The organism is Mycobacterium sp. (assembly GCF_008709575.1).
GTDB lineage: Bacteria > Actinomycetota > Actinomycetes > Mycobacteriales > Mycobacteriaceae > Mycobacterium.
Map to the genome: position 1 here is coordinate 1 of NZ_VYIK01000016.1, position 57,671 is coordinate 57,671.

The following is a 57,671-nucleotide window of genomic DNA, read 5'->3' on the forward strand; positions in this document are numbered from 1 at the left end:
GGGCATCGGTGATCGCCTGGCTGCCGCCCACCGGGAGCGGCCAGCCGACCGTGGGCGCCAGCGTCGCCAGCAGCAGCCCCGCGCCCGCGGACACCAGCGACGGCATCGGCGAGATGGGATGGGCGGCGACGCCGGTGAACAATGCCTGAGCGTCGAGACCGGCCAACGACCCCCATGCGGCGGTGCCCTGCGCCAGCATCCGCAATCCCAGCTGCATCGTCGGCAGCATGGCGGTAGGCACCGAACGCTTGTCGCCGAGCAGCAGCGCCACCACAGCGTCGGCGTCGGCCACTAGTGGGCCCAGCAAGCGTCGCCACGACGAGCCATGCTCCAACTCCGCGCAGGTGCGCTCGAGATCGTGGTACGCGATCGCCGCCGGGCGGCCCGGCAGCGGGTTGGCGTAGGCGATCTCGGGCACCACCAACCTCACACCGCGGGCACCCAGGTCGAACTGCGCGAAAAACGGTGACGCCAGCGCCAGCGGATGCACCGCCGAGCAGATGTCGTGCGCTACTCCGGGAAATTGCGGGTCGGCAGCGGTGCGGGCGCCACCGCCGAACGTCGGCTGAGCCTCGACGACCTGCACGGAAAGTCCCGCCCGGGCGCAGATGACGGCGGCGGTCAGCCCGTTGGGCCCGCTGCCGACCACGGTGACGTCCACCCTTTAAGCCAACACCATCGGCCCCGGCGGCGATCCGCTGCGCCCGGCTTCGCCGCGCTGGCGATCGCCGCGGGGTCGATGGCGGCGATCCGCTGCGCCCGGCTTCGCCGCGCTGGCGATCGCCGCTTAGGCTGGCCGCGTGAACCGTCCCGTTGTGTTGATTGCCGACAAACTTGCCGAGTCGACCGTCGCCGCGTTGGGTGACGACGTCGAAGTGCGCTGGGTCGACGGCCCGGACCGCGCGAAACTGCTGGCCGCGGTGCCCGAGGCCGACGCGCTGCTGGTGCGGTCGGCCACCACCGTCGATGCCGAAGTGCTGGCTGCCGCACCCAAACTCAAGATCGTCGCCAGGGCCGGCGTCGGGCTGGACAACGTCGACATTGACGCCGCCACCGAACGCGGTGTGATGGTGGTCAATGCCCCGACGTCGAATATCCACAGCGCCGCCGAGCATGCCTGCGCGCTGTTGCTGGCGGCCGCCCGCCAGATCCCCGCGGCGGACGCCTCGCTGCGCGCGCACGAGTGGAAGCGCTCGTCGTTTTCGGGTACCGAGATCGTCAACAAGACGGCCGGAATCGTCGGCCTGGGGCGCATCGGGCAATTGGTTGCCCAGCGGCTCGCCGCCTTCGGCGCCCATATCGTCGCCTACGACCCGTATGTGTCGCCGGCACGGGCCGCGCAGCTCGGCGTCGAACTGCTGACTCTCGACGACTTGTTGGCCCGTGCCGATTTCATCTCGGTGCACCTGCCCAAGACCCCCGAGACGGCCGGGCTCATCGACAAGGACATGCTGGCCAAGACCAAGCCGGGGGTGATCATCGTCAATGCCGCCCGCGGCGGTCTCGTCGACGAGGCCGCGTTGGCCGACGCCGTCGCCGGCGGGCACGTTCGGGCGGCCGGCATCGACGTGTTCGCCAGCGAGCCGTGCACCGACAGCCCGCTGTTCGACCTGCCACAGGTCGTTGTCACCCCGCACCTGGGCGCGTCCACCGACGAGGCGCAGGACCGGGCCGGCACCGACGTGGCGGCGAGCGTGCGGCTGGCACTGGCCGGCGAGTTCGTGCCCGACGCGGTCAACGTCGGCGCCGGGGTGGTCAGCGACGAGGTGTCGCCCTGGCTGGACCTGGTGCGCAAGCTGGGGCTGCTGGCGGGTGTGTTGTCCGATGAGCTGCCGGCGTCGCTGTCGGTGCAGGTGCGCGGCGAGTTGGCCTCCGAAGATGTCGAGGTGCTGCGGCTCTCGGCCCTGCGCGGCCTGTTCTCGGCGGTGATCGAGGATCCGGTGACGTTCGTCAACGCGCCGGCGCTGGCCGAGGAACGCGGCGTTGCCGCCGAGATCAGCACGGCCACCGAAAGCCCCAACCACCGCAGTGTCGTCGACGTGCGGGCGGTCGCCCCCAACGGGTCGGTCGTCAACGTGGCCGGCACCTTGTCCGGGCCGCAACAGGTGGAGAAGATCGTGCAGATCAATGGCCGCAACTTCGACCTGCGCGCCGAAGGGATCAACCTGGTGATCCACTACGTCGACCAACCCGGAGCGCTGGGCAAGATCGGCACCCTGCTCGGCGCGGCCGGGATCAACATCGAGGCCGCGCAGCTGTCCGCCGACGCCGAGGGCCCGGGCGCGACGATCCTGTTGCGGCTGAACCACGACGTGCCCGGCGATGTGCGGGAGGCGATCAGCGCGGCCGTGGAAGCCTACAAGCTCGAAGTGGTTGACCTGTCGTGACCCGCACCGCAGGAGCTCGGCGCCGATGAAACTGGCGGTCATCGCCGGTGACGGAATCGGCCCAGAGGTCGTCACCGAAGCTGTCAAGGTCCTCGACGCGGTGCTGCCCGGGGTTCAGAAGACCAGCTACGACCTGGGTGCGCGGCGCTATCACGCCACCGGGGAAGCGCTGCCCGACTCGGTACTCGAGGAGTTGCGGGCGCACGACGCGATTCTGCTGGGCGCGATCGGCGATCCCTCGGTGCCCAGCGGCATCCTCGAGCGCGGTCTACTGCTGCGGCTGCGGTTCGCGCTGGATCACTACATCAACCTGAGGCCGGCGCGGCGGTATCCCGGTGTGCGCAGTCCACTGGCCGGTGATCCCGACATCGACTTCGTCGTGGTCCGGGAGGGCACCGAGGGCCCGTATGCGGGTACCGGCGGCACGATCAGGGCCGAAACCCCGCACGAGGTGGCCACCGAGGTCAGTGTCAACACGGCGTTCGGTGTGAGCCGGGTGGTGCGCTACGCGTTCGAGCGAGCCCGGGAGCGCCGCAAACAGCTCACCCTGGTGCACAAAAACAACGTCCTGACCTTCGCCGGCGCCCTGTGGTGGCGGACCGTGCAGGAGATCGGCGCGACATACCCCGAGGTCGAGGTCACCTACCAGCACGTCGACGCCACGACCATCCACCTGGTCACCGATCCGGGCCGATTCGACGTCATCGTCACCGACAACTTGTTCGGCGACATCATCACCGATCTGGCCGCCGCGGTGTGCGGCGGCATCGGGCTGGCCGCCAGCGGCAATATCGACGCGAGTCGCACCAACCCGTCGATGTTCGAGCCGGTGCACGGCAGCGCACCGGATATCGCCGGTCAGGGCATCGCCGACCCCACGGCGGCAATCATGTCGGTGGCGTTGCTGCTGTCCCATGTCGGCGAAGCCGCCGCGGCGGCGCGGGTTGACCGTGCGGTCGAGGCTCATCTGGCTACCCGGGGCGACGAGCCGCTTTCGACACACCAAGTCGGCGACCGGATCGCCGCGCGGGTCTAGGCGCGGGCCGGGGGGGCTTCTTTCTGGTGGATTTCTCCGCGCTGACCGGCACTAACGGGACCGCCACCAGCGCGGTCAGCCCGCACACCGCGAACCCCACCGGATAGGCGGTCGCAGTGACCAGCGCACCGAACAGCGGGGCGGCGGCGGCCGCCGCCAGCCGCTGGCCGGTGTTCTGGGTGCCCAGTGCGCGTCCGCTCCAGAACGGCCCGGCGTATTCGGGGATCGCGGTGGCCGCGAGGCCGTTGTCGGTCACCGCGAGCACCGCGGCGACGACCATGGCCGCCTCGGCGAATGGCGAGCCGAAGTGGTCGTTGATCGCCAGCACGAACATGGCCAGGGCAGCCAGGCCGGCGAGCGTTCGCAGTGGCCGCAGTCGCGACGCGACGCGGTCCGACCAGCGGCCGACCAGGACGCGCGCCAGCGCGCCGAGTAGCTGGGTGAGGGTCACCAGCGCGCCGGCAGCGCCGACCGTCCACTTCTGGTCGCGCATCAACCAGGCCAGCATAAACGTGGCAGTCACGGCTTGAGGCACCATCAGCAACGCCGACACGGCATGGATTCGCCACAGCAGCGTCGACTCGCGGTACGGGTTGGTCAGTTCCTCGTCGGTGGCTGCCGCCCGGGTCTTGCGCGGCGGATCGACGATCCCGATGGCGCAGGCGGCCGCGGACACCGTACACACCAGCGCGGGGAACATCAGGGCCGCCGAGAGGCCCCGCTCGGCCAGCTCGGGCATCACCGCGGCGCCCAGTGCGATGCCCAGCGGCTGGGCGGCCTGCCGCACTCCCATTGCCAAGCCGCGCTGGTGGGGCGGGAACCAACCGGTCACCAGCCGGCCGCTGGCGCTGTTGCAGCCGGCGGCGGCCATGCCGCCGAAAAAGAGAAACGCCCCGACGACGACCAGCGAGTGCACCGACGCCGCGCTGTAGGCGCCCACGGCGGTCAGGGCAGAACTGGCGGTGAGAACGATCCGTTCGCCGATCCGGTCCACCAGATAGCCCCAGCCGATCAACGTGACGACCATACCGAAGCTGGGCATCGATGACAGCAAGCCGGCCTGGGCGAGGGTGCTGCCGCGCTCGACCTGCAGCGCGGGGATCAGGAACGCCACACCGTTGATGAACGTGAACGCGCACAACGTGGCCCCGAGCGAGATGACTACCATCGACCAGCGCGCCCCGGTACCCATCGAGTGCGTCGTCATTCGCCCTATCGTCGCATAGGCCGGCGGCGCGCAGAGAAGACGAAACACCTGCGACGACGGAAAACTCGACGACGGCCAGCGCGGACGACTTCAGAGCGGGTCGAAGTTGCGGCTCGCGACGAAGGTGGGCCGCGGCGCGGGTGCACCGAACGGTTCGACCAGCGTGTTCTCGACGCTGTTGTAGACGATGAACACATTCGAGCGTGGGGTGATGTTGCTGTTCGACCCGTGCATGGCGTTGCAATCGAAAAACACCGCCGAGCCGGCCGCACCGGTGAACTGCCGGATACCCCCTTGGGACGCCAGCCAGCTGACGCTGTCGTTGTCGGGCGTGCCGATCTCTTGACGGCGCAGCGACGAGCGGTAGTGGTCCACCGGTGTCTCCCCCGGGCAGCACACGAACCACCGGTGTGAGCCGGGGATGATCATCATCGGCCCGTTGCAGGCGAGGTTCTCGGTCAACGTGATGGACACGCTGACCGCCCGCGGCGCGGGCATGCCGTCCTCGGCGTGCCATGTCTCGAAGTCGGAGTGCCAGTAGAAGTCCTGGCCGTTGAAACCGGGCTTGAAGTTGACCCGGCTCTGGTGCACATACACATCCGAACCGAGCAGCTGGCGGACCGGGCCGAGCAGAACGGGACTGGCGACCAGCGCGGCGAACGCCCGGTTCAGCCGGTGGACCTCGAAGATCGACCGAACGTCGCGGCTGTCGGGCTCGAGCACCGAACGTTCGTCGTCGGCAAGTACCGGGTCAGCCCGCAGCGCGTCGAGCTCGGTGCGCAGGTCGGCAACGACGTCGCCCGCAAGTAGGCAGTCGACGGCCAAAAAACCGTCGGCGGCGAAACTGTTGAGCGCCTGCTGGGTGAGCGGACCCTGGTGATGGGGGCTGTCGGGCGCTGCCCACACCACCGGGTCGCGGCGGGGGTGAATTCCGGCGTGCAGACAGTTCCTGGTCGGATAGCTGTCAATCACTCGGGCGCCTTCTCGACGATGAGCGGGTAGGCGCCGTCGTCGTCGTGTACCTCCTGCCCGGTTAACGGCGGGTTGAATACGCAGACCATCCGCAACTCGGTACGGGCCCGCACCCGATGGTGCTCGTGGCCGTCGAGCAGGTACAGCGACCCGTCCCGCAGCGGATGCGTTTCGCCGGTCTCGTCATTGATCAGCTCGCCTTCACCGCCGACGCAGTACACCGCCTCGACGTGGTGGGCGTACCACATGGCGGTCTCGGTTCCGGCTTAGAGCACGGTGTCGTGCATCGAGAATGGCTGGCCGTCGCGGGCGAGCAGCAACCGCCGGCTGCGCCAGGTCGAGGCTTGCACGTCACGGTCGGTTCCCTCGATCTGCGCCAGCGTGCGGACGATCATCGAGCGCCCCGTCCGGCCGCGCCGACCAGTTCGCGGGAAACGACCGCCTCGACCGACTCGGCCACGATCTGCAGGCCTTGATCGAGTTCGGCGTCGTCGATCAGCAGCGGCGGCATCAGTTTGACGACCTCGCTTCGGGCGCCCGACGTCTCCAGCAGCAGCCCCCTGCCGAAGCCCTCCCGGCACACCGCGGTCGCCAGCTCGGGACGATCGAACGCCACCCCTTGGACCAGACCGCGCCCGCGCACCCGGACTCCCTCGACTTCCCCGACCATGTCGTCCAGCATCCGTTCGACGTGTTCACCCTTGCGCAGCACGTTTTTGGTCAGCTGGTCGCCGCTCCAGAAGTCGAGCGCGGCGGCGGCGGTCACGAACGCCGGGTTGTGGCCGCGGAAAGTCCCGTTGTGCTCACCGGGCTCCCACTGGTCGAGTTCGGGACGGAACAAGGTCAGCGCCATGGGCAGCCCGTAACCGCTGATCGATTTGGCCAGGCAGACGATGTCAGGGACGATACCGGCCGCCTCGAAGCTGAAGAACGGGCCGGTGCGCCCGCAGCCCATCTGCACATCGTCGACGATCAGCAACAGGTCGTGGCGACGGCAGAGCTCGGCCAGCCCGCGCAACCACTCCAGGCGCGCCACGTTGATGCCGCCCTCGCCCTGGACGGTCTCGACGATGACGGCGGCCCGCTGGTTGAGGCCGCTGCCGGTATCCTCCAGCAGCCGCTCAAACCACATGAAGTCCGGCACGCGGTCGTCGAGGTAGTGGTCGTAGGGCATCGGCGTGGCATGCACCAACGGAATGCCGGCGCCACCGCGCTTCATCGAGTTGCCGGTGACACTGAGCGCCCCCAGGGTCATCCCGTGAAAGGCGTTGGTGAAGCTGATCACACTTTCCCGGCGGGTTATCCTGCGGGCCAGCTTCAACGCCGACTCCACCGCATTGGTGCCCGTCGGCCCGGGGAACTGCACCTTGTAGTCCAGGCCGCGGGGCCGCAGGATCACCTCGTCGAACCGCTCCAGGAACGCGGCTTTGGCGACGGTGCTCATGTCGAGGCTGTGCACCACCCGGTCGGCGGTCAGATAGTCAAGCAAAGCCGACTTGAGCCGGGGGTGATTGTGGCCGTAGTTGAGGGCGCCCGCGCCGGAGAAAAAGTCCAGATACCGTCGTCCGTCGCTGTCCCACAGGTGGCAGCCCGACGCCCGGTCGAACACCACCGGCCAGGATCGGCAATAGCTGCGTACCTCTGACTCGAGTGCTTCGAAAATACTCAATTCGGATATACCTTCCGTCCGCATGTGCAACACAACAGAACGAAACGACGGGCCGAGTCAGTACGGCAGCAGACACCGGCAGCGGAGGTTTTCGTGCGCCTTCGGGTTGGCACAGACGAAAACGACTGCGCGTAGGACGTGCCAGTCGTCGTACTTGTCGGCCTATCACCCCGCTCGATATGTCCCTCGCCCGGTCCGCCGGGGATCTCGTCGCGCACCCAGCACCCTAGCGATAACCCGTGACAGCCTGTGCTCTAATCAGCGTTGCTGAGGTACCCGAAGGGGGCCGATCCGAAACAGGATTTCTGACGCGTGTTGATCGGGGAAAAGGTCGGTGCCGAACAATTCGCTGCGCTCCAACCGGGCACGCCAGCGGCGGGCGAAGGCCTCGAAGAGCCGCTGGCTGGCCAGATTCCCCGGGGTCACCGACGCCTCCAGGTGGGTGACGCCGTCGGGGTGCAGCCGCCGCACCATGTGGTCGATCATCCGGCCGGCGGTGCCGGCGCCGCGATGGGCGGCGGCGACCAGAACCTGCCACAGCATCAGCGTGTCGGGCTGGTCGGGGCGCCGATAGCCGGTGACGAACCCGACCGGGCTACCGTCGAGAGTCGCGATCACCGACGTCTGGGCGAAGTCGCGGCACCACAGCAGATACGCGTAGGCGGAGTTCACATCCAGGGCGGGGCTGTTAGCGGCCAGCCGCCACAGCGCCGGCCCGTCGGCCACGGTAGGGGCACGCAGGTCGAGATCCGCAGTGTCGGTCACCGCGACGACAGTAGTCCGCAGCATGACACCAGACCAGCGTCGCGCAGCGCCGGACCCGCATGAACTGTCACCGACCCACGCTCCTAGGCTTGAGCGAATGCGCCTCGGCCGAATCGCCAGCCCGGACGGTGTCGCCTTCGTCAGCATTGAAGGTGAGCTGCAGGACCCGGCCGGGATGATTGCCCGCGAGGTCGCCGAGCATCCTTTCGGCACACCAACGTTCACCGGCCGCTCCTGGCCGCTGGCCGATGTGCGCCTGCTGGCTCCGATGCTGGCCGGCAAGGTGGTCTGCGTCGGCAAGAACTACCGTGCGCACATCGCCGAGATGGGTAGCCCTAACCCACCCGATCCGATAATTTTCCTCAAGCCCAATACTGCGATCATCGGACCGAACGTTCCAATCAGATTGCCCCACAACGCATCACTGGTCCATTTCGAGGGCGAGCTGGCGGCGGTGGTCAACCGGCCCTGCAAGGACATCACGGCTGAAAAGGCCGCCGATGCCATCCTGGGATACACCATCGCCAACGACGTCACCGCCCGGGATCAGCAGCAGGCGGACGGCCAGTGGACACGGGCGAAGGGCCACGACACGTTCTGTCCCGTGGGACCCTGGATCGTCACCGACATCGACCCGACCGATCTCGAACTGCGCACCGAGGTCAACGGCCAGATCAAGCAGTGCAGCCGCACCTCGAAGATGATCCACGGCATCGGCGAGATCGTGGCGTGGATCTCGGCGGTGATGACCCTGCTACCCGGCGATCTCATCTTGACCGGCACGCCTGAGGGAGTCGGCCCCCTCGAGGACGGCGACACCGTCAGCATCACTGTCGAAGGCATTGGCACTCTGGTGAACCCTGTTGTCCGAAAAGGAAAGTCGTGACGTCGGGTGTTCGTGTCCGGTTCTGCCCATCACCCACGGGCATTCCCCACGTCGGGCTGATCCGCACCGCGCTGTTCAACTGGGCCTACGCCCGACACACCGGGGGCACCTTCGTCTTCCGCATAGAGGATACCGACCCTCAACGCGACAGCGAGCAAAGCTATCGGGCGCTGCTGGACGCGTTGCGCTGGTTGGGCCTCGATTGGGACGAGGGCCCGGAGGTGGGCGGGCCCTACGGTCCTTACCGGCAGTCGCAGCGCGGCGACCTCTACCGCGAGGTCGTGGCGCGGCTGCTGGCGGCCGGCGAGGCGTATCACGCGTTCTCCACTCCCGAAGAGGTCGAGGCGCGTCACCGGGCGGCCGGCCGCAACCCCAAGCTGGGCTACGACAACTACGACCGCGATCTGACCGAGGAGCAGCGCGCCCGGTATCTGGCCGAGGGCCGCAAACCCGTGGTGCGGTTGCGGATGCCCGATGACGATCTGAGCTGGGACGACCTGGTGCGCGGACCGACCACCTTCGCGGCGGGTTCGGTGCCCGATTTCGCGTTGACCCGCGCAACCGGGCAGCCGTTGTACACGTTGGTCAATCCCGTCGATGACGCGTCGATGAAGATCACCCACGTGCTGCGCGGTGAGGACCTGCTGTCGTCGACACCGCGGCAGATAGCGCTCTATCAGGCATTGATCCGCATCGGAGTAGCCGAACAGATACCCCAGTTCGCACACCTGCCCACGGTTTTAGGTGAAGGCACCAGGAAGCTGTCCAAACGAGATCCACAATCGAACTTGTTTGCCCACCGCGACCGGGGCTTCATTCCCGAGGGTTTGTTGAATTATCTTGCTTTGCTGGGCTGGTCGATCTCCGGTGACCGCGACGTGTTCAGCCTCGACGAGATGGTGGCCGCGTTCGACGTCGTTGACGTCAACGCCAACCCCGCCAGGTTCGACCAGAAGAAGGCGGACGCCATCAATGCCGAGCACATCCGGCTGCTGGACCCCGACGACTTCACGAACAGGCTTCGCGAGTACTTCGAGGCGCATGGTCACCGCACCGGCCTGGACGAGGCCGGCTTCGGCGCTGCCGCGCGTCTCGTGCAGACCCGCATCGTCGTCCTCGGGGATGCCTGGGAGCTGCTGAAGTTCTTCGACGACGACGCGTATGTGATCGACCCCACCGCGGCGGCCAAGGAGCTGGGTCCGAATGCCCGCCCGGTGCTCGACGCGGCCATCGCAGCGCTGGAGGGCATGCCGGACTGGACCGCGGCGCGGATCGAAACCGAGCTCAAAGGTGCGCTGCTGGAGGGTCTTGGGCTCACACCGCGCAAGGCCTTCGGCCCGATTCGGGTCGCCGCCACCGGCGCATCGGTCAGCCCCCCGCTGTTCGAATCCTTGGCGCTGCTCGGCCGCGACCGCAGCCTTGCCCGATTGCGGGCAGCCGCCGCATCAGCGGAGCGCTGAGCACGGTCGCTGGATTTTTTGGTAGTCTGCACCTCGGCCCAGTTGAGGCAGCCGTCGACACACCCGGGTAAGGTTTACGGTAAAGCCCTGTGAGCAGCAGTTTTGGGCAGCCGATGGGGTATGGTGTAATTGGCAACACAGCTGATTCTGGTTCAGCCGTTCTAGGTTCGAGTCCTGGTACCCCAGCAAAGGCTTCTCGCCACAAGCCGTTAGGCGCGTCTAGCACGGTGCGTTATGCTGAGCGCTCGGATCAAGTCTGGCCCCGTCGTCTAGCGGCCTAGGACGCCGCCCTCTCACGGCGGTAGCGTGGGTTCGAATCCCATCGGGGCTACTGGTCGGTTCTGCGCGGTGGATCCACCCACCGGCATCGGCGGCAGCCCGAGCTTGCGATGATCCCAGGAGCGGGCGCGCCGGGCGACGATGCGCACGGCGATTCGTTTGTGCATCATCTGCTCCACCGCCGGCTTCATGTCGTCGGTGTAGGGACCGGTGTAGCGCTCCCAGACGCTGACCCCGACCCGGAAGAGGTCAGCGGGGTTCTCGACGATCTCGGCGACGCCTTCGAACGACACCCCGCGCAGTGTGTCATAGGTTTGGCCGTCTTCGAGCAGGAAACTCACCCGCGGATCGCGCCGGATGTTGCGGGCCTTCTGTGACTTGGCTTTGGTTTCCAGCCAGATTTCGCCGTCGAGTACTCCGTACCACATCGCGGTCAGATGTGGCTGACCATCGGGGCCGATGGTGGCCAACGTGCCGGTTCGACTGGTGGCGACGAATTCGGCGATTTCCGCGTCGGACATGACGATCTGTGCTCGTTGGTGCGCTCCCATGCGCCTCAGTGTCTCAGGTTGGTCCCGGCGGGTGGCACGGACACGAGCCGGGCCCGCGCATACTCGACGGCCCGCGCCGTTACAGCAGAGCGGTGAGCTCCTCGGCGGCGTCGAGCAGATCGGCGGCCCAACGCTCCCCGGGGTGCCGTCCCATGCGGTCGATCGGACCCGAAACCGAGATCGCGGCGATCACCTCACCGCGGGCGTTACGCACCGGCGCGGATACGCTCGCCACTCCAGGCTCGCGCTCGGCCACGCTTTGCGCCCAGCCGCGCCGGCGGACCTCGGCCAGTGTTCGGCCGGTGAACGTCGCCTCGGTCAGCAGGGCCCGCTGGGTCGCAGCGTCGCTGTAGGCCAACAGCACCTTGGCGCCCGATCCCGCCGTCATCGGCAGCCGGGCGCCAACCAGAACTGTATCGCGAAGACCCGCAGGCGGTTCCACTGCGGCTACACAGATCCGCCAGTTGCCCTCGCGGCGGTACAACTGGACGCTTTCGGCAGTGATGTCGCGAAGTCGCGGGAGTACCACGGCGGCGGCGTCCAGTAATGGGTCGTTGACCTGCGCCGCAAGTTCGGTTACCGCCGGTCCCAGTAGCCACCGGCCCGCGCCGTCGCGGGTCAGCAGGCGATGCACTGCCAAGCCGGCGGCCAATCGGTGCGCGGTCGCTCGTGGCAGACCGGTCCGGGCACACAATTCGGCCAATCCGCATGGCGATTCCGCGACCGCGTAGAGCACTCCCACGGCTTTGTCGAGAACGCCGATACCGCTATCCTGTCTCACAAAGAGATACTAACTTCTCGCATACTGAGAGCAAGGCATCGAGATGACGACACCAACCGGCCCGGTTATCCGGGGGCCGCGCACCCTGGCGCAGAAGGTTTGGGACGACCACGTGGTGGTGTCCGGCGATGGGAGCGAGCCGGATCTGATCTACATCGATCTGCACCTCGTGCACGAAGTCACCAGTCCGCAAGCTTTCGACGGTCTGCGGCTGGCCGGGCGCCGGGTGCGGCGTCCGGACCTGACGCTGGCCACCGAGGACCACAACGTGCCAACGCTGGACATCGACAAGCCGATCGCCGACCCGGTATCGCGCAACCAGGTCGAGACGCTGCGGCGCAACTGCGCCGAATTCGGTGTCCGACTCCATCCGATGGGTGATACCGAACAAGGCATCGTGCATGTCGTCGGACCCCAATTGGGCCTGACGCAACCGGGAATGACGATCGTTTGTGGCGACAGTCACACCTCGACTCACGGCGCGTTCGGCGCACTAGCCTTCGGCATCGGCACGTCCGAGGTCGAGCACGTACTGGCCACCCAGACCCTGCCCGTGTGGCCGTTCAAGACGATGGCGGTCAACATCGAGGGGGAGTTACCCGACGCAGTCACCGCCAAGGATGTGATCTTGTCGGTGATCGCTGAGATCGGCACCGCCGGCGGACAGGGGCACGTGATCGAATACCGGGGAAGCGCCGTCGAATCGTTGTCGATGGAAGCCCGGATGACGATGTGCAATATGAGCATCGAAGCCGGCGCCCGCGCGGGAATGGTGGCACCCGACGCCACGACCTACGAGTTCTTGCGGGCTCGTCCGCATGCGCCGACGGGTGCGGCCTGGGATGCCGCGGTGGCTCACTGGGAGCGGCTGCGCACCGACGACGGCGCCGAATTCGACAAGGAGGTCTATGTCGACGCCGCCTCGCTGAGTCCTTTCGTCACCTGGGGCACCAATCCCGCTCAGGGGGTTCCGCTGGCGGGCGCCGTGCCCGACCCGGAGCTGATGGTCGACGACGCCCAGCGGCAGGCCGCCGAGAAGGCGTTGGCATACATGGATCTTCGACCCGGGACGCCGATGCGTGAAATCGCGGTCAACGCGGTGTTCGTGGGGTCGTGCACCAATGGCCGCATCGAGGATCTGCGGGCGGCGGCCCACGTGCTTCGCGGCCGGAAGGTGGCCGACGGCGTGCGGATGCTGGTTGTTCCGGGTTCCATGCGGGTGCGGGAGCAAGCGCACGCAGAAGGCCTGGACGAGATCTTTATGGCCGCCGGCGCCGAGTGGCGGCAGCCGGGGTGCTCGATGTGCCTGGGCATGAACCCCGATCAGCTTGCCCCGGGACAGCGGTGCGCGGCGACGTCCAACCGCAACTTCGAAGGGCGGCAGGGCAAGGGCGGTCGCACCCATCTCGTCTCTCCGGCTGTCGCCGCCGCGACCGCGATACGCGGGAAACTGGCGGCCCCGGCCGATCTGGACTGACATAACAGAAAAGGATGGCGATGGAACCCTTTCACACTCACACCGGTATCGGAGTGCCGCTCCGGAGGTCCAATGTCGATACCGACCAGATTATTCCGGCGGAGTATTTGAAGCGCGTGACTCGAACGGGATTCGAGGACGGACTGTTCGCCCGCTGGCGCACGGACCCGTCGTTCGTGCTCAATCTCAGCCCGTTCGACAAGGGCTCAGTCTTGGTCGCCGGCCCCGATTTCGGCACCGGGTCGTCCCGCGAGCACGCCGTCTGGGCGCTGATGGACTACGGATTCCGGGTAGTGATCTCGTCGCGCTTCGGCGACATTTTCCGCGGGAACGCCGGCAAGGCTGGTCTGCTAGCAGCCGAAGTGGCTCAGGACGACGTGGAACTGTTGTGGAAACTCATCGAGGGCAGCCCGGGGCTGGAAATCACTGTCAATCTTCAAGATCGAAATGTAGCCGCGGCAACGGTGATGGTGCCATTCAAGATTGATGACTACACCGCCTGGCGACTGAGCGAAGGACTCGACGATATAGCCCTTACGCTGCGGAAACTCGACCACATAGAGTCTTTCGAGGCGGCCAGACCGGCCTGGAAACCTCGCACTGCGCCTGCTCCCTGACCTGCCGACCGGGGTCGAATTCCACGGCCTCTACGGGCCTATTTGAGAGCCGTACCACCACCCAAGGGCGGCAACCGGATTCCAAAAAATCCATCGGATCTTCTCTGAAATTGCGCGTGGCTCTTGGATATCAGCCGCGTGAGGGTTTACCGTGTCCTCTAGTCGGTCCAACGAGGGCCACTGACTTCGGAGGGTTTGGATGAACAAAGCAGAGCTCATCGACGTACTCACCTCGAAAATGGGTACGGATCGTCGGTCGGCTACTGCCGCCGTCGAGAACGTAGTCGACACCATTGTGCGTGCAGTACACAAGGGCGACAGCGTCACCATTACCGGGTTCGGCGTATTCGAACAGCGGCGTCGCGCAGCGCGGGTCGCTCGCAATCCGCGTACTGGCGAGACGGTGAAGGTCAAGCCGACTTTAGTGCCGGCATTCCGCCCAGGGGCCCAATTCAAAGCAGTTGTGTCAGGTGCGCAGCGTCTCCCGGCGGAGGGCCCGGCCGTCAAACGCGGTGTGGGCGCGAGTGCGACTAAGAAGGCTGCGAAGAAAACACCGGCCACGAAAGCGGTGAAGAAGGCGGCCGCCAAGGCTCCGGCGCGCAAGGCTGCGGCAACCAAAGCGCCGGCAAAGAAGGCCGTCGTCAAGCGGGCAGCTGCCAAGACAGCAGCCGCGAAGGCCCCTGCCAAAAGAGCTACCGCCGCAGTGAAGAAAACCGTCGCCAAGGCAAGCCGCGCGGCGGCAACCAAAGCGCCGGCCAAAAAGACCGCCGCTAAGCGGAACGCCAGCAAGGCACCGGCCAAGAAGGCCACAGCCCGGCGCGGCCGCAGGTAATTTATTTGGCACGCGGTTTCGCCGCGGACTTCGCCATCCGCGGCGGGACGGTGTCTCAGGTGGCGGCGCCGTCGGCCAGTGCGCTGCTGATGTGATCGGCGGCAACCAGGCGGCCGTCCGAGAGCGACAGCACCCACATGCTGCCTTTGCGGTTGCGGGAGTTGTCCGGGCGCACACCGTCGCGCGCACACCACCAGGCAATCAGGTCAGGTATTACCTCGCCCTGCGTGCAGATTGCCGGTACGCGCGCTGGAAACGCCTGCCGGCCCGCCCCCTGCGAGACAGGAGCCGCGTCTCGGCCCGGATCGTCACGAAGGCCAGCGATTTGCAGGACGCGATGCCGCGCACGTTTGGGGTTTTCGGCGTACGCCTCCGCGGTCAGCGCGGGCTCGTTGGTGATGGCGACTCCCAGCTCCTGAGCCAAGGGCTCCATCGTCTGATGACACCGGAGCCGATCGGCCGCGTGCACCTCGCTGGCGCCGAACGCGAGCAGCGGCCCGACCAGAGCCTCGGCCTGCGCGCGGCCTTTCTTGTCCAGCGGCCGCATGGCGTCCTCACCTTTGAACCGTGACTTACTCCCCGCAGACCCGTGTCGCACCACGATTACGGTCTGAGTATCTACCGGATATTTGGCGAATCGGCGCAAGACCTTGCGATCCGGCGGGTAGGACAGCTTGTTGATCGCCGCGGGAACAGGCAACCAGACCAAGGCATCGACTTCGTAGTTCGGGGAGAAATTCCCCCCGAGACTGCGCGCTGCCCAATACCGCACTTTCTTGGTGCCGCGCTCGATAGGGTAGCTCACCCGCGCGATTCGTCGGCCCAGATGAACCCGATGGCCGGTCTCTTCGAAGACCTCACGGGCCGCGGTCACCGGTTCGATCTCACCGACGTCGACTTTGCCTTTGGGCAGCGACCAATCGTCGTAGCGGGGGCGATGGACCAATGCGACTTCCACCGCACAATCGTGGTCGCTCGGCCGCCACAGCACCGCGCCGGCCGCACTGACCGTTCGGTGCGCCGAGCGATACCGCGGTGTCTCTATCGGCACCTCAACTCCTGCAGCTCAATCCGGGCTCGACACGCACCACGACCGGAGGGGTTAAGATTACGCGCCCGTCACGGACTGCGGTGCCGCTCCATCAACAACACCTGATGGTCGCGGACAGTGTGCCCGTCCTGCGGTGCCGCGGTCCACTGTCCGTCTGGTCCCAGCTCCCAGCAGCGGGTGGCGGGATCCAGGGCGGATTCGAAGACGTCGTTGAGTTGAGCGGTCAGCCGCGGATCCTTGACCTGAGCCAGCACCTCGACACGCCGGTCGAGGTTGCGATGCATCATGTCGGCGCTGCCGATCCAGAATTCGTCGATCGCGCGGAAATGGAAGATCCGCGAGTGCTCCAGGAAGCGGCCGAGAATCGATCGTGCGACGATATTCTCCGAAAAGCCCTTCGCGCCCGGGCGCAGCGCACAGATGCCGCGCACGACGATCTCCACACGCACTCCGGCCTGCGACGCGCGATACAGCGCATCGATAACCTGCTCGTCGACCAGCGAATTGAGTTTGAGTCGGATGCGTCCGTTGCCCGTGTCACGGTGGGTCGCGACCTCGCGCTCGACGCGCTCGATGATGCCCGTGCGAATCCCGTGCGGGGCCACGAGAAGGTTGCGGTAGGACAGCTTGCGCGAGTAACCGGTAAGGGAGTTGAACAGGTCGGTGAGGTCAGCGCCGATATCCGGGTCGGCGGTGAACAGCCCGATGTCTTCGTAGAGTCGGGCTGTCTTGCTGTTGTAGTTGCCGGTTCCGATATGGCAGTAACGCCGGATGGCGGCGCCTTCGCGACGCACCACCAGCGCGGTCTTGCAGTGCGTTTTGAGCCCGACAAGCCCGTATGCCACGTGCACGCCCGCCTGCTCCAGCGCCCGTGCCCACTGAATATTGGCTTGCTCATCGAACCGCGCTTTGATCTCAACCAGAGCCACCACCTGCTTGCCGGCCTCAGCGGCCTCGATGAGCGCCCGCACGATCGGCGAATCGCCGGAAGTGCGGTACAGCGTCTGCTTGATTGCCAGCACGTCGGGGTCTGCGGCGGCCTGCTCGATAAATCGCTGCACGCTGGTGGAAAACGAGTCGTACGGATGGTGCACCAACACATCGCCTTCCCGCAAGGTGGCGAAGATGCTTTTGGGAGTCTCCCGCTCGGCGAACGCAGGCGGGGTCGCCGGCACGAATGGGCGATCCTTGAGCGCCGGCCGATCCAAGTCATAGATCTGCCACAACGACGCGAGATCGAGTAGTCCGGATACCGCGATGACATCACCGGGATCCACGTCGAGTTCGCGCAGCAGCAACTCCAACATGTGCTCGGTCATGTCGTCGGACACTTCGAGGCGCACCGGTGAACCGAACCGTCGTCGCGCCAGTTCTCGTTCGAGTGCCTGCAGCAGATCCTCGTCGCGGTCCTCTTCGACCTCGAAGTCGGCGTTGCGGGTGATGCGGAATACGTGATGCTCGACGATCTCCAGACCGGGGAACAGCACCGGAAGAAAAACCGCGATCAGCTCCTCCACCGGCAGGAACCGGACTTCGCTTGTGTCGGTGCAGTCCTCGGAGCCGTCACGGGGCCTCAGTTTGACGAAGCGATCGACGTTGTCGGGCACCTTAACCCGGGCGAAGTGGTGGCCACCGTCGTCGGGCCGCTTGACCGTGACGGCAAGGTTCAGGCTCAACCCGCTGACGAACGGAAACGGGTGGGCGGGATCTACGGCCAAGGGTGTCAGGACCGGGAAGACCTGCTCGTGGAAATAAGCCGATAGCTGACTGCGCTCCGCCTCGTTAAGGTCGGCCCAGGTGACGATGTAAATGCCGTGCTCGGCGAGCGCCGGCCGCACCGAGTCCAGGAATACCCGGGCATGTCTGCTGGCGATCTGCTGGCTTTGTTCGCTGATGCGACGCAGCTGCTCGCGCGGAGTCAGTCCGTCGGCCGAACGCACCGACAAGCCCATCTGGTCGCGGCGCTTGAGCCCGGCGACCCGGACCATGTAGAACTCGTCGAGGTTGGAGGCGAAAATCGCCAGAAACTTCAACCGTTCCAGCAAGGGCAGCGAGGTGTCCGCGGCCAGCGCGAGCACCCGCGCGTTGAAGTCCAGCCAACTCAGCTCCCGATTGAGGTAGCGGTGTTCGGGTAGCTGATCGTCGACGGTGGCCGCGGTCGCAGCGGGCGGTGCGCTCGGCGCCGAGTCATCGGCGTGCTGCGTGCTTGCCGCGGGGCGGGAATCGGCTTCGGGGACGTCTGGACTTTCCCGGTCCTCGATATCGGTCACTGTGAGATCATTGCGCATCGGCGGCGCTGTCGCCAACGGGGACTGGCGTCGCTGTCGCCAGGAGCTGTCAGCGCGTTCTCAGTGCGACCGCCCGCGTGGTCGCCGCGCCGACCCCCAGACGGCGGGCAGTCGCCAGATCGTCGGGTGTGTCAATATCGCAGCGCAGCCCGGGCCACGCCCCGGTCAGTTCGATCGCGCCCGAATGTCGGTGACGCCCGGCCGAATCCGGCCCGAACCGGGGGTCAAGCGCAGTCCCGAAGGCACATAGTAAGACTGTTCCGCTACCCAGCCGGTCGGCGACGAAACTGCGCGAGTAGTGGCGCGCTGCAGCGATCGCCTCGGCGAGTTCCTGGGTCTGAAGTGCCGGTAGATCACCTTGCAGCACAGCGATATTGGGTACCGAAGTGGCCAACGTGCGCTCAGCCGCCGCGATCGCGTTGTTGAGCGGGTCGGGGTGATCTTGCGGGGTGGGATCGGCTAGCACCTCGGCGCCGAGGTCGGCTGCCGCGGCCGCGGCGGCATCGTCGGGGGTGATGACAGTCACCGAGCGCAGCGAACCGACACGTGTCGCCGCCGTAAGGGTGTCCACCAGCATCGCCAAGACCACGGTTTCTCGGGTCCGCGCGGAGAACACCGGAGCCAGCCGGGTCTTGGCCGAGGCCAGTCGCTTGACGGCGACGATCAATCCGACGTCGCCGGCGGGGTTCATGGGCGCCGCTCCTCCTCATCGCTTCGCTCTGCATCGTCGCCGGCGCGGTTCATGGGCGCCGCTCCTCCTCATCGCTTCGCTCTGCATCGTCGCCGGCGCGGTTCATGGGGCTATCCTGCCAGCGCGGCTCATCGAGTGCTGTCGGTCGGGCCGTTCTTCATTGCGCTGCGTGCTTGGCACCGTCGCCGGATTAAGGTGAAGTCCCCGGGGACGGCAGCATCGCACGACGAGAAGGGGAGTAGATGCCCGGCTTGGACGGCGGCGTCGCGGTGATGGGCGCGGGCGCGTGGGGTACGGCGCTGGCCAAGGTGCTGGCCGACGCCGGCAGCCAGGTGACACTGTGGTCGCGCCGCGCCGACGTCGCCGCCGAGATCACCGCCACCCGGCACAACCACGGCTATCTCCCCGGTGTGCAACTGCCGGCGGGCATCCACGCCACCGCCGATGCCGCCGAGGCGCTCGACGGTGCGTCGACGGTGCTGCTGGGCGTGCCGGCGCAGACAATGCGCGCCAATGTCGAGCAGTGGGCCGGCTTGTTCAGCCCCGATGTCACCCTGGTGAGTCTGGCCAAGGGGATCGAGCTGGGCACGCTGATGCGGATGAGCCAGGTCATCGTCGCGGTGACCGGTGTCGACCCGGCGCAAGTCGTAGTGCTTTCCGGACCCAATCTGGCCAACGAAATCGCCGCAGAACAACCGGCAGCGACCGTCATCGCCTGCAGTGACTCCGGCCGGGCGGTCGCCTTGCAACGCGCGTTGAGCACCAGGTACTTTCGGCCGTACACCAACGCCGACGTGATCGGCACCGAGATCGGCGGGGCGTGTAAGAACGTCATCGCCCTGGCGTGCGGGATGGCGGCCGGCGTGGGTCTGGGCGATAACACCGCGGCCGCGATCATCACCCGGGGGCTGGCCGAGATCATGCGGCTTGGGATCGCGCTGGGGGCCAAGGCCGCGACGCTGGCCGGTTTGGCCGGGGTGGGTGACTTGGTGGCCTCCTGCACGTCGCCGCAGTCCCGCAACCGGTCCTTCGGGGAATGCCTGGGCCGCGGCGGCACGATGGAGTCGGCCCTGCGGGCGCGTGACAGCCGCGTTGTGGAGGGGGTGACGTCGTGCGAATCAGTGCTGGCGCTGGCGGCCAGTTACGACGTCGAGATGCCGCTCACCGACGCGGTGCACCGGGTCTGTCACAAAGGGCTCTCCGTCGGTGAGGCGGTTCTTCTGCTGTTGGGTCGCAGCACCAAGCCGGAATGACACCGACCGGTCCGCACCCAGACGGTAGCCTGGCTAGGTTGTGAGTGCCCGCAGACCGCCCGGCTCCGGTGGCCGAGTCCGCGTCGCCGTCGTGTTCGGCGGACGCAGCAACGAGCACGCCATCTCCTGCGTGTCGGCGGGCAGCATCCTGCGCAATCTGGACCCGCAGCGGTTCGACGTGGTCGCGGTCGGGATCACCCCGGACGGCTCGTGGCTACTCACCGGCGCCGACCTGGACGCGCTGGCGATCACCGACCGCCGGCTGCCGCAGGTCAGCCCGGCATCGGGAGCCGAGCTGGCGTTGCCGGCTGATCCGCAGCGCGCCGGCCAGCTGGTGTCGCTGGCACCCGGCGGCGGTGAGGTACTCGCCTGTGTAGACGTGGTGTTTCCGGTATTGCACGGTCCGTTCGGCGAAGATGGCACCCTGCAGGGGCTGCTGGAACTGGCCGGGGTGCCCTATGTCGGGTCCGGCGTGTTGGCCAGCGCGGCGGGCATGGACAAGGAGTTCACCAAGAAGTTACTGGCGGCCGAGGGGCTTCCGGTGGGTGGCTACGCGGTGCTGCGACCGTCGCAGCCGACGCTGGACCCCGAGCAGCGGGAGCGGCTCGGCCTGCCGGTCTTCGTCAAGCCCGCGCGCGGCGGCTCATCGATCGGTGTCAGTCGGGTGACCAGCTGGGAGCAGCTGCCCGTCGCGATCGCCCGGGCCCGCGACCATGACCCGAAGGTGATTGTCGAGGCCGCGATCGTCGGCCGGGAGCTGGAATGCGGGGTGCTCGAATTTCCGGATGGCGCGGTGCAGGCCAGCGCGGTGGGGGAAATCCGGGTGCTCGGGGTGCGCGGACGCGAGGACCCTTTCTACGACTTCGCCACCAAATATCTCGACGACGCCGCCGAACTCGACGTGCCCGCAAAGATCGACGACGAGATCGCCGACGCGATCCGTGACCTGGCCATCCGGGCTTTCGCGGCGATCGACTGCCAGGGCCTGGCCCGGGTGGACTTCTTCCTCACCGACGACGGACCGCTGATCAACGAGATCAACACGATGCCAGGATTCACCGCGATCTCGATGTACCCGCGGATGTGGGCGGCCAGTGGCGTCGACTACCCGGCCCTGCTGGCGACGATGGTCGAGACGGCGCTGGCGCGCGGAGTCGGTCTGCATTAACCGGACGCCCGCGAAAGTGCAACTGCCGACCTATTTCGCCCGGAGTGTGGGCGTCGCCAGTTGCACTTTCGCAGTCCAAAATCTGGCCAGTTGTCGCAACAGCTAGGTCGGGCCCGGCCTGATCGGCACCGCCGCCATAGTGAGATCGATCAGCTCGGACACTACCTGGATCGGCGTGGGCCCCGACCCCGGCGGCAAGGTCAACGCCACATAGACCGGCCGGTCGACGGCGTACCAGGTCGAGCGGTCGCCTTGGCGAACCCGGAACCACTGCACCCGGTCCACGACCTCGATCGGCGAACCGACGACGAAGTCCGGCGGTCGATCCAGCCCGCAGCGCAACACCACGGGTTCGCCGTCGGAACGGCCCAGCCAGGCGGCGGTGCCCTCGGGTTCAGGTGGCGCAACGGGAACCCGTCGGTAATCGCCGAGGCGCGGAGGCAACGCTTGCAGCAGCGCCCGGCAAGCGGGATCCTGCGCGTGCGGCGCGGGCGCGGCGGCGATGGCGACGGGAGGCAGCCGGGCCTGGCGGGTTGCGGCGATCGCCAAAAAGACGCCGATCGCGCCGACGGCCAGCACCAGTGCGGCGATCAGCACGATACGCGGAGGCCCCTCGGAACCGGCTTGGGAACTGGTCACCGCGTTCCTTTCTGGTCCAGCCTTCGAGCACGCCTACACTGCCGAAATCGGCACAGAAAAAGGCGCAGAAAAACCTACCCGAAAACAGGTAGTGTGAGCAGCGGGGAATCGGGCCCGACACTGAGCGAGTCGGGTGAATTCGGCGTGATCGACCGACTGGTGGCGAACCGCAGCCAGCCGGCCGGGGTCGCTGTGGGACCCGGCGACGACGCGGCCCTGGTGGTAGCCCCGGACGGCCGCGTCGTGGTCTCGACGGACATGCTCGTCGAGGACCGCCATTTTCGGCTGGATTGGTCCACACCGCACGACGTCGGCCGCAAAGCCGTGGCGCAGAACGCCGCCGACATCGAGGCGATGGGTGCGCGGCCCACCGCGTTCGTCGTCGCCCTGGGCGCACCGTCGGAAACGCCGACCGCACACGTCAGCGCCCTCGCCGACGGGATGTGGGCGGAAGCCGGACAGCTCGGCGCCGGCATCGCCGGCGGCGATCTGGTCAGCTGTGGCCAATGGGTGGTGTCGGTGACGGCGCTCGGCGATCTGGCCGGACGGGCGCCGGTGCGGCGCGCGGGGGCGCGTCCCGGCGCGGTGCTCGCGGCCGTGGGCGAGCTGGGCCGTTCGGCGGCCGGATATGCTTTGTGGCGCAATGATGTTAGCGGATTCGACGACTTGCGGCGTCGTCATCTGGTGCCGCAACCGCCCTATGGGCAGGGCCGTAGCGCCGCGGAGGCCGGCGCGCAGGCGATGATCGACATCTCCGACGGTTTGGTGGGCGACCTGCGGCACCTGGCCGAGGCCTCCGGTGTGACCGTGGACCTGAGCACCGACGCGTTGGAGTCCGACTGCAAGGCACTGCGCAGCGCCGCCGATGCGGTGAACGCCGATCCGTGGACGTGGGTGCTCGCCGGGGGCGAGGACCATGCGTTGGTCGCCGCCTTCGCCGGTCCGATCCCGGCCGGGTGGCGGGTCATCGGGCACGTGCTCGACGGGCCGGGACGGGTGCTCGTCGACGGATCCGAATGGTCCGGATACGCCGGCTGGCAATCCTTCGGCCCGCTACGGTGACGCGGTGAGACTCGATGCAATGAGGCCGACATGACCCCGCGGCCACTCACCGAACTGGTCGACGAAGGGTGGGCGCGTGCCCTGGAGCCCGTCACTCACCAGGTCGCCCGGATGGGTCAATTCCTGCGCGGCGAGGTCGCAGCCGGCCGAAGATATCTGCCGACCGGACCGAATATATTGCGCGCCTTCACTTTTCCCTTTGACGACGTGCGGGTGTTGATCGTCGGCCAAGATCCGTATCCGACACCCGGCCACGCGGTAGGGCTCAGCTTCTCCGTCGGCGCGGGCGTGCGGCCGCTGCCGCGCAGCCTGGAGAACATCTTCACCGAATACACCAGCGACCTGGGCTATCCTCCGCCGTCGTGCGGTGATCTCACCCCGTGGGCGCAGCGCGGGGTGCTGTTGCTCAACCGGGTGCTCACCGTGCAGCCGGGCCACCCGGCTTCGCACCGCGGCAAGGGCTGGGAGACGGTCACCGAATGTGCGATCCGGGCGCTGGCGGATCGGGACGAACCGCTGGTGGCGATCTTGTGGGGCCGCGACGCGGCGCAGCTGAAGCCGATCCTGGATTCAACCAACTGTGCGGTAATCGAATCAGCGCACCCCTCGCCGCTGTCTGCGGCGCGGGGATTTTTCGGGTCGCGGCCGTTCAGCCGCGCCAACGACATGTTGACGCAGCTGGGCGCCGAGCCCGTCGACTGGCGTCTGTCTTAGTGCCGGCTGGACCGTGCGCGGAGGTGGCTACCCGCGGGAGACTTTGCCTGCCTTGATGCACGACGTGCAGACGTTGAGCCGCTGCTTGTTGCCGCCGGGACGGGTCACCGCACGCACAGACTGGATGTTGGGGTCCCAGCGACGGCTGGTTCGGCGGTGCGAATGCGACACCGACTTGCCGAAGCCGGGGCCCTTCCCGCAGATATCACACACGGCAGCCATAACCGAAACTCCTCAAGTCTGTGGGGCCAACGACCGAACCACGGGTGACCCGATAACCCGACCAGGATAACCGCAGTCGTCGGCAACCACCAAAACAACCGACGGCCGCCTGAGCCGTTCCGGCGCTCGTCGCCACCCGGCGTTAGGCTGGCGCCCACCGGCCACAACAGGCGGCGCGAGGAGGTGGGCTGAGGTGACAGCTCAGGTGAGCACGCCGGATCGCCTGCTGGACGCGCCTGCCCTGCGGGACTGGGCGCATACCGCCGTCAGCGACTTGATCACCCACACCGAGGAGATCAATCGGCTCAACGTGTTCCCGGTGGCCGATTGCGATACCGGCACCAACATGGTGTTCACCATGCGCTCGGCGTTGGCGGAGGCCACCACCGCCGGCGGCGGCGCTGCCGGTTCCGGCGACGTCGCCCGCGTCGCCGCCGCCCTGTCGTTGGGCGCCCTGAACGGCGCACGCGGCAACTCCGGGGTGATCCTGTCGCAGATCCTGCGGGGCATCGCCGAGGTCACCGCCGGTGCCGCCGCCCAAACGGGTGGTGCCCTGCGAGACATCGACGCTGCGGTCCTCGGCGCGGCGTTACGCCGCGGGGTGGAATTGGTCATCGCCTCGATGGGCGGTCGGGAAGTCGCCGGCACCATCGTCTCGGTGCTGCAAGCGGCCGCCGGCGCCGTCGAGCACAACGCCGGGGAAGGGCTGGCCCGGGCGATCACCGCGGCCGGCGATGCCGCGGTGATCGCGCTGGAGAAAACGCCCCAGCAGCTCGATGTGCTGGGCGAGGCCGGGGTCGTCGACGCCGGCGGGCGCGGCCTGTTGGTCCTGCTCGACGCGCTGTGCAGCACGATCACCGGTCAAGCGCCGGCGCGGGCTGCCTACCAGCCGAACCGGAACACCCCGGCGCTTCCGCCCGCCGGACATGGTGGGCCGCAGTTCGAGGTGATGTATCTGCTCGGCGAGTGCGACGCCGCGGCCGCCGATTCGCTGCGCGACCGGCTGGCCGATCTCGGTGACTCGGTGGCGATCGCGACCTCCGGCGTCGTCGGCGGTTACTCGGTTCACGTGCACACCGACGACGCCGGAGCCGCCGTGGAAGCGGGCCTGGCGTTCGGCAGTCCGCGGCGGATCCAGATCTCGGCGCTGACTCGCGGCGCCGGCCAGCTGCCGCCGGGCAGCTGGGCGCGGGACCGGGCGGTGCTGGCGGTCGTGGACGGTGACGGTGCGGCCGAGCTGTTCGCCGGCGAGGGCGCCTTCGTGTTGCGGCCCGACCCCTACGCCGCTCCGGCCACCGCGGTCAGCGCCCAGCAGCTACTGCGCGCGGTGGTCGACACCGGCGCTGCGCAGGTCATGGTGCTGCCCAACGGCTACGTGGCCGCCGAAGAACTGGTGGCCGGCTGCACCGCCGCCATCGGCTGGGGCATCGACGTGGTGCCGTTGCCGACCGGGTCGATGGTGCAGGGGCTGGCTGCGGTTGCGGTACACGAACCGGGCCGGCAGGCCGTCGACGACGGTTACACGATGGCCCGCGCGGCCGGCGCAGTCCGGCACGGGTCGGTACGCGTCGCGACGGAAAGAGCGCTGACCTGGGCCGGCACCTGTGAGCCCGGCGACGGGCTCGGCATCGCCGGCGACGAGGTGCTGATCGTCGCCGCCGACATCGTCTCGGCGGCGGTCGGGCTGATCGATCTGTTGCTGGCGGCCGGCGGCGAGCTGGTCACGGCGTTGGTGGGCGACGGCATGGACGCGGCCGCCGTGGCGTCGCGGCTGCATACCCACGTGCACGACACGCACCCGGGCACCGAGCTGGTGACCTACCACACCAAGCATCGCGGCGACGTGTTGCTGATCGGGGTGGAGTAGCTGTGGCGGCGCTGAGCGACCGACTGGACTACATCGTGGGCGCCAAGGCTGCCCGCCCGCTCGACGAGGTGTTCGGCATCCGCACCGTCGACGACCTGCTGCGGCATTATCCGCGCAGCTACGTCGAGGGCGCGACGGTGCGCGGAGCCGGTCAGGAGCGGCCGGCGGCGGGCGAGCACGTCACGCTCGTCGATACGATCACCGACACCCAGTTGCGGCCGATGAGGAAGAAACCCGACGAAAACTACCTGGTCATCACGATCGGCTCCGGCCGCAACAAGGTGACCGCGACGTTTTTTCACGCTAAAAAGTGGTTCCGGCAGCGGCTGACCAGGGGCACTCGGATAATGCTGTCCGGGGAGGTGGGATATTTCCGGGGGACGATGCAACTGACCCATCCCGATTTCCTCATCGTGGACTCCCCGGACGGCAAAGACCACGGCAGCAGGTCGCTGCGGATGATCGCCGAATCGTCGCGCGCGGTCAGCGGCGAGGTGTTGCAGTCCGCCTTCGAGCGGGCTTTTTTCCCGATCTATCCGGCCAGCACGAAGGTGCAAAGCTGGGACATCTACCGCTGTGTGCGTCAGGTGCTTGCCGTGCTCGACCCGGTGCCCGAGCCGCTGCCCGAGGTAGTGCTCGCCGAGCACGGCCTGGTCGACGAGGACCGGGCGCTACGCGCCATCCATCTCGCCGAGGACCAGGACGAGCGGCAGCGTGCCCGCGAGCGGCTGACCTTCGACGAGGCCGTGGGCCTGCAATGGGCCCTGGTGACGCGCAGGCATGGGGAACTGTCGCAGTCGGGGCCGGCGGCGGCGCCGCGCCCGGACGGCTTGGCGCGCGAACTGTTGCGGCGGCTGCCGTTCCAACTGACGGCCGGCCAGCGCGAGGTTCTCGGCACGCTCACCGCCGAAATCGGCGCGACCCGGCCGATGAACCGGCTGCTGCAGGGCGAGGTCGGCTCGGGCAAGACGATCGTCGCGGTGCTGGCGATGCTGCAGATGGTCGACGCCGGCTACCAGTGCGCGTTGCTGGCTCCGACGGAAGTTCTTGCTGCGCAACATGCGCGATCGATCCGCGATGTTCTCGGTCCCTTGGCGATGGCCGGCCAGCTGGGCGGTGCCGACCAGGCGACTCGGGTGGCGCTGCTGACCGGCTCGATGTCGGCTGCGCAGAAGAACCAGGTGCGGGCCGAGATCACCAGCGGTCAGGCCGGCATCGTCGTCGGCACCCACGCCCTGCTGGCCGACGCGATCGAATTTCACCGGTTGGGCATGGTGGTCATCGACGAGCAACACCGTTTCGGTGTGGAACAACGAGATCAGTTGCGCGCCAAGGCCCCTGCCGGTGTCACTCCGCACCTGCTGGTGATGACCGCGACGCCGATACCGCGTACTGTCGCCCTGACCGTCTACGGCGATCTGGAGACGTTGACCTTGCGTGAACTTCCCCGGGGCCGCCAGCCGATCACCACCAGCACCATCTTCGTCACCGAGCAGCCGGCCTGGCTGGACCGCGCGTGGCGGCGCATCGCCGAGGAGGTCTGCGCCGGACGGCAAGCGTATGTGGTGGCGCCCCGGATCGACGACAACGACAACGGAGGTCAGGCCGGAGAAGGCGGAAGGCCGTCGGCGACAGCGGTGGAGCTCTTCGACCGGTTACGCGGGCAGCAGCTGGCCGGCCTGCGGCTGGGCCTCATGCACGGCCGGCTGTCGGCCGGGGAGAAAGACGCCGTGATGAAGGCATTCCGGGCCGGTGAGATCGATGTGCTGGTATGCACCACGGTGATCGAGGTTGGCGTCGATGTGCCCAACGCGACCGTGATGCTGGTCATGGATGCCGACCGGTTCGGCATCAGCCAGCTGCATCAGCTGCGGGGCCGAATCGGCCGCGGCGCGCACGCCAGCCTGTGCCTGCTGGTGAGCTGGGTCCCCTCGAATTCGGGAGCCGGACGACGATTGCGCGCAGTTGCCGACACCCTCGACGGCTTCGCCTTGGCCGATCTCGATCTCGAGGAACGCCATGAAGGAGATGTCCTGGGCCGCAACCAGTCCGGACGCGCCGTCACGCTTCGGCTGTTGTCGCTCGCCAAGCACCGCCGAATCATCGAGGCCGCGCGCGATCTCTGTGAACGGGTCTATGCCGAGGACCCGTCGCACGTCGGCATGGCATCGCTGGCGGCGCCGTTCACCGAGACCGAGCGCATCGAGTACCTGGACAAGGCATGACAGTGCAGATGAACCGCAAAACGCTGCTGTGGTTGTCGATGGTCGCCGTGCTTGCCGTGGTGGTCGCCTATCAAGTGCTGACGTCGTCGTCGGCGAAACGCATCGACGAGTTCGCTGCCCGGGCCGACGTCCCGACGGTCGCGCCCGGCACCGACGTGCTGGCGGGAATCACGGTGGTGCCGGAACGGATTCATCGCTACGACTATCGACGCGCCGCATTCGGCGAGGCCTGGACCGACGACAACGACGCCCCCGGCGGGCACAACGGCTGCGACACCCGCGACGACATTCTCAACCGTGATCTCCTCGACAAGACCTATGTGTCGACCAAACGCTGTCCCGATGCCGTCGCGACCGGCATCCTGCACGACCCCTACACCAACGACACGATAGATTTCCAGCGCGGTGCGCGGGTCGGTGCGTCGGTTCAGATCGACCACATCGTCCCGCTCGACTATGCCTGGGACATGGGCGCCTATGACTGGCCGTTTCCCGAACGGGTACGCTTCGCCAACGACCCGGCCAATCTGCTGGCCGTCTCGGGTAAGGCCAACGAGGACAAGGGCGATTTGGGGCCGGGCCGGTGGATGCCCCCCAACAAGGCGTTTTGGTGCCAGTACAGCATGCAGTTCATCGCGGTGCTGCGCGGCTACGCGTTGCCCGTCGACCAGGCATCCGCGGATGAGTTGCGTCAGGCGGCCGCCACCTGTCCCGCCGGGTAGCCCGCCGGAGACAGACCATGATCGGTTTGACTGTGCGCTGAGGGCGCAGGCCGTCGGCGTGTCGCCGCCCTGGACGCACGCTCGACGCCCCGCGGCATCGTCCCGTCTTGGCCGGCGCTGTTTCTCGGCCTTGGCGCGGGCGGCTTGGGCGGCCTCTTCCTCTTGTTCCAGGGCACCGGCCGCAACCGCCCGCACGAACTAGGCCCCGGTGTAGGTCAGCGGATCCTGGCGAACCCGGGTGCCGTCGTTGAGCCCGCTGAGGGCGGCCATATGCTCGGCGGCCAGCTCGAAATCGAACACGTCGAAGTTGCTGGCGATGCGCTCGGGTTTGCCCGACCGGAAGATCACCGCATTTCCGAGCTGCAGGTTCCACCGGATCAGCACCTGCGCGGGGGTGCGCCCGTATTCGGCGGCGACCGCCCCCACCGTCGGGTGGTCCAGCAGCCTGCCGAGGGCCAACGGGCTGTAGGCCTGGGTCACCACGTTGTGCTGCGCATCGAACTCGCGCAGTTCGGCCTGGCTCAACAGCGGATGCAGCTCGATCTGGTTGACCGCCGGAGTGACGAACGTCAAGTCGATGACGGTGGAGATGTGCTCCGCGGTGAAGTTGGACACACCGATCGAGCGGACATAGCCGTTTCCGCGCACCTGGATCAGGCCCCCGAAACTGTCGACATACTTACCCAGCTGTGCGGCCGGCCAGTGAATCAGGTACAGGTCGACGTAGTCCAGGCCGAGCCGGTCCAGGCTGGCCTTGCAGGCCTCCTGGGAGCTGGTGAAACCCTGGTCGGCAGTGGCCAACTTGGTGGTGACGAACAGCTCGGCCCGGGGGATCCCCGAGGCCGCGATCGCGCGCCCGACGGCGGCCTCGTTGCCGTATACCGCAGCGGTGTCGATCAGCCGGCAGCCGATCTGCAGCGCCGCCGACACCGCGCGCTCGGTTTCGGCGTCGGACAGTTCGGCGACGCCCAGACCGAGCGCCGGCATCGTGTTTTCGTCATTGAGCGCAATCGCGGGGGTGGAGGGGCTCGTCGCGCCCGACATCATTCACCTGCCTGTGACATTGAAGGTTCGCGGATCCGGACCAAGTCGGGTGCCGTCGTCCAGGGCGGAGAGGGACGCCATCTCGTCCGCACCGAGCTCGAAATCGAACACGTCGAAATTGCTCACAATCCGCGTGGGGTTCACCGACTTGGGAATGACGATATTACCGAGCTGCAAGTGCCACCGAATCAGCACCTGGGCGGGTGTGCGGCCGCAGCGGTCGGCCACCGCGGTGATGGCCGGGTGGGTCAGCAGCGAGCCCTGCCCCAGCGGGCCCCAGGCCTCGGTGGCGATGCCGAGCCGCGCGTGCAGGTCGCGCAGTACGCTCTGCTGCAGTCGGGGATGCAGTTCGACCTGATTGACGGCCGGCACGATGCCGGTGGCGTCGATGAGAACCTGCAGATGTTCGGGCTCGAAATTGCTGACTCCGATCGAGCGGATCCGGCCCTGCTCGCGCAGCTGGGCGAACGCCCTGAACGTGTCGACGAACTTGCCCAGCCGCGGCATCGGCCAATGCACCAGGTAAAGATCGAGGTAATCGACACCGAGCCGCCGCATGCTGGCGTCGAAGGCGACCAGCGTGCTGTCATACCCCTGGTCGGCGTTCCACAGCTTGGTGACCAAGTAAAGTTCGTTGCGCGGGATACCGGATTCGGCGATCGCGCGCCCGGTCTGACGTTCGTTGCCGTACACCGCCGCGGTGTCGATATGCCGGTAGCCGGCGCGCAGTGCGACCCCCACCGCCTCGGCGGTCTCGGTCGGCGGAATCTTGAAAACGCCGAATCCGAGCGCGGGGATGCGATGACCGTCGTTGAGCGTGACCAGGGGAGCAGCCATGACACGGAGTCTGCCAGGTATGCCGACGCTGCGGCCGGGCGCGCTGCGTGGCCCGACCCGGCTGGCCGGTCGGGTCCAGCGCAGCGGGGCCAACGTCGGTATCAAAGTCATCCCGGTCATCCCGTCCGGTGTCAAACGGCTGCTCTGCGGCGGCCGCTCGGTCACCATCGACGGCAACACCCTCGACACCACCCTGCAGCTGGTGCTGGCCGGATTGCGGATCATGGGCACCGCCGGGTTGGTCATCGACGACGATCCCGCGGCTTCGCGGGCTCAGATGCGTGACCTCACGGCGGCGTTGCCCGGTCCGCAGATCCACGTCGCGGTCAGCGAGGCATCGGTGCCCGGGCCCGGCGGTGACATCGCCGCCCGGCACTACCGCCCGGCGAGCGCCGGGCCGGCACCGCTGCTGGTGTTCTACCATGGCGGCGGATGGGCGCTCGGCGATCTGGACACCCACGACCAGCTGTGCCGGTTGACCTGCCGCGACGCTGGAATTCACGTGCTGTCGGTCGACTACCGGCTGGCCCCCGAGCACCCCGCCCCGGCCGCAGTCGACGACGCCTACGCGGCTTTCCGGTGGGCGTATGACAACGCCGCCGATCTGGACGCGATCCCGGGCCGGGTGGCCGTCGGCGGCGACAGTGCCGGCGCCAACCTGGCGGCCGTCGTGTCGCAGCTCGCCCGCGACGACGGTGCGCCGCTTCCGCTGCTGCAGTGGCTGATCTATCCGCGCACGGACTTCACCGCCCAGACTCGCTCGCTTTCCCTGTTCGCCGACGGCTTCCTGCTCACCAAACACGACATCGACTGGTTTGGCCGCCAGTACCTCGACGGTTCCGGGCTCGACCCCACCGATCCGCGGGTGTCGCCGCTGCTGGCCGGTGACCTCTCCGGGTTGCCGCCCGCGCTGATCGCGGTCGCGGGGTTCGATCCGCTGCGCGACGAGGGCGAGCGGTACGCGACCGCGTTGAGTGCTGCCGGCACCGCGGTCGACCTGCGCCGGATGGGGTCGCTGACGCACGGCTTCGCGAACCTGTTCCCGCTCGGCGGCGGCAGCGCGACGGCAACCGCCGAACTGATCTCGGCGCTGCGCGCCCACCTGAGCCGTCGCTGAACAGACGCCAGTACGCTAGAGCGATAGCCGACAACCGGAGGATCAGCAACGCTGTGGCCAGCAAACCGAAACGCCCGGCCTACGACCTCAGTGGTCGCCACCGCGATCTGGCGGTCAGGATCGGCCTCACCGCCATCGTGGTGGTCTTCGCCGTCGTCCTCGTCGGCTACATCGTCTTAGCGCACCACTCCAAGGGTGAGGTTCACGGACAAGCGATTCGAGTCACCTCCGGCAAGCTCATCACCAAAGACGGAAAACCCAAGGCGGTGGTGGCCTTTTACGAAGACTTCCTGTGCCCGGCCTGCGGCCACTTCGAACGGACCTACGGTCCCACGGTCGCCAAGCTGATCGACAGCGGCGCAATCGCCGCCGACTACTACATGGTGGGGCTGCTCAGCAGCCCCCGCAACGACGATTACTCATCGCGGGCCGGCGCCGCGGCTTATTGCGTCGCCGACGTGTCGATCGATGCCTTCCGGCGCTTCCACACCGCACTGTTCAGCAAGAACATCCAACCCTCCGAAACCGGAACGGTCTTTCCCGACAACGCGCGATTGATCGAGCTCGCCCGCGAAGCCGGTGCCGCGGGCACGGTGCCCGAGTGCGTCAACAGCGGCAAGTACATTCCCATGGTCGACGGGTTGGCATCGGCCACCGGGATCCACGCCACCCCGACAGTGCGCATCAACGGCCAGGATTACCAGTGGTCTTCCGGTTCGGGCGGGCCGGAGGCGCTGGTCGCCAAGATCAAAGAGATCGTCGGGGATGTCCCCGGACTCGACACGGCGGCGACTCCGCCGGCGTCGTGACCGCTACGACGTCGGCGCAGCCGGCCGAGCCGCTCGGCGACGCGGCGCCCGGCGCGCGGATCCCCTCGGCCAGCGCCTGGTGGGTGCTGCTCGCCGGGGTCGTCGGGCTGGTCGCATCGGCGACGCTGACCGTGGAAAAAATCGACATTCTGCGCGATCCGTCCTACCTGCCGTCGTGCAACATCAACCCGGTGCTGGCGTGCGGCCCGGTCATGCAGACGCCGCAGGCCTCGGTGTTGGGCTTTCCCAACCCGCTGGTCGGCATCGCCGCATTCAGTGTCGTGCTGGTGACCGGGGTGCTGGCGGTGGCCAACGTCGCTTTGCCGCAGTGGTACTGGATCGGACTGACAGCGGGGCTGCTGGCCGGCGCCGGGTTCGTGCAGTGGTTGATCTTCGAAAGCCTCTACCGCATCGGCGCGCTCTGCCCGTACTGCATGGTGGTGTGGGCGGTGACGATGACGCTGCTGGTGGTGGTCGCGTCGATCGCGTCGCGTCCGGTCATCGAGCGCAGCGCGGTGGCGCGGGCACTTTTTCACTGGCGGTGGTCGATTACCACGTTGTGGTTCACCGGCGTCGTCCTGCTGATCGTGATGCGGTTCTGGGATTATTGGTCGACACTGCTGTAACGAGGCTTTCAGCGAGGCTGTGACGATCCGCTGACGATCGGGGAAGGACACGCGTGATCTCCAAAGTGCTGGTGGCTAATCGCGGCGAGATCGCGATACGCGCCTTCCGCGCCGCCTGCGAACTCGGTATCGGCACCGTGGCGGTCTATGCCTACGAAGACCGCAATTCGGTGCACCGGCTCAAAGCCGACGAGTCCTACCAGATCGGCGAGGTCGGTCACCCGGTGCGGGCCTACCTGTCGGTCGACGAGATCGTCGGCACCGCGCTGCGCTGCGGCGCCGACGCGGTGTACCCGGGGTACGGGTTCTTGTCGGAGAATCCCGAATTGGCCGATGCCTGCGCGGCCGCGGGGCTCACCTTCGTCGGGCCGTCCGCCGCGGTGCTGGAGCTGACCGGAAACAAGTCCCGGGCGGTCGCGACGGCGCGGGCGGCCGGACTGCCGGTGCTGAGTTCTTCGGCGCCCTCGGCGTCGGTGGACGAGCTGATGGCCGCGGCGGCTGACAACCCCGGGATGGGTTTTCCGTTGTTCGTCAAGGCGGTCGCCGGCGGTGGTGGGCGTGGGATGCGGCGGGTCGACGACATCGCGGCGCTGCCCGAGGCGATCGAGTCGGCCAGCCGGGAGGCCGAGTCCGCGTTCGGTGATCCGACGGTCTATCTCGAGCAGGCGGTGATCAACCCGCGCCACATCGAGGTCCAGATTTTGGCCGACACCGTCGGCAACGTGATCCATTTGTTCGAGCGGGACTGCAGCGTGCAGCGTCGCCACCAGAAGGTGATCGAGCTGGCGCCGGCGCCCAATCTGGCGGCGCCGTTGCGCGAGACGATCTGTGCTGACGCGGTCGCTTTCGCCCGCCACATCGGGTACAGCTGCGCGGGTACCGTGGAGTTTCTGCTGGACGAGCGCGGCCGGCATGTGTTCATCGAGATGAATCCGCGGATTCAGGTCGAGCACACCGTCACCGAGGAGATCACCGACGTCGACTTGGTCTCCAGTCAGCTGCGCATCGCCGCCGGGGAGACCCTCCCCGACCTGGGGCTGGCCCAGGAGACGATCACGCCGCACGGCGCGGCGCTGCAGTGCCGGATCACCACCGAAGACCCGGCCAACGGGTTTCGGCCCGACACCGGTCGGATCAGCGCCTACCGCAGCCCGGGCGGGGCGGGCATCCGCCTGGACGGCAGCACCAATCTGGGAGCCGAGATCAGCGCGCACTTCGATTCCATGCTGGTCAAGCTGACGTGCCGCGGACGTGACTTTTCGACGGCGACCAACCGTGCCCGGCGTGCGCTGGCCGAATTCCGGATCCGTGGGGTTGCGACGAACATCCCCTTTTTGCAAGCGGTGCTCGACGACGCGGATTTTCAGGCCGGTCGCATCACCACGTCGTTCATCGACGAACGGCCGCAGTTGCTCACCGCGCGGTCCTCGGCTGACCGGGGCACCAAGATCCTCAACTATCTGGCCGACGTCACCGTCAACAAGCCGCATGGTTCGCGGCCGTCGGCGATCTATCCGCACGACAAGCTGCCTGATATCGACCTGTCGGTCGCGCCGCCGCCCGGCTCGAAGCAGCGACTGGTCGAGTTGGGTCCGGAGGGCTTTGCCCGCTGGATGCGGACATCGGTGGCTGTCGGGGTCACCGACACCACCTTCCGTGACGCCCACCAGTCGCTGCTGGCCACCCGGCTGCGGACCACCGATTTGCGCAAAGTCGCGCCCCACATCGCCCGGATGACGCCGCAGCTGCTGTCGATAGAATGCTGGGGCGGTGCGACCTACGACGTGGCGCTGCGTTTCCTCAAAGAGGACCCCTGGGAGCGGCTGGCCGCGCTGCGTGAGGCGTTGCCCAATATTTGTCTGCAGATGCTGCTGCGGGGCCGCAACACCGTCGGCTATACGCCGTACCCCGAGTTGGTGACTTCGGCCTTCGTCGAGGAGGCCACCGCCACCGGCATCGATATCTTCCGGATCTTCGATGCGCTCAACAACGTCGAGTCGATGCGTCCGGCAATCGATGCGGTACGCCAAACCGGCTCGGCGGTAGCAGAGGTCGCGATGTGCTACACCGGTGACTTGTCCGACCCCGACGAGCGGATTTACACCCTGGACTACTATCTCAACCTCGCCGAGCGCATCGTCGACGCGGGCGCACATGTGTTGGGTATCAAAGACATGGCGGGTTTGTTGCGACCGCCGGCCGCCCAGCGGTTGGTCGCCGCCCTGCGCAGCCGCTTCGACCTGCCGGTGCACGTGCACACCCATGACACCCCGGGCGGGCAGCTGGCCAGTTATGTGGCCGCCTGGCATGCCGGGGCGGATGCGGTCGACGGGGCCGCTGCGCCGCTGGCGGGAACCACCAGCCAACCTGCGCTGAGTTCGATCGTGGCCGCGGCCGCGCACACCGGGTATGACACCGGATTGTCTTTGGCGGCGGTGTGCGATCTTGAGCCGTATTGGGAGGCGCTGCGAAAGGTCTACGCACCGTTTGAATCCGGGCTACCAGGCCCGACGGGCCGGGTTTACGACCACGAGATCCCGGGCGGCCAGCTGTCCAATCTGCGTCAGCAAGCAATCGCGCTGGGGTTGGGCGACCGTTTCGAGGAGATCGAGAATGCCTATGCGGCGGCCGACCGGCTGCTGGGCCGACCGATCAAGGTGACGCCGACGTCGAAAGTGGTCGGCGACCTGGCGCTGGCCTTGGTCGGCGCCGGGATCAGCGCCGACGAATTCGGCGCCGACCCGTCACGATTCGATATTCCCGAATCGGTCCTGGGATTTCTGCGCGGTGAGCTGGGTGATCCGCCCGGAGGCTGGCCCGAGCCGTTGCGCACTGCGGCGTTGACCGGTCGCCCAGCGCCCAAGCCGGGACCGGAGCTCTCCGCGGATGACGAGGCGACGCTCGCTTCGGCCGGTCCGAAACGCCAAGCCAGGCTCAATCGGTTGTTATTCCCTGATCCGACAAAGGAATTCGAGGCTCATCGAGAAGCCTACGGCGACACTTCGCAGTTGTCGGCGAACCAATTCTTCTACGGTCTGCGCCAAAATGAAGAGCACCGGGTGCAGCTCGAGCCGGGCGTGGAGCTGCTGATCGGACTAGAGGCCATCTCCGAGCCCGACGAACGGGGTATGCGCACGGTGATGTGCATCATCAACGGCCAGTTGCGGCCGGTGGAGGTCCGCGACCGCAGCATCGCCGCCATCGTGCCGACCGCCGAGAAGGCCGATCGAAACAATGCCGGCCACGTCGCCGCGCCGTTCGCCGGGGTCGTCACGATCGGGGTCGCCGAAGGAGACCGGGTCAGCGCCGGGCAAACCATCGCGACCATCGAGGCGATGAAGATGGAAGCCCCGATCACCGCTCCCACCGATGCCACAGTGCAGCGGGTGGCGGTCTCGGGCACCGCCCAGGTCGAAGGTGGGGACCTGCTGGCGGTGCTGCGTCCCCTGCATGCGGACGGTAGCCCCTGACCCGGATCATCGGAGGCGTCGCGCGTGGGCGGCGCATCGCGATCCCGCCGCGCGGGACCCGGCCGACCACCGACCGGGTGCGCGAATCGCTGTTCAACGTCTTGACCGCCCGGCTTGACCTGACCGGGATGGCGGTGCTGGACCTCTACGCCGGGTCGGGCGCACTGGGTTTGGAGGCATTGTCGCGTGGCGCCGCAGCGGTGCTGTTCGTGGAATCCGGTCGACAAGCTTCAGACGTCATTGCCGCCAACATCGCCGCGCTGGGTTTGCCGGGCGCGACGGTGCGACGCGGCAGCGTGGCTGCGGTGCTGGCCGCCGGCGCCGCCGCCCCGGTCGACCTGGTGCTGGCCGACCCGCCCTACGATGTCGGCGCCGCCGAGATCGAGGACCTGCTGCGGGCACTGATCGTGCACGGGTGGGCCGGTGCGTCGACTGTCGTGGTGCTCGAGCGCGCCGGCGGCACTCCGCCGCTGAGCTGGCCGGCTGGCTGGCAGCCCTGGCAGCCGCGGGTTTACGGGGACACGCGGCTGGAGATCGCCGAGCTCGCCCGCTGAACGTTACCTGCTACCGTCATCGGTCATGACCGCCGGCCACCAGGCAACGCGCAGCGACGAGCAGGAGCCGCGCAGATGAGTGGCGCGCTATGCCCGGGATCGTTCGACCCGGTGACGCTGGGTCATGTCGACATTTTCGAGCGTGCCGCCGCTCAGTTCGACGAGGTGGTGGTGGCGATCCTGGCCAACCCCCACAAGAGCGGGATGTTCACCCTCGACGAGCGGATCGCCATGATCGCCGAGTCGACGACGCACCTGCCGAATCTGCGGGTGGAGGCCGGATCGGGCTTGGTGGTCGACTTCGCCCGGTCCCGCGGCTTGACCGCGATCGTCAAGGGTCTGCGCACCGGAACGGACTTCGAATACGAACTGCAGATGGCGCAGATGAACAAGCACATCGCCGGCGTGGACACCTTTTTCGTCGCCACCACACCGCGGTATTCGTTCGTATCGTCGTCGTTGGCCAAAGAGGTCGCCACACTCGGCGGCGACGTGTCCGATCTACTGCCCGAACCGGTCAACCGTCGCCTGCGCGCCAAGCTGCGCTTGACAAACAACTGAGCGCGTCCCTGCCGAGGATTTGGGCTCAGAACACCACGGTCTGGTTGTCGTGGACGATTATGCGGTCCTGGCAATGCCAGTGCACCGCTCGTGACAGTACCGCCCGCTCGACGTCGGCACCCAGCCGGGTCAGATCGTAGACCGTATGAGTGTGGTTGACCCGCACCACGTCCTGCTCGATGATCGGCCCCTCGTCGAGGATCTCGGTCACGTAGTGGGCGGTCGCGCCCACCAGCTTGACGCCACGTTCGCGCGCTCGTTTGTAGGGAGCTGCGCCGATGAAGGCCGGAAGAAATGAGTGGTGGATGTTGATCAGAGGACAGCCGACGGCGTCGAGGAATTCCGGGCTCAGGATCTGCATGTATCGTGCCAACACCACCAAATCCACGTTACCGCAAAGCAACTGAAGCTGACGCTGCTCGGCTTCGGAGCGGTTGTCGCGGGTGGCGGGGATGTGGATGAACGGCACCCCGAAGGGCCGCACGTGGTCGGCCAGGTCTGGATGGTTGGCGATCACCATGACGACCGACATCTCAAGTTCGCCACGGCGATTGCGCCACAACAGGTCCAGTAGGCAGTGGTCGTCTTTGGACGCCATGATCGCTACCCGCTTGGGCTTGGCCGCCTCGGCGAAGCGGTAATCGATAGCGAACCGAGCGGCCAGGGTCTCGGCGAATTCCCGGTCCAGCGCGTCGATGGCGGCGCTCAGGCCCGGCAGGTGGAAGATCGCGCGCTGCAGGAAGGTTCCCCCCTCTGCTGCGGTGGAGTGTTGGTCCAGGGAAATGATGTTGGCGCCGGCGTCGGCCAGGAAGGCGCTTACCGCGGCGATCAGCCCCGGGCGATCAGGGCAGCGGAGCAGGAGTCGACCGATATCAGCGGTGGGTGGCCGGCCGCCGCGAGGTTGCGGATAGTCCTCCCGCGCTTTCGACGGTGGCGTCTCAAATTGGGCAGTCATGTCGCCCCTTCAGCAGTGTACCGACGGTTGTTCTGCCGGAAGGGTAGCCGAATCGGGCAACAGGGGGCCGTCGCCGAGGTCGGCCGCGATGCCGCCCCAGCCGGTGCGCGAAGCCTGGACGGCTAGGCGTCCAAGCGGGTGAACTGATCCTTCCGGTACTGCTCGACGCACGCCGCGCGTCTGACCTTCCCGCTTGTGGTGGTGGGGATCGAACCCGGAGCGACCACGACGAGATCTGCGACGCTGAGACCGTGTGAGTTCGATATCGCCGAGGTGACTTGGCGTTTGACCATGTCGAACCCGCGCTCGGCATCCTCGTGGGAGTGGCGGCGCTTGTTGAACTCGATAATGGCGACCAGCTTCTCACTGCCGTGGTCATCGGGCACAGCTACGGCTGCGCAGCGACCGCGGGTGATCTCCTGGATTGTGGCCTCGATGTCTTCGGGAGCGTGATTGCGCCCGTAGACGATCAGCAGATCTTTGACCCGGCCGATGATGAACAGCTCGTCGTCGTCGATAAAACCTAAGTCTCCGGTTCTCAGCCACGGCTGTTCGGGCGTGCCGGGCGACGGGGCGCTGAGTCGTGCACCGAATGTCCGTTCGGTTTCCTGCGGTTTGCCCCAATAACCGAGAGCGACGTTGTCGCCGTGCACCCAGACCTCACCGACCAGCCCGGCGGGGCGCTCGGCCCCGGTCTCGGGGTCGACGATCCGTACCGTGGGCGCCTTGGGAACGCAGTAGCTGACCAGCTGGGTGCCGGCTGCGCCGGTGCAGCGTTTGGCCCGGCCTTCGGACAGTTTCTCAGTGTCGAAGTGCCCGGTAGCCGGTGGTCGTCCCGCTCTGCTGGTCGCCACGTACACCGTTGCCTCGGCAAGCCCATAAGCGGGCCGCAGGACCGTGTCACGCAGATTGAAGCGCGCAAACCGCTCGGTGAAGCGGTGCAGCGTCGCCGGGTTGACCCGTTCGCTCCCGCAGGAGATGGTGTGCACGCCGCCCAGGTCCAACCCGGCCATATCGTCGTCGGACGTTTTGTGTGCCGTCAGATCGCAGGCGAAGTTCGGTGCCGCCGAAAATGCGTGGGAGTTGTGCGCCAGCAATTGCATCCACCGGGCCGGGCGCTGCAGGAACGCCACCGGGCTCGTGAGCACGGTTCGAAATCCGCCCAAGATCGGTGCACAGATACCGAGAACCAAACCCATGTCGTGATAAAGAGGCAGCCACGAGACACACGTCAAATCCGCCGGGGCGATCCCACCGCTGTCGGCAAAGTAGCCGGCCATCAGCTGTTCAAAATTGGTCACGAGATTCCGGTAGGAAATCATGACACCGGCCGGTTCACGAGTCGACCCGGACGTGTATTGCAAATATGCGGCGGTTTGCGAACTTTCGGTCTTGGGGGCTGCCTGTATCGGGGCGTCGAGATCTAGCGAGTCAACCTCCAAGACTGCGGGCGTGCCTGTGCCGGGCTGTGCCCTGACATGCCTGACGACGGCGTCTACCACCGACGATGTCGTGAGCACGGCAGCCGGCGACGCGTCGCGCAGCACCGCAGTGACCCGCTCGTCACTGGCGCCCCCCTGGGGAACGGAAAGCGGGGCCGCGACAAGTCCGGCCTGTAATGCCCCCAGAAACGCCGCGATGTAATCCAGTCCCTGCGGCGCCAATATCACCGCGCGATCTCCCGGCGACCCGCAAAGGCTGAGTTCTCGGGCAACGTTGAGCGCGCGTCGATACAATTGGGACCATGTCAGGGTTTCGGCAATGCCGCCCCAGTCCTGTTCGTAATCAATAAAGGTCAGGGCCGTTCCATCGGGCTGTAGATTGGCGCACTCACGCAGCACGGCGGGAAGGGAGGGCGTATCCATGGCCGCCACGTTACCGTCCCGGTTCGGCGGCTGTCCCGGAGTGGGGACACCCCGGTGGCCTGCCCCCGCCTGCGCTTCGCCCGGGCTCAGGCTCTCCGGTGCGCGTCCGCGGACTGAGCCTGACTGGGGGCTCAGCCGGCCGCTATTGGCTGTCGATGCGGAGTTTGACTGAAACCTACTGCACCGCAGGAGTTGTGCGGCCCGGTCGGCCATGTGCATCCGGGCACCGTCGAGCGTTGACGACCGGGCCGTTGGTCGGGGTGCCGGCCCAGCGTCTTCCCCGTCGAACCGACCACACAATCTGCTCGGCCTCGGACGAAGTGTTCGGCGAATTCACAGCTTGCCGGAGCAAAAAGCCAGTAACTCGCTGTCGCCTTTTCACGGAACGACTCGTCAAATGTGAAGCTGCTAAGAGGCGGGAGGTTCGCCGTATATCAACCCTCCCGATCACGGGTCCGTCTAGTATGGTGCCGTCCTAGGCCCGCACGGGCCATTGCCAGGGTTGGTTCGGGTCGGTTGGTGGTGCAGATCGACGCGGGGCGGGATTCCGCCGACCGGGTCGGAATTCGGTGGTGTCCTGACATGACGCCGGTTGAGCTGGGATGGGATTGAACTGCATGGGAGCACGTGTCACTTCGGTCGCCGTCATCGGTATGGCTTGTCGGCTTCCGGGGGGAATCGACTCTCCTGAACTGTTGTGGCAGGCGCTGCTGCGCGGAGATGACCTGGTCACCGAGATTCCGGCCGACCGCTGGGACGCCGACGAATACTACGACCCCGAGCCGGGGGTGCCCGGTCGGTCGGTATCGAGGTGGGGGGCGTTCCTCGACGACGTCGCGGGTTTCGATTCGGAGTTCTTCGGCATCAGCGAGGTGGAGGCGGCCTCGATCGACCCGCAGCACCGGTTGCTGTTGGAAACCTGCTGGGAAGCCGTCGAGCACGCGGGTCTGAACCCGGCCGCCGTCGCCGGCTCGCTGACCAGCGTGTTCGTCGGATTAACGCATGGCGACTACACATTGCAGCTGGCCGACGCCCGCGCGCTGGACGGCCCGTACGGATACACCGGCAACACCTTCAGCTTCGCCTCCGGTCGGGTCGCCTACGCCATGGGACTGCGCGGTCCGGCGATCACGGTCGACACCGCATGCTCATCGGGCCTGGCGGCCGTGCACATGGCATGCCGCAGCCTGCACGAAGGCGAATGCGACCTGGCCCTGGCGGGGGGCGCATCGGTGATGCTGGATCCGCGGAAGTTCGTGTCGGGCTCCGCGCTGGGCATGGGGTCGCCCACCGGCCGCTGCCACGCATTCGACGTCGCCGCGAACGGGTTTGTGGCCGGCGAGGGCTGCGCGGTGGTGTTGCTCAAGCGGTTGCCGGACGCGATGCGCGACGGCGACCGGGTCCTCGCGGTGGTGCGCGGCACCGCCGCCAACGGGGATGGGCACACCATCAACATCGCCACACCGTCGCGTCCTGCCCAGGTCGCGGCCTATCGGGCCGCGCTGGCCGCAGCCGAAGTCGACGCGCGCACCGTCGGCATGGTGGAGGCGCACGGCCCCGGTACTCCGGTGGGTGACCCTATCGAATATGCCAGCCTGGCCGAGGTTTACGGCATCGACGGCCCGTGCGCGCTCACCTCGGTCAAGACCAACTTCGGGCACACCCAATCGGCTTCCGGAGCGCTGGGTCTGATCAAGGCGGTGCTGGCGCTGCAGCACGGCGCAATCCCGCGTAATCTGCACTTCACCCGGCTCCCCGATGAACTCGCCGCAATCCGGACACATCTATTCGTGCCGCAGGAGACGACGCCGTGGCCCGTCACCGGTCCGCAGCCCCGGCGCGCGGCGGTGTCCTCGTACGGAATGACCGGCACCAACGTGCATGCCATCTTGGAGCAGGCGCCGGCACCGGCCCGGGCATCGCGCAACGGTCAACATGCACCGGGTTTGGCGCCCCCGCTGGTCTTTGCGCTGTCGTCCACCTCAGCCGAGGCGCTCCGGCAGACCGCCCGGCGGCTGGCCGACTGGGTCGAACAGCACGCGGACGACGTGGCGCCGGCGGACCTCGCCTACACGTTGGCGCGCCGGCGCGCACACCGGCCCGTGCGCACGGCGGCGATCGCCGGCGGGCCCGGCGAGTTGATCGAGGGTCTGCGCGCGATCGCCGACGGCGATACCCCGTATCGGCCCGCCGTCGGCAGAGACGACCGCGGTCCGGTGTGGGTGTTTTCCGGGCAAGGCTCGCAGTGGGCGGCAATGGGCGCCGAGCTGCTGGCCCGCGAACCGGTGTTCGCCGCGACCGTGGCGGAACTCGAGCCGTTGATCGCGCGCGAGTCCGGCTTCTCGGTGACCGAGGCGATGACCGCACCGGACACGGTGACCGGCATTGACCGGGTACAGCCGACCATCTTCGCCATGCAGGTCGGGCTGGCCGCCACGATGAGGTCGTACGGGGTTCAGCCGGGCGCAGTCGTCGGGCACTCCCTGGGCGAGGCCGCCGCCGCGGTCGTGGCGGGCGCGTTGTCGCCGCAAGACGGGGCTCGCGTCATCTGTCGGCGATCGCGGCTGATGACCCGCATCGCCGGCGCCGGCGCGATGGCTTCGGTCGAGCTGCCGGCGCTGCAGGTGCATTCGGAACTGATGGCCCGCGGCATCACCGACGTCGTGGTCGCCGTGGTTGCCTCCCCGCACTCCACAGTGATCGGCGGGGCAACCCAGACGGTGCGCGATCTCGTCGCGGAATGGGAGCGCCGCGACGTGATGGCCCGGGAGGTGGCCGTCGACGTGGCCTCGCATTCACCGCAGGTGGATCCCATCCTCGACGAACTGTCCGAGGTGCTGGCGGAGCTGACCCCGATGACGCCGCAGGTGCCCTACTATTCGGCGACCGTGCTGGACCCGCGTCAGCGGCCGGTGTGCGACGCCGGCTACTGGGCAGAAAACCTCCGTCACACCGTGCGGTTCGCCGCGGCGGTGAAGGCCGCGCTGGAAGACGGATATCGTGTGTTCGCCGAGCTGTCACCGCATCCGCTGTTGACCCACGCCGTCGAGCAGACAGCCGCCGGTCTCGACATGTCGGTCGCTGTGTTGGCCGGCATGCGCCGCGAGCAGCCGCTGCCGCACGGGCTGCGCGGTCTGCTGGCCGATCTGCACGCGGCGGGCGCGGCAATCGACTTCGGGGTGCTCTACCCGAGCGGACAGCTGGTGGATGCGCCGCTTCCGGCGTGGACCCATGTGCCGTTGCTCTTGACCGGCGACGGTGCAGACCATGCGGCGGGCGGCGCCTGGACCGTTGTCGGGCATCCGTTACTGGGCGCGCATGTGCAGTTGCCGGAGGAACCGGCACGGCACGCCTGGCAGGTCGACGTGGGCACTACGGCCCACCCGTGGCTCGGCGACCATCAGATCAACAACGTCGCCACTTTCCCCGGCGCCGCCTACTGCGAGATGGCGCTGGCCGCCGCGCGCACGGTGCTCGGCGATGACTCCGAAGTGCGTGACGTCCGCTTCGAGCAGACCCTGCTGCTGGAAGCCAACACGCCGATATCCGCCGTCGCGTCGGCCGCGGCAGCGCCGGGCCTCTTCGACTTCGTGGTGCAGACCTACCGGGACGGCCAACACGATCGCCGGGCCAGTGCCGTCCTGCATCTCGGCGCGGTCGAGGCTCCCCCGCGGCGTGACGTGGCCGCTCTGCTGGCGGCGCACCCGTGCCGTCTGGACGGTGCACAAGTGCGGGAGGGGTTCGCCGGCCTGGGTATCCACTACGGTGCGGCCTTCACCGGGCTCGCCGCAGTGCACACGTCCGAGGACGGTGCGGGCACCGTGCTGGCCGAGGTGGGGTTGCCCGGGCATATCCGCTCCCAGCAAAGCGCCTACGGGATCCACCCGGCGCTGCTGGACGCCTGCTTCCAGTCGGTCGTGGTCCATCCCGATGTGCAGAGCGTGGCCAGCGCCGGTCTGCTGATGCCGCTGGGCGTGGGCCGGCTGCGGCTGCACCACCCAACCCGTGACGCCCGTTACTGCCTCACCCGCGTGACCAGGGCGGAGGCGACCGGGGTCGAGGCCGATCTCGAGGTCCTCGACGAACACGGGACGGTCCTGGTGGCGGTTGCGGGGCTGCACCTGGGCACCGGCTCCGCGCAGACAAACCGTGATCGGGTGCTCAACGAGCGGTTGGTGAGCATGGAATGGCAGCAGCGCGCACTGCCGGAGGTCACCCACCCCCATGCCGGGGCGTGGCTGCTGATCGGTGCCTCGGATGCCGGGGACCCGCTGGCGTCGCAGTTGACCGACGCGTTGAAACTGCACGGCGCGGAGTGCACGACGATCCTCTGGCCGTCGCAGGCGGAGCACCACGGCGGGTCGCTTGACGCCGCCCTGCGGGACGGCCTTCGCGGCGTGGTGGTCGTCATGGGAGGCCCGAACGGCAACGAGGTGCAGCAGTGCGCGCAGCGGGGCCGTGATCATGTGCGACAGTTGCTGCGTATCACCCGGGAGCTGGCCACCGGCGCCCATCAGCCGCCGCGCACCTACGTGGTCACCAGAAACGCCCAAACGGTGCTGCCCGACGACCGCGCCAACCTCGAGCAGGGCGGACTGCGCGGCCTGATGCGGGTGATCGACGCCGAACAGCCGGATCTGCGTCTGACCCAGATCGACGTCGACGAGCACCCGGATGCCGAGCGGATCGCACAACAACTGCTCGGCGGATCCGACGAAGACGAGACCGCCTGGCGCGACGGCCAGTGGTACACCGCGCGCTTGTGCCCGGCACCGCTGCGCCCGGAGGAGCGGCGAACCACCGTCGTGGACCACGAGCGCGACGGTATGCGCCTGCAGATCCGGACGCCCGGTGACCTGCAGACGATGGAGCTCACCGCATTCCGCCGCGTCCCGCCCGGGCCGGGCGAGATCGAGGTCGCGGTGAGCGCATCGAGCATCAACTTCGCCGATGTGCTGATCGCTTTCGGTCGATACCCCGGCTTCGACGGGCGGCTGCCGCAGTTGGGCACCGACTTCGCCGGCGTGGTGACCGCGGTCGGATCCGGCGTGACAGATCATCGGGTCGGCGACCATGTCGGCGGGATATCGCCCAACGGTTGCTGGGGCACGTTCGTCATTTGCGACGCTCGGCTCGCCGTGCAGCTCCCGCCCGGTCTCACCGACCACGATGCGGCTGCGGTGTCGACGGCGTATGCCACCGCGTGGCATGGCCTGCAGGACCTGGCCAGGATCAAAGCCGGCGACCGGGTCCTGATCCACTCGGCGACCGGTGGCGTCGGACAGGCGGCCCTGGCGATAGCGCGTGCCGCCGGAGCGGAGATTTTCGCCACGGCCGGCAGCCCGCAACGCCGGAAACTGCTGCGCGAGATGGGTATCGACCACGTTTACGATTCGCGCAGCACGGAGTTCGCCGAACAGATCCGCCGCGACACCGACGGCTACGGGGTCGACATCGTGCTGAACTCCCTACCCGGGGCCGCGCAGCGCGCCGGACTGGAGCTGCTGTCGTGGGGTGGTCGGTTTATCGAGATCGGCAAGCGCGACATCTACGGCGATACTAAGCTGGGGCTGTTTCCGTTCCGTCGCAACCTCGCCTTCTACGGCGTCGACGTGGGCTTGCTGGGCTTCAGTGACCCCGTCCGGATCCGAGATCTGCTGAACACCGTGTACCGGCTCACCGCCGACGGTGCGCTCCCGCTGCCGGAGACCACCCACTATCCCTTGACCGAGGCGGCCACCGCGATCCGGCTGATGAGTGCCGCCCAGCACACCGGCAAGCTGGTGCTCGACGTTGCGCGCACCGGCCGCTCCAGGGTGGTGGTGCCGCCCCAGCAGGTGCAGGTCTTTCGCCGGGACGGGTCCTACATCGTCACCGGCGGCCTGCGCGGCCTGGGGTTGTTCCTCGCCGAGAAGATGGCCGCGGCCGGGTGTGGTCGGATCGTGCTGAACTCCCGCTCCGCCCCCGACGTGCCCACGCAGGAGGCTATCGAGCGCCTGCGCGCAGCCGGAGCCGACGTCGTGGCCGAGTGCGGCGACATCGCCGAACCCCGGACGGCGGAGCGCCTGGTGTCCGCGGCAACCGCCACCGGCCTGCCGGTGCGCGGTGTCCTGCATGCGGCGGCGGTGGTCGATGACGCGACCCTCGCCAACATCACCGACGACCTGCTGGAGCGCAACTGGGCTCCCAAGGTCTACGGAGCCTGGAACGTGCACCAGGCCACGGTCGGACAGCCGCTGGACTGGTTCTGCTCATTCTCGTCGCCGGCGGCCCTGCTGGGCTCCCCGGGCCAGGGTGCCTACGCGGCGGCCAGCAGCTGGCTGGACGCCTTCACCCATTGGCGACGCGCCCACGGCCTACCGGCCACCGCGATCGCCTGGGGCGCCTGGGCCGAGGTCGGCCGCGCCACCGCGCTGGCGGGAACCACCTACGGGGCCATCGCTCCCGACGATGGCGCCTACGCGTTCGAGTCATTGTTGCGCCACGACCGCGCCTACAGCACCTACGCGCCGATCATGGGGACCCCATGGCTGACGGCGCTCGCGCAGCGCAGCCGTTTTGCGGAGTTGTTCAAATCGGCCGCTCGAGGGCCGATGGACACCAGCCACTTCCGTGCCGAACTGGCCGAGCTGCCCCGAGACGAATGGCCCGCCCGGCTCCGCCGGCTGATCGGTGATCACATCAGCCTGATTCTGCGGCGCAGCATCGATCCGGACCGTCCGCTGGCGGAGTACGGACTCGACTCGCTGGGCAACCTCGAACTGCGTACCCGTATCGAGACCGAAACCGGTATGCGCATCAATCCGACGGATATCACCACCGTGCGCGCGGTGGCCGAACACCTCTGCGAAAGGTTGGCCGCTCAGGAAGCTGTAGCGACATCGTAGTCGCCGGGTCTGCCCAACGGCGTCCACCGAACCGCCGCCGTCCACATCGAGGAGGAAACGTTGCGCGTAGGACGAATGACGATCGGCTCGATTGATGAATGGACGCCGAGTCCCGGTTCAGTGATCTCGTGGTGTCCCACGCCTGCGGCCCGGGAAAAAGCGCGACAAGCGCCGGTGAGTTCCGTGCCAGTCAGCTACATGCAAGCCCAGCATCTTCGTGGTTATTACGAACAGACCGCCGCGGGGCTGGATTATTCGCGGCTGCTCATCGTGACCTGCGAAGTTCCCGGGCAATGCGATATCCGTGTCATGAATTACGTTCTCAACGCACACCTGCGCCGCCATGACACCTACCGGAGTTGGTTCGAGTACAAGGGTGCCGGCGACATCGTCCGACACACCATGACCGATCCTGCTGATATTGAATTCGTGCCAATCGAGCACGGCGAGATGACACGGACCGAATTACAAGACCACATATTAGCCACGCCGAATCCGCTGCAGTGGGGCTGCTTCATCTTCGGAATTATTCAAAGCGCGCACCATTTCACATTCTACGCCAGTATTGATCACGTCCACGTCGACGCCATGCTGGTTGGTGTGACGTTGTTGGAATTCTATTTGATGTACACGGCGCTGGTCGGAGGCGATGGGCCCCTGGCGCTTCCCGATGCCGGCAGCTATGACGATCACTGCATCGCGCAACGTGCGCGGACGTCGGCGCTGACGCTAGAGTCGCCGCAGGTCCGCGCGTGGATAGACTTCGCAGAGAGAAACAACGGAGGGCTCCCGGAATTCCCGCTGCCACTCGGCGACCCGTCGGTGCCCTCGACCAGCGATATCGTCACAGTCACGCTGATGGATGCGGAGCAGACGGCGCGATTCGAATCCGCCTGCATCGCCGCCGGCGCCCGTTTCATCGGTGGCGTTTTCGCATGCGCCGCGCTCACGGAGCACGAGTTGACCGGTGCCGAATCCTATTACGGACTGACGCCAATTGATACACGCAGCACCCCGACAGATCTCGTCACACAAGGTTGGTTTACCGGCTTGGTTCCGATCACCGTGCCGATCGCTGCAGCGTCTTTTGAAGACGCTTCGCGTGCTGCGCAACTTTCCTTCGATTCGGGTTTGGACTTGGCTAATGTGCCGTATTATCGGGTATTGGAGCTGGCGCCCTGGTTGAGCTGGCCCCGGCCTAATTTCCCGGTACTGAATTTCCTCGATGCAGGTGCCCCGCCACTGAATGCCTTGCTGACCGCGCAATTAGATGATGTGAATAATATCGGTCTTTATGGTGACGGCAGATATTCATATCAGTTCTGCTTGTATGTATTCCGGGACGAGAACGGAACCGCATTGACGGTGATGTTCCCGGACAACCCGATCGCCCGGGAATCAGTTCTCCGGTATTCGGCAGCGATGCAGTCGGTGTGTGCGCGCGTCGCCGATGGCAGACACTGGCGCAGTGTCGCCTGACCATGGACAACGTCGCGCGCAAGCCTCGGTCTTCAGGCCGAGGACAAGCGCGTCTGGGTTTGTCGGCGACGTCTGCTGTCGTGTCGGCCACGACTGAATTCCCGGGGAGGCTACCACGGTCACGATGTCGACCGGAGTCGGGAAAGTCGGCAGTGAGGCCGTCGGCATTGCGGGTGTCGGCGCTGTGGAAACACAGCCAGCCGGGCAGCCGCTGCCAGAATTCTCCGGCTTTAGCCGTGCGGAGGACTTCACGTCTGCGCGAACACACGTATCGTCGGCGACCGACCGGGCCGGCGCGAGGTGAGGTGAGTGTGCCGTGCGACGGCTAGCCGAGGTGGTGGTGCGGTGGCCGTGGGTCGTGATCGGGTTCTGGGTGGCGCTGGCGGCGGTGCTGTCGCTGACGGTCCCCTCCCTGGACGAGATGTCCCGCAGACATCCGGTTGCGATCCTGCCGGCGGATGCCCCGTCGGCCGTCGCCACCCGACAGATGGCCGAGGCGTTTCACGAATCGGGCTCCGACAACGTCCTGCTGGTGCTGCTGACCGACGAGAAAGGGCTGGGACCCGACGACGAGGCCACCTATCGCAAGCTGGTGGACGCGTTGCGCGGGGACGCCTCCGACGTCGTGATGCTGCGGGACTTCCTCACCGCGCCGCCGTTGCAGCAGGCTTTGACCAGTAAAGACAACACATCCTGGATTGTTCCGGTCGGCCTTGCCGGCGAATTGGGCACGCCCACGTCCTACGGCGCCTACACCCGGGTCGCCGACCTTGTCAGGCACACCGTGGCCGGCTCGGCGCTGACGGCACACCTGACCGGACCCGCGGCCACCGTCGCTGATCTGACGAAAGCGGGGGAGCAGGATCGGCTTCCGATCGAACTCGCGATCGTGGTGCTGGTTTTGGCGGTCCTGCTGGTGATTTACCGCAACCCGGTCGCCATGCTGCTGCCGCTGATGACGATCGGGATATCCGTGGTGACCGCACAGGCCGTGGTGGCCGGCTTTTCCCACCTGAGCGGCCTGGGCGTGTCGAACCAGGCGATCATATTCCTGGGTGCGATGGTCACCGGCGCCGGCACGGATTACGCCGTCTTCGTCGTCAGCCGCTACCACGATTATGTGCGCCTGGGCGCGGATTGCGATGAGGCGGTCACACGGTCGTTGATCTCCGTCGGCAAGGTCATCGCCGCCTCGGCCGCCACCGTGGGAATCACCTTCCTCGGAATGAGTTTCGCCCGGCTCGGGGTGTTTAAAACCGTTGGCGCGGCATCGGCCATCGGCATCGGTGTGGCGTTTCTTGCCGCGGTGACATTCCTGCCGGCCGTCCTGGTGCTCGCCGGGCCGCGTGGCTGGATCCGGCCGCGACGCGAACTGACTGCCCGGGCATGGCGGCGCTCGGGGGTACGTATTGTGCGCCGACCCAGGGTTCATCTGGCTGCCAGTGTGGCGGTGCTGGTCCTGTTGGCCGGCTGCGCGGGGTTGGCTCGCTACAACTACGACGATCGCAAGGCGTTGCCGTCCGCTGCCGAGAGCTCGCGCGGGTACGCTGCGCTGGATCGGCACTTTCCGGTCAACCAGTCCATTCCCGAGTACCTCGTCGTCCACTCAGCGCACGACTTGCGCACACCGGCTGCTCTGGCAGACCTGGAGCAAATGGCCGCCCGGGTGAGCCAGCTGCCCGATATCGCTGTGGTCAGTGGCATCACACGGCCCACGGGAGCGGTGCCCGAACAGCTGCGGGCCACCTATCAGGCGGGCACGATCGGCGGCCGGCTCGGCGGCGCCTCGACCGTCATCAGCGACGACAGCGACGACCTCGACCGGCTGGCCGACGGGGCCAACACCCTGGCCGACAACCTGGTCGAGGTGCGCGGCCAGGTCAACCAGGCCGTCTACAGCGTTCGCGATCTCGTCGAGGTTCTCACCGCTTTGCAGACCCAATTCGGCGGGGAGAAGATGATCAGGGAAATCGATATCGCCGCCAAGCTGGTCACCGCCGTGCGCGACTTCGGCAACGCCATCGGGGTGAACTTCGCCGCGGTCAGGGACCTCTTCGCCTGGATCGGCCCGGTGCTGACCGCACTCGATGCCAGCCCGATCTGCGATGCCGACGTCGACTGCAGCACCAGCCGCAGTCACCTCGCCCGGCTGGTCAATGCCCGCAGCGACGGCACTCTCGACGAAATCACCGAGCTGGCTCGCCAGCTGCAGTCGATCAACGACGGGCAGACGCTCAAGGCCACGGTGAACCATTTGCGCGGTGCGCTCGCGCGCGCCGGCAAAGCCCTGCACGTGATGGGACTGGACCAACCCGGTGGCCTGCAGGCGAACCTGAACACCGCGCAGCACGGCGCTGATCGGCTCGCCGTCGGGAGCAGACAAGTCGCCGACGCGGTAGAAGAACTGGTGGGCAGGGTCAAACAGATGGGCGCCGGGCTCGGCGAGGCGTCGGCGTTCCTGATGGCGATGAAACACGACGCGGCCACTCCGGCGATGGCAGGGTTCAATATCCCGCACCAGGTGCTGCGGATGCAGGAATTCAAAGAGGCAGCGCAGACGTTCATTTCGCCGGACGGGCACTCGGTGCGCTACGTGATACAGACCAACCTCAATCCGTTTGGCGCCGAAGCTATGGACCAGGTGACTGCCATCGCTGACACCGCGCGGGGTGCCCAACCGAATACCACGTTGGCGGACGCTTCCATCGGGTTGTCGGGATATCCGGTCACGCTGCGCGACACCCGGGCCTGTTATCAGCACGACATCCGGTTCATCGTCGTCGTAACCCTCGTCGTCGTTGTGCTGATCTTGATGGCGCTGCTGCGTGCGGTCGTTGCACCGCTGTACCTTGTTGGTTCGGTGGTCCTTTCCTACTTGTCGGCGATCGGTATCGGTGTCGTGGTTTTTCAGTATCTTCTTGGTCAGCAGTTGCATTGGAGCGTACCCGGCCTGGCCTTCGTGGTGCTGGTCGCTGTGGGAGCCGACTACAACATGCTTTTCGTCTCCCGGATGCGTGACGAGTCCCCGAATGGCATGCGGTACGGTGTCATTCGCACCCTGGGTTCGACCGGCGGTGTGATCACCGCGGCCGGTCTGATCTTCGCCGCTTCGATGTTCGGTCTGCTGTTCTCGAGCATCGGCACAGCGGTTCAGGCCGGCTTCGTCATCGGAGTGGGCATCCTGCTGGACACCTTTGTGGTGCGCACCGTCACGGTGCCGGCGATGGCTGCGCTGATCGGGCGGGCGAACTGGTGGCCGTCGCGGCCCGGACGGGCGCAGTAGAACCGGAGCCGCCGCGTTCCGTCAGCGCGGTGGAGCAAGTCGGTCGATGATCTGCGAGACAATGTCGCCGACGGTGACTTTGTCGGGTCGTCCCAGAAGTACATTCGGATCCATACCTGTCTTCGAATCTACTTCGACCGGAGCAGTCGACGGGTCGTCGTCGCGTGAATATCCCGCATCCACCACCGGTTTGAGCGTCGCATCAAGCCGATCCAGCACGTCTTCGGGCACGCCGACGTACTGCAGGGGCAGTATCAGCGGAAGGTGTTTCGCGGGAACGAGATAAGTCGTCGTCGTCGCGCCCTTGGAGTTGGTGGTCGTCCTGATGTTCTGCGGTGGCAAGGTATCTGGATTGCCGAACGCCGCCGGGGTATGGACAATCGCCACCCCCATGATCGCGTTGAGGATCGCCAGCGGGTTGTCCCATCTGTCCGGGAAGTCTGCGACACCGTCGTAGGCGGCGACGACTACTTTGGTGTCGTATTGGCTTTCCCGCGGAGGCGGTATGGTGTAGTCGATCATCGGAACGAAGGTGCCGGTGGGAAACATCGTGGTCAGGAAGCTCTGACCGAACGCGTGACGCGCCACCGGGGAACCAAAAATGCCGAATGACAACTGGTCCGGCGGAGGTGCGGACGGGTCGTCAGCCAGGCGCCCCTGCTCGGCGTCGGCCACGAGTGCACCCTCGGACAAGCCGATCACATTCCGGGGGCTGCGGTGGATCGCCGCATCGAGGTTGTCGGTTCCGGCCGCGACCGAGTCGCCGACGCTGTCGGTGTCCAGGCCCGGCAACACGTCGTGCAGCAACCGGCCCTGCATCATCCCGGCGGGATAGTCGATGACTTCCCGTTTGGCGGCGGGGAAATAGTGTGCGCCGGCGCGTACCGTGTAGTCGTACCAGGGCACCCCGGGGACTTTCGCGCCGCCCACGTTGTAGGTGGTGTCGTCGGCAGCGGCGATGCCGCCGCCGAAAGATCCTGCGATGCCCACGACTCCCAGCGCGACGACTCCCGCGAATAGTTGCCTCATCACTCTCCCGAACCGGCCGCGTGTGGTAGGTGTCCCTGGTGTCGCATCGATCGCTTGTCCACGAAGCATAGTCAGCGGGCGGCACTTCGTGGGGCAGCGGTCAGGCTTTGCGCTAATGTTCGACACACCGGGCCGGAAACGTGGTCGCAAGCGCAACACCAGGCACACTGGTAACAACAACGATGCCGGGAAGGTGTAGCCGTGTACCGAGTCTTTGAAGCGCTGGACGAATTGGCTGCCATTGTCGAAGAAGCCCGCGGTGTGCCGATGACCGCCGGCTGCGTGGTGCCGCGCGGCGACGTGCTGGAGCTGATCGACGACATCAAGGACGCGATCCCCACCGAGCTGGACGACGCCCAGGATGTGCTCGACGCGCGCGATTCGCTGCTGCACGACGCCAAGGAGCACGCGGACTCGATGGTGTCCTCGGCCACCACCGAGGCAGAGTCGACACTCAACCATGCCCGCGCGGAAGCGGATCGGCTGTTGTCCGACGCCAAGGCGCAGGCGGACCGCATGGTGGCCGAGGCGCGCCAGCACAGCGAGCGGATGGTGCACGAGGCCCGTGAGGAGGCGATGCGCATCGCGGCCGCGGCCAAGCGCGAATACGAAGCCGCCACCAGCCGCGCCAAGACCGAGTGTGACCGGCTGGTGGAAAACGGCAACATCTCCTACGAGAAGGCCGTGCAAGAGGGCATCAAAGAGCAACAGCGGCTGGTGTCGCAGACCGAGGTGGTGGCCACGGCCAACGCCGAGGCCACCCGGCTCATCGACGCCGCGCACGCCGAAGCCGACCGCCTGCGCGGCGAATGCGACGTCTACGTCGACACCAAGCTGGCCGAGTTCGAGGAGTTCCTCAACAGCACACTGCGCTCGGTCAACCGGGGCCGACACCAACTGCGGACCGCAGCGGGTGTGCACGACTACGTGCAACGCTGATCGCCCGCGGCCGGCGGCCGTAGAATCGGCGGCATGGCCAGGCAACACAGCCCGACCCCGCCGCGGCACCCCGCTTCTCCGCTCGCGATCAACATCGCGCGGCTGGGCCGACGTCCGGGGGCCATGCTGTGCCTGCGTCAGAGGGTGTCCAGCCCCGCGCGCATCGGATTGGACCTGATCGCGATCGAGCCCGGCGCCCCGATCGAGCTGGATCTGCGAGTCGAGTCGGTGTCCGAGGGCGTCCTGGTCACGGGCACGCTGAAGGCTCCCACCACCGGCGAGTGCGCCCGATGCCTGACGATGGTGAACTCGTACGTGCAGGTCAGCCTGACCGAATTGTTCGCCTACCCGGACACGGCCACCGACATGACCACCGGGCACGACGAGATCGGCCGGGTCGTCAATGGGGTCGTCGATCTCGAGCAGCCGATCATCGATGCCGTGGGGCTGGAGCTGCCGCTGTCGCCGGTGTGCCGGGCGGACTGCCCCGGGCTGTGCCCGGATTGCGGGGTGCCGCTGGCCGCGGAGCCCGGTCATCACCACGACCTGATCGATCCGCGGTGGGCCAAGCTGGCCGCGATGGTGCCCCGCGGCCGGGCCGCATCGCAGCGATGAGCAGCCTGCTCGAGGCGCTCGGGCTGGAACTGCCCGGCGAGTTGTTGACCCTGGCGCTGACCCACCGCAGCTACGCTTACGAGCACGGCGGGTTGCCCACCAACGAGCGCTTGGAGTTTCTCGGTGACGCCGTCCTGGGCCTGACCATCACCGACGAGCTGTTCCGTCGCCATCCGGACCGCTCGGAGGGGGAGTTGGCCAAGCTGCGGGCCAGCGTGGTCAACACCCAGGCGCTGGCCGACGTCGCGCGCGGCCTGACCGACGAGGGCCTGGGTGCGCACCTGTTGCTGGGGCGCGGCGAGATCGCCACCGGCGGCGCGGACAAATCCAGCATCCTGGCCGACGGCATGGAATCCCTGCTGGGCGCGATCTACCTGGAACACGGTATCGACATCGCCCGCAAGGTGATCCTGCGGCTGTTCGGTCCGCTGCTGGACGCCGCGCCCACTCTGGGCGCCGGCCTGGACTGGAAGACCAGCCTGCAGGAACTGACCGCGGCCCGGGGCCTGGGCCCGCCGTCATATCAGGTCACCGCCACCGGCCCCGACCACGACAAGGAGTTCACCGCCGTCGTGATGGTGATGGACACCGAGTACGGCTCCGGGGTGGGGCGATCCAAAAAGGAAGCCGAGCAGAAGGCCGCCGCAGCTGCCTGGAACTCGCTCGAGCGCGCCTGACATCCATGCCCGAACTGCCTGAGGTCGAGGTGGTGCGGCGCGGACTGCAAGCCCAGGTGGTGGGTCGGACCATCACCGCGGTCCGCGTGCATCATCCGCGCGCGGTGCGCCGCCACCAGGCCGGCCCGGCCGACCTGACGGCGCGGCTGCTCGGCGCCCGGATCACCGACTCGGGCCGGCGCGGAAAATATCTGTGGCTCACGCTGGACGAGGGGGACCGCGCGCTGGTGGTCCACCTGGGCATGAGCGGACAGATGCTGCTCGGGGCGGTGCCGGACACCGGCCACCTGCGGGTCGCCGCGTTTTTCGACGACGGGACGACGCTGAGCTTCGTCGACCAGCGGACCTTCGGGGGCTGGCTGCTGGCCGAGCTGGTGGTCGTCGACGGCAGCACCGTGCCCGCGCCGGTCGCGCATCTGGCTCGGGATCCGCTCGATCCCGCGTTCGACGCGGATGCGGTGGTCGACGTGTTGCGGGGCAAGCAGTCCGAGATCAAGCGCCAGCTGCTCGACCAGACCGTCGTGTCCGGCATCGGCAACATCTACGCCGACGAGGCGTTGTGGCGGGCCAAGGTCAACGGGGCGCGCCGTGCCAACGCATTGACCCGCCGGCAGGTGACGGCGGTCCTGGATGCGGCCGCCGAGGTGATGCGCGCCGCGTTAAAGCAGGGTGGCACCTCCTTCGATGCGCTGTATGTCAACGTCAACGGCCAGTCCGGCTACTTCGACCGGTCGCTGGAGGCCTACGGGCGCGCCGGTAAACCCTGCCGGCGTTGCGGGGCGGTGATCCGCCGGGAGAAGTTCATGAACCGCTCGTCGTTCTACTGCCCGCGCTGCCAGCCCCGGCCACGCGCACGTTCGCGACGCGACGCGACCCGGTAAAACCCGTTAGAACCCGGTAGAAAAGGACTCATGACGCAACTGTGGGTGCAGCGCACCGGGGTTCGCCGCTACAGCGGGCACAGCTCGCGCGGCGCGCAGGTTCTCGTCGGACCCGAGGACGTCGAGGGCGTGTTCACCCCCGGGGAGCTGCTCAAGATCGCGCTCGCGGCATGCAGCGCCATGGCCACCGACCATCCGCTGGCCCGTCGGCTCGGTGCGGACTACCCCGCGACGGTCCGGGTCGGCGGCAACGCCGACCGCGAACAGCAGCGCTATCCGCTGCTGGAGGCGACCTTGGTGCTCGACCTGTCGGAGTTGACCGACCGGGAAGCCGAGCAGCTGCGGATCGTCGCCGAGCGCGCCGTCGACCGGGGCTGCACTGTCGGGCGCACGCTGAAGTCAGGGACCACGGTGACCTTCGAGGTCGTCGATGGCCGAACCTGACGTCCGGCTCACCGCCTGGGTGCACGGCCGGGTGCAGGGCGTCGGATTCCGGTGGTGGACCCGCTCGCGCGCGCTGGAGCTCGGACTCACCGGCTATGCCGCCAACAGCCGTGACGGCCGGGTGCAGGTGGTCGCGCAGGGACCCCGCGCCCAATGCGAGCGGCTGCTGAGCCTGCTGCGGGGTGGTAACACGCCGGGCCAGGTCGACAAGGTCGTCGCTGATTGGTCGCCGCGCGGCGAACCGATCTCCGGCTTCACCGAGCGGTAGTCTCACACGTGGTGTACCTCAAGAGCCTGACGCTGAAGGGCTTCAAGTCCTTCGCCGCGCCGACGACTCTGCGTTTCGAACCGGGCATCACCGCCGTGGTCGGCCCCAACGGCTCGGGTAAATCCAATGTGGTCGACGCCCTGGCCTGGGTGCTGGGCGAACAGGGCGCCAAAACGCTGCGCGGCGCCAAGATGGAAGACGTCATCTTTGCCGGCACCTCGTCACGGGCCCCGCTGGGCCGCGCCGAAGTCACCGTCACCATCGACAACTCCGACAACGCGCTGCCGATTGAGTACACCGAGGTATCGATCACCCGCCGGATGTTCCGCGACGGTGCCAGCGAATACGAGATCAACGGCAGCGGTTGCCGTTTGATGGACATCCAGGAGCTGCTCAGCGACTCCGGCATCGGTCGCGAGATGCATGTGATCGTCGGGCAGGGAAAGCTCAATGAGATCCTGGAGTCGCGGCCGGAGGATCGCCGGGCGTTCATCGAGGAAGCGGCCGGCG

47 protein-coding genes, 2 tRNA genes and 1 pseudogene (1 of these 50 running past the window's edge) are annotated in these 57,671 nt (G+C 67.3%); 32 read left to right on the forward strand and 18 right to left on the reverse strand.

The features are described 5' to 3' along the window. A partial coding sequence (locus tag F6Q13_RS05375; protein ID WP_293053370.1) for an NAD(P)/FAD-dependent oxidoreductase occupies positions 1-661 on the reverse strand: 661 nt, incomplete at its 3' end. Between the two features lie 139 nt (positions 662-800). On the opposite strand from F6Q13_RS05375, the gene serA reads away from it, so the two are divergent. Both serA and F6Q13_RS05385 read left to right on the forward strand, forming a co-directional pair. Further along, entirely contained in the window at positions 801-2,387 is a 1,587-nt protein-coding gene (gene serA / locus F6Q13_RS05380) for a phosphoglycerate dehydrogenase (protein ID WP_293053373.1), read from the forward strand. Between the two features lie 25 nt (positions 2,388-2,412). Further along, the gene (locus tag F6Q13_RS05385) at positions 2,413-3,423 is read left to right on the forward strand and encodes a 3-isopropylmalate dehydrogenase (protein WP_293053376.1); all 1,011 of its coding nucleotides are present in this window, start codon (positions 2,413-2,415) and stop codon (positions 3,421-3,423) included. On the opposite strand, the gene F6Q13_RS05390 is transcribed toward F6Q13_RS05385, so the two are convergent. The 5 genes and pseudogenes from F6Q13_RS05390 to ectA all read right to left on the reverse strand — a co-directional run bounded on the left by F6Q13_RS05390 (position 3,359) and on the right by ectA (position 8,060). Next, positions 3,359-4,630 carry an MFS transporter gene (locus F6Q13_RS05390; RefSeq protein WP_293053379.1) on the reverse strand — a complete coding sequence of 424 codons (1,272 nt, stop codon included), beginning with the start codon at positions 4,628-4,630 and terminating at the stop codon, positions 3,359-3,361. The genes F6Q13_RS05385 and F6Q13_RS05390 overlap by 65 nt on opposite strands. A 90-nt stretch (positions 4,631-4,720) precedes the next feature. After that, positions 4,721-5,602, reverse strand: coding sequence for an ectoine hydroxylase (thpD, locus tag F6Q13_RS05395; protein WP_293053382.1), 882 nt, complete (start codon positions 5,600-5,602; stop codon positions 4,721-4,723). Beyond that, a pseudogene (locus F6Q13_RS05400) lies at positions 5,599-5,997 on the reverse strand (ectoine synthase). Before F6Q13_RS05400 ends, thpD begins: the two are co-directional and overlap by 4 nt. Next, positions 5,994-7,295: a diaminobutyrate--2-oxoglutarate transaminase gene (ectB, locus tag F6Q13_RS05405; protein WP_293053385.1), complete on the reverse strand. Its 1,302-nt coding sequence runs from the start codon at positions 7,293-7,295 to the stop codon at positions 5,994-5,996. The pseudogene F6Q13_RS05400 and the gene ectB overlap by 4 nt, the downstream one beginning before the upstream one ends. A 234-nt stretch (positions 7,296-7,529) precedes the next feature. After that, positions 7,530-8,060: a diaminobutyrate acetyltransferase gene (gene ectA, locus F6Q13_RS05410; RefSeq protein WP_293053388.1), complete on the reverse strand. Its 531-nt coding sequence runs from the start codon at positions 8,058-8,060 to the stop codon at positions 7,530-7,532. A gap of 73 nt (positions 8,061-8,133) precedes the next feature. Between ectA and F6Q13_RS05415 the strand changes: the two genes are divergently transcribed. The 4 genes from F6Q13_RS05415 (at position 8,134) to F6Q13_RS05430 (ending at position 10,713) form a co-directional block, all read left to right on the forward strand. Beyond that, positions 8,134-8,922 (forward strand): fumarylacetoacetate hydrolase family protein, encoded by a 789-nt coding sequence (locus F6Q13_RS05415; protein ID WP_293053494.1) that lies wholly within the window; start codon positions 8,134-8,136, stop codon positions 8,920-8,922. After that, on the forward strand, positions 8,919-10,382 hold the full coding sequence (gene gltX / locus F6Q13_RS05420) for a glutamate--tRNA ligase (protein ID WP_293053391.1): 1,464 nt from the start codon (positions 8,919-8,921) through the stop codon (positions 10,380-10,382). The genes F6Q13_RS05415 and gltX overlap by 4 nt, the downstream gene beginning before the upstream one ends. Positions 10,383-10,496: 114 nt before the next feature. Further along, positions 10,497-10,568 (forward strand) — tRNA-Gln (locus F6Q13_RS05425). Positions 10,569-10,640: 72 nt separating this feature from the next. Further along, a tRNA-Glu gene (locus tag F6Q13_RS05430) sits at positions 10,641-10,713 on the forward strand. Here F6Q13_RS05430 and F6Q13_RS05435 read toward each other — a convergent pair. Then, positions 10,676-11,212 (reverse strand): PPOX class F420-dependent oxidoreductase, encoded by a 537-nt coding sequence (locus tag F6Q13_RS05435; protein ID WP_293053497.1) that lies wholly within the window; start codon positions 11,210-11,212, stop codon positions 10,676-10,678. The genes F6Q13_RS05430 and F6Q13_RS05435 overlap by 38 nt on opposite strands. 79 nt (positions 11,213-11,291) lie before the next feature. Further along, entirely contained in the window at positions 11,292-11,993 is a 702-nt protein-coding gene (locus F6Q13_RS05440) for an IclR family transcriptional regulator (RefSeq protein WP_293053394.1), read from the reverse strand. 43 nt (positions 11,994-12,036) lie between these two features. Here F6Q13_RS05440 and leuC point away from each other — a divergent pair, with 43 nt between their 5' ends. From leuC to F6Q13_RS05455, 3 genes are all read left to right on the forward strand, one after another. Then, positions 12,037-13,470 (forward strand): 3-isopropylmalate dehydratase large subunit, encoded by a 1,434-nt coding sequence (leuC, locus tag F6Q13_RS05445; protein ID WP_293053397.1) that lies wholly within the window; start codon positions 12,037-12,039, stop codon positions 13,468-13,470. Between the two features lie 20 nt (positions 13,471-13,490). Further along, positions 13,491-14,087, forward strand: a complete 597-nt coding sequence (leuD, locus tag F6Q13_RS05450) for a 3-isopropylmalate dehydratase small subunit (RefSeq protein WP_293053501.1) — start codon at positions 13,491-13,493, stop codon at positions 14,085-14,087. Between the two features lie 199 nt (positions 14,088-14,286). Beyond that, the gene (locus F6Q13_RS05455) at positions 14,287-14,919 is read left to right on the forward strand and encodes an HU family DNA-binding protein (protein ID WP_293053400.1); all 633 of its coding nucleotides are present in this window, start codon (positions 14,287-14,289) and stop codon (positions 14,917-14,919) included. Between the two features lie 55 nt (positions 14,920-14,974). Here the strand turns inward: F6Q13_RS05455 and F6Q13_RS05460 are convergent, their stop codons facing one another. The 3 genes from F6Q13_RS05460 to cofC form a co-directional block, all read right to left on the reverse strand. Next, positions 14,975-15,970 carry a bifunctional NUDIX hydrolase/histidine phosphatase family protein gene (locus F6Q13_RS05460; protein WP_293053403.1) on the reverse strand — a complete coding sequence of 332 codons (996 nt, stop codon included), beginning with the start codon at positions 15,968-15,970 and terminating at the stop codon, positions 14,975-14,977. Positions 15,971-16,038: 68 nt separating this feature from the next. Further along, positions 16,039-18,258 carry an RNA degradosome polyphosphate kinase gene (locus F6Q13_RS05465; RefSeq protein WP_293053406.1) on the reverse strand — a complete coding sequence of 740 codons (2,220 nt, stop codon included), beginning with the start codon at positions 18,256-18,258 and terminating at the stop codon, positions 16,039-16,041. Between the two features lie 49 nt (positions 18,259-18,307). Continuing rightward, positions 18,308-18,949 carry a 2-phospho-L-lactate guanylyltransferase gene (gene cofC / locus F6Q13_RS05470; RefSeq protein ID WP_293053409.1) on the reverse strand — a complete coding sequence of 214 codons (642 nt, stop codon included), beginning with the start codon at positions 18,947-18,949 and terminating at the stop codon, positions 18,308-18,310. Between the two features lie 242 nt (positions 18,950-19,191). Here cofC and F6Q13_RS05475 point away from each other — a divergent pair, with 242 nt between their 5' ends. Both F6Q13_RS05475 and F6Q13_RS05480 read left to right on the forward strand, forming a co-directional pair. Continuing rightward, the gene (locus tag F6Q13_RS05475; RefSeq protein WP_293053411.1) at positions 19,192-20,202 is read left to right on the forward strand and encodes an NAD(P)H-dependent glycerol-3-phosphate dehydrogenase; all 1,011 of its coding nucleotides are present in this window, start codon (positions 19,192-19,194) and stop codon (positions 20,200-20,202) included. Positions 20,203-20,242: 40 nt separating this feature from the next. Beyond that, complete coding sequence (locus F6Q13_RS05480) at positions 20,243-21,370, forward strand: D-alanine--D-alanine ligase family protein (RefSeq protein WP_293053413.1); 1,128 nt, start codon at positions 20,243-20,245, stop codon at positions 21,368-21,370. A 102-nt stretch (positions 21,371-21,472) separates the two neighbouring features. Here the strand turns inward: F6Q13_RS05480 and F6Q13_RS05485 are convergent, their stop codons facing one another. Further along, positions 21,473-22,009, reverse strand: coding sequence for a DUF3515 domain-containing protein (locus F6Q13_RS05485; RefSeq protein ID WP_293053415.1), 537 nt, complete (start codon positions 22,007-22,009; stop codon positions 21,473-21,475). 93 nt (positions 22,010-22,102) lie between these two features. Here F6Q13_RS05485 and F6Q13_RS05490 point away from each other — a divergent pair, with 93 nt between their 5' ends. Together F6Q13_RS05490 and F6Q13_RS05495 are read left to right on the forward strand one after the other, a co-directional pair. Next, positions 22,103-23,071, forward strand: a complete 969-nt coding sequence (locus F6Q13_RS05490; RefSeq protein WP_293053418.1) for a thiamine-phosphate kinase — start codon at positions 22,103-22,105, stop codon at positions 23,069-23,071. 30 nt (positions 23,072-23,101) lie between these two features. Then, on the forward strand, positions 23,102-23,785 hold the full coding sequence (locus F6Q13_RS05495; protein WP_293053421.1) for a uracil-DNA glycosylase: 684 nt from the start codon (positions 23,102-23,104) through the stop codon (positions 23,783-23,785). Positions 23,786-23,812: 27 nt separating this feature from the next. Here the strand turns inward: F6Q13_RS05495 and rpmB are convergent, their stop codons facing one another. After that, complete coding sequence (rpmB, locus tag F6Q13_RS05500) at positions 23,813-24,007, reverse strand: 50S ribosomal protein L28 (protein ID WP_293053424.1); 195 nt, start codon at positions 24,005-24,007, stop codon at positions 23,813-23,815. Between the two features lie 205 nt (positions 24,008-24,212). On the opposite strand from rpmB, the gene F6Q13_RS05505 reads away from it, so the two are divergent. From F6Q13_RS05505 to F6Q13_RS05515, 3 genes are read left to right on the forward strand one after another with little or no spacing between them, the layout of a single operon-like run. Next, the gene (locus F6Q13_RS05505; RefSeq protein ID WP_293053427.1) at positions 24,213-25,874 is read left to right on the forward strand and encodes a DAK2 domain-containing protein; all 1,662 of its coding nucleotides are present in this window, start codon (positions 24,213-24,215) and stop codon (positions 25,872-25,874) included. A gap of 2 nt (positions 25,875-25,876) precedes the next feature. Further along, on the forward strand, positions 25,877-28,099 hold the full coding sequence (recG, locus tag F6Q13_RS05510; RefSeq protein WP_293053430.1) for an ATP-dependent DNA helicase RecG: 2,223 nt from the start codon (positions 25,877-25,879) through the stop codon (positions 28,097-28,099). An 8-nt stretch (positions 28,100-28,107) separates the two neighbouring features. Next, the gene (locus tag F6Q13_RS05515) at positions 28,108-28,821 is read left to right on the forward strand and encodes an HNH endonuclease family protein (protein ID WP_293053433.1); all 714 of its coding nucleotides are present in this window, start codon (positions 28,108-28,110) and stop codon (positions 28,819-28,821) included. 198 nt (positions 28,822-29,019) lie between these two features. Here the strand turns inward: F6Q13_RS05515 and F6Q13_RS05520 are convergent, their stop codons facing one another. Both F6Q13_RS05520 and F6Q13_RS05525 read right to left on the reverse strand, forming a co-directional pair. Then, the gene (locus F6Q13_RS05520) at positions 29,020-29,868 is read right to left on the reverse strand and encodes an aldo/keto reductase (RefSeq protein ID WP_293053436.1); all 849 of its coding nucleotides are present in this window, start codon (positions 29,866-29,868) and stop codon (positions 29,020-29,022) included. Then, the gene (locus F6Q13_RS05525; RefSeq protein ID WP_293053439.1) at positions 29,869-30,702 is read right to left on the reverse strand and encodes an aldo/keto reductase; all 834 of its coding nucleotides are present in this window, start codon (positions 30,700-30,702) and stop codon (positions 29,869-29,871) included. On the opposite strand from F6Q13_RS05525, the gene F6Q13_RS05530 reads away from it, so the two are divergent. From F6Q13_RS05530 to coaD, 6 genes are all read left to right on the forward strand, one after another. Then, positions 30,701-31,819, forward strand: a complete 1,119-nt coding sequence (locus F6Q13_RS05530; protein WP_293053442.1) for an alpha/beta hydrolase — start codon at positions 30,701-30,703, stop codon at positions 31,817-31,819. The two genes, F6Q13_RS05525 and F6Q13_RS05530, sit on opposite strands and share 2 nt — an antisense overlap. 53 nt (positions 31,820-31,872) lie before the next feature. Further along, positions 31,873-32,628: a DsbA family protein gene (locus F6Q13_RS05535; RefSeq protein WP_293053445.1), complete on the forward strand. Its 756-nt coding sequence runs from the start codon at positions 31,873-31,875 to the stop codon at positions 32,626-32,628. 59 nt (positions 32,629-32,687) lie between these two features. Continuing rightward, positions 32,688-33,254 carry a vitamin K epoxide reductase family protein gene (locus F6Q13_RS05540; RefSeq protein WP_293053504.1) on the forward strand — a complete coding sequence of 189 codons (567 nt, stop codon included), beginning with the start codon at positions 32,688-32,690 and terminating at the stop codon, positions 33,252-33,254. A gap of 53 nt (positions 33,255-33,307) precedes the next feature. After that, positions 33,308-36,724: a pyruvate carboxylase gene (locus F6Q13_RS05545; protein WP_293053449.1), complete on the forward strand. Its 3,417-nt coding sequence runs from the start codon at positions 33,308-33,310 to the stop codon at positions 36,722-36,724. Next, on the forward strand, positions 36,721-37,278 hold the full coding sequence (gene rsmD, locus F6Q13_RS05550; RefSeq protein ID WP_293053507.1) for a 16S rRNA (guanine(966)-N(2))-methyltransferase RsmD: 558 nt from the start codon (positions 36,721-36,723) through the stop codon (positions 37,276-37,278). Before F6Q13_RS05545 ends, rsmD begins: the two co-directional genes overlap by 4 nt. 75 nt (positions 37,279-37,353) lie before the next feature. Then, positions 37,354-37,839 carry a pantetheine-phosphate adenylyltransferase gene (coaD, locus tag F6Q13_RS05555; protein WP_293053452.1) on the forward strand — a complete coding sequence of 162 codons (486 nt, stop codon included), beginning with the start codon at positions 37,354-37,356 and terminating at the stop codon, positions 37,837-37,839. A gap of 25 nt (positions 37,840-37,864) precedes the next feature. On the opposite strand, the gene purU is transcribed toward coaD, so the two are convergent. Then, entirely contained in the window at positions 37,865-38,794 is a 930-nt protein-coding gene (gene purU, locus F6Q13_RS05560) for a formyltetrahydrofolate deformylase (protein WP_293053455.1), read from the reverse strand. Positions 38,795-38,916: 122 nt separating this feature from the next. Then, positions 38,917-40,659: an AMP-binding protein gene (locus F6Q13_RS05565; RefSeq protein WP_293053458.1), complete on the reverse strand. Its 1,743-nt coding sequence runs from the start codon at positions 40,657-40,659 to the stop codon at positions 38,917-38,919. 602 nt (positions 40,660-41,261) lie between these two features. Between F6Q13_RS05565 and pks2 the strand changes: the two genes are divergently transcribed. The 3 genes from pks2 to F6Q13_RS05580 all read left to right on the forward strand — a co-directional run bounded on the left by pks2 (position 41,262) and on the right by F6Q13_RS05580 (position 52,308). Then, the gene (pks2, locus tag F6Q13_RS05570) at positions 41,262-47,546 is read left to right on the forward strand and encodes a sulfolipid-1 biosynthesis phthioceranic/hydroxyphthioceranic acid synthase (RefSeq protein WP_293053461.1); all 6,285 of its coding nucleotides are present in this window, start codon (positions 41,262-41,264) and stop codon (positions 47,544-47,546) included. 60 nt (positions 47,547-47,606) lie between these two features. Next, on the forward strand, positions 47,607-49,025 hold the full coding sequence (locus tag F6Q13_RS05575) for a condensation domain-containing protein (RefSeq protein ID WP_293053464.1): 1,419 nt from the start codon (positions 47,607-47,609) through the stop codon (positions 49,023-49,025). 316 nt (positions 49,026-49,341) lie between these two features. Next, positions 49,342-52,308 (forward strand): RND family transporter, encoded by a 2,967-nt coding sequence (locus F6Q13_RS05580; protein ID WP_293053467.1) that lies wholly within the window; start codon positions 49,342-49,344, stop codon positions 52,306-52,308. A 21-nt stretch (positions 52,309-52,329) separates the two neighbouring features. Here the strand turns inward: F6Q13_RS05580 and F6Q13_RS05585 are convergent, their stop codons facing one another. Then, positions 52,330-53,337, reverse strand: a complete 1,008-nt coding sequence (locus F6Q13_RS05585; RefSeq protein WP_293053470.1) for a PE-PPE domain-containing protein — start codon at positions 53,335-53,337, stop codon at positions 52,330-52,332. 201 nt (positions 53,338-53,538) lie between these two features. Between F6Q13_RS05585 and sepIVA the strand changes: the two genes are divergently transcribed. The 7 genes from sepIVA to smc all read left to right on the forward strand — a co-directional run. Continuing rightward, positions 53,539-54,276, forward strand: coding sequence for a cell division protein SepIVA (gene sepIVA / locus F6Q13_RS05590; protein ID WP_293053473.1), 738 nt, complete (start codon positions 53,539-53,541; stop codon positions 54,274-54,276). A 33-nt stretch (positions 54,277-54,309) separates the two neighbouring features. Further along, positions 54,310-54,891, forward strand: coding sequence for a DUF177 domain-containing protein (locus F6Q13_RS05595; protein WP_293053476.1), 582 nt, complete (start codon positions 54,310-54,312; stop codon positions 54,889-54,891). Continuing rightward, positions 54,888-55,568, forward strand: coding sequence for a ribonuclease III (gene rnc / locus F6Q13_RS05600; RefSeq protein WP_293053479.1), 681 nt, complete (start codon positions 54,888-54,890; stop codon positions 55,566-55,568). The genes F6Q13_RS05595 and rnc overlap by 4 nt, the downstream gene beginning before the upstream one ends. A 5-nt stretch (positions 55,569-55,573) precedes the next feature. After that, positions 55,574-56,449, forward strand: a complete 876-nt coding sequence (mutM, locus tag F6Q13_RS05605; protein ID WP_293053482.1) for a DNA-formamidopyrimidine glycosylase — start codon at positions 55,574-55,576, stop codon at positions 56,447-56,449. A gap of 30 nt (positions 56,450-56,479) precedes the next feature. Continuing rightward, a complete protein-coding gene (locus F6Q13_RS05610; protein WP_293053485.1) occupies positions 56,480-56,893 on the forward strand; it encodes an OsmC family protein in 414 nt (137 codons plus the stop codon). Continuing rightward, a complete protein-coding gene (locus F6Q13_RS05615) occupies positions 56,880-57,161 on the forward strand; it encodes an acylphosphatase (protein WP_293053488.1) in 282 nt (93 codons plus the stop codon). The genes F6Q13_RS05610 and F6Q13_RS05615 overlap by 14 nt, the downstream gene beginning before the upstream one ends. Before the next feature lie 11 nt (positions 57,162-57,172). Further along, on the forward strand, positions 57,173-57,671 hold part of the coding region annotated (smc, locus tag F6Q13_RS05620; RefSeq protein WP_293053491.1) for a chromosome segregation protein SMC (this coding region is incomplete at its 3' end). Its footprint extends 1,988 nt past the window's final position; 499 of 2,487 annotated nt are visible.

What these genes read in the sequence shown, in the direction of transcription:
- rnc (WP_293053479.1), top strand. Translation starts at nt 54,888, where the DNA reads ATGAGCAGCCTGCTCGAGGCGCTCGGGCTGGAACTGCCCGGCGAGTTG.
- F6Q13_RS05585 (WP_293053470.1), bottom strand. Translation starts at nt 53,337, where the DNA reads ATGAGGCAACTATTCGCGGGAGTCGTCGCGCTGGGAGTCGTGGGCATC.
- F6Q13_RS05615 (WP_293053488.1), top strand. Translation starts at nt 56,880, where the DNA reads ATGGCCGAACCTGACGTCCGGCTCACCGCCTGGGTGCACGGCCGGGTG.
- coaD (WP_293053452.1), top strand. Translation starts at nt 37,354, where the DNA reads ATGAGTGGCGCGCTATGCCCGGGATCGTTCGACCCGGTGACGCTGGGT.
- F6Q13_RS05595 (WP_293053476.1), top strand. Translation starts at nt 54,310, where the DNA reads ATGGCCAGGCAACACAGCCCGACCCCGCCGCGGCACCCCGCTTCTCCG.
- F6Q13_RS05415 (WP_293053494.1), top strand. Translation starts at nt 8,134, where the DNA reads ATGCGCCTCGGCCGAATCGCCAGCCCGGACGGTGTCGCCTTCGTCAGC.
- rpmB (WP_293053424.1), bottom strand. Translation starts at nt 24,007, where the DNA reads ATGGCTGCCGTGTGTGATATCTGCGGGAAGGGCCCCGGCTTCGGCAAG.
- F6Q13_RS05525 (WP_293053439.1), bottom strand. Translation starts at nt 30,702, where the DNA reads ATGGCTGCTCCCCTGGTCACGCTCAACGACGGTCATCGCATCCCCGCG.
- F6Q13_RS05565 (WP_293053458.1), bottom strand. Translation starts at nt 40,659, where the DNA reads ATGGATACGCCCTCCCTTCCCGCCGTGCTGCGTGAGTGCGCCAATCTA.
- F6Q13_RS05385 (WP_293053376.1), top strand. Translation starts at nt 2,413, where the DNA reads ATGAAACTGGCGGTCATCGCCGGTGACGGAATCGGCCCAGAGGTCGTC.
- F6Q13_RS05520 (WP_293053436.1), bottom strand. Translation starts at nt 29,868, where the DNA reads ATGATGTCGGGCGCGACGAGCCCCTCCACCCCCGCGATTGCGCTCAAT.
- F6Q13_RS05455 (WP_293053400.1), top strand. Translation starts at nt 14,287, where the DNA reads ATGAACAAAGCAGAGCTCATCGACGTACTCACCTCGAAAATGGGTACG.
- F6Q13_RS05495 (WP_293053421.1), top strand. Translation starts at nt 23,102, where the DNA reads ATGACCCCGCGGCCACTCACCGAACTGGTCGACGAAGGGTGGGCGCGT.
- F6Q13_RS05610 (WP_293053485.1), top strand. Translation starts at nt 56,480, where the DNA reads ATGACGCAACTGTGGGTGCAGCGCACCGGGGTTCGCCGCTACAGCGGG.
- F6Q13_RS05530 (WP_293053442.1), top strand. Translation starts at nt 30,701, where the DNA reads ATGACACGGAGTCTGCCAGGTATGCCGACGCTGCGGCCGGGCGCGCTG.
- leuD (WP_293053501.1), top strand. Translation starts at nt 13,491, where the DNA reads ATGGAACCCTTTCACACTCACACCGGTATCGGAGTGCCGCTCCGGAGG.
- purU (WP_293053455.1), bottom strand. Translation starts at nt 38,794, where the DNA reads ATGACTGCCCAATTTGAGACGCCACCGTCGAAAGCGCGGGAGGACTAT.
- F6Q13_RS05515 (WP_293053433.1), top strand. Translation starts at nt 28,108, where the DNA reads ATGAACCGCAAAACGCTGCTGTGGTTGTCGATGGTCGCCGTGCTTGCC.
- cofC (WP_293053409.1), bottom strand. Translation starts at nt 18,949, where the DNA reads ATGAACCCCGCCGGCGACGTCGGATTGATCGTCGCCGTCAAGCGACTG.
- leuC (WP_293053397.1), top strand. Translation starts at nt 12,037, where the DNA reads ATGACGACACCAACCGGCCCGGTTATCCGGGGGCCGCGCACCCTGGCG.
- F6Q13_RS05475 (WP_293053411.1), top strand. Translation starts at nt 19,192, where the DNA reads ATGCCCGGCTTGGACGGCGGCGTCGCGGTGATGGGCGCGGGCGCGTGG.
- F6Q13_RS05390 (WP_293053379.1), bottom strand. Translation starts at nt 4,630, where the DNA reads ATGACGACGCACTCGATGGGTACCGGGGCGCGCTGGTCGATGGTAGTC.
- ectA (WP_293053388.1), bottom strand. Translation starts at nt 8,060, where the DNA reads ATGCTGCGGACTACTGTCGTCGCGGTGACCGACACTGCGGATCTCGAC.
- pks2 (WP_293053461.1), top strand. Translation starts at nt 41,262, where the DNA reads ATGGGATTGAACTGCATGGGAGCACGTGTCACTTCGGTCGCCGTCATC.
- mutM (WP_293053482.1), top strand. Translation starts at nt 55,574, where the DNA reads ATGCCCGAACTGCCTGAGGTCGAGGTGGTGCGGCGCGGACTGCAAGCC.
- ectB (WP_293053385.1), bottom strand. Translation starts at nt 7,295, where the DNA reads ATGCGGACGGAAGGTATATCCGAATTGAGTATTTTCGAAGCACTCGAG.
- F6Q13_RS05465 (WP_293053406.1), bottom strand. Translation starts at nt 18,258, where the DNA reads ATGCGCAATGATCTCACAGTGACCGATATCGAGGACCGGGAAAGTCCA.
- F6Q13_RS05435 (WP_293053497.1), bottom strand. Translation starts at nt 11,212, where the DNA reads ATGGGAGCGCACCAACGAGCACAGATCGTCATGTCCGACGCGGAAATC.